The following is a 56,010-nucleotide window of genomic DNA, read 5'->3' on the forward strand; positions in this document are numbered from 1 at the left end:
GTTATGGACGCGTTTGTTGCAGCCTTCCGCCTGCCGAACATGTTCCGCCGCTTTTTTGCCGAAGGTGCCTTTAACGCGGCCTTTGTGCCCATGTTCTCGAAGCGGCTGGAAGCGGACGAGAATCCGCAGGGCTTTGCGCAGGATGCGTTCAATCTTTTGGCGCTTGCCGTTCTGGCACTGGTCGGACTTGCGCTGATTTTCATGCCCGGTCTGGTTTGGCTGACAGCCGAAGGTTTCTATGGCGACGAACGGTTCGATTTGGCGGTGGATTATGGGTATGTTGTCTTTCCTTACATCCTGTTCATGTCTCTGGCCGCGCTCTTTTCTGGCGTCCTGAACGCAACGGGGCGGTTCGCGGCCGCAGCTGCCGCACCAGTTTTGTTGAACATCTTTGCCTGCACGGCGCTGATCGCCGGAGCCCTATCAGGCGGCGAGGTAATTCGGTGGCTGATCTCAGTGATTCCGGTTGCGGGCGTCGCTCAATTGGCGCTGGTTTGGGTCGCAACCGAACGTGCCGGCATTCGTATCCGGCCCGGTCTGCCTAAACTGACGCCCGAGATGCGCCGTATGGTCCGCATCGCGGTCCCCGCAGCTCTGGCGATGGGGGTCACGCAGGTCAATCTGGTTGTAGGGCAATTGGTGGCGTCGAAAACAGAAAAGGCCGTGAGCTGGTTGTTTGCGGCAGATCGGCTTTATCAACTGCCACTCGGCGTGGTCGGTATCGCGATCGGTATTGTTCTGCTGCCCGACCTGTCGCGCCGTCTGCGCGCCGAAGACAAAGAAGGCGCGCGCAACGCGTTTTCCCGTGCCGGAGAGTTCATGCTGCTGCTGACCCTGCCTTCGACGGTGGCGTTTCTGGTCATCCCGAACCCGCTGGTCTCAGTCCTATTCGAGCGGGGGCAATTCACCACCGAGGATACCACAGCCACAGCGTTGGCCGTTGCCATCTATGGCATCGGACTACCTGCATTCATGCTGCAAAAACTGTTGCAGCCTCTGTATTTCGCGCGCGAGAATACGCGTTCTCCGTTTCACTATGCTGTTGTGGCAATGATCGTGAATGCGGCTTTGGCGTTTGGCCTCTTCCCGTTTGTGGGCTGGATCGCACCCGCCATTGCCGCCTCCACAGCGGGTTGGGCCATGGTCGTTTTGTTGGCCATCGGGGCGCGCAACATGGGAGACGAAGCCCGGTTCGATGACCGGTTCAAACAGCGCGCGGGCCGGATCGTGCTTGCCTCTATCGGAATGGGCGCGGTTTTGTACATGGCGCTTCAGGCGTTTGGGTGGACGCTGGGCGTTCCCGGTTGGCGCTATCTGGCGCTGCTTGTCCTGATTTGTGTCGCGGCGGCCTCTTATTTCAGTCTGGGCCACCTCTTGGGCGCATTCAAACTGTCCGAGTTCAAACGCGCCCTGCGTCGATCCTGATCAGTCGCGGCGTATGCGCCCAACGATACGATCCCAGGCGCCGGGTGCGACAAGGAAAGATACTCCGAAACCGGTGGCAAACCCGCCCAGATCGGCGACCCACTCCCAGTTGCCGCCGAAGATCAGACCAAACAGGAATTGAATGCCCATCAGGACGGCAATGAGTTGAAAAGCCCGCGCCTGATTTGCGCCAACCAAGGATAGTTTGCGCCACAACAACCAGGTAAATGCGCCGATCAGGCCGTAAACCGGAGGAAACCCTCCGATCAGGGGATAGCGGGGATCCAACAGAACGGCATAAGCCAACGCGCCCCCGATCCCTGAGACGACAAAGATCAACAGCATGGGGAAGCCGCCAAACACTTCACCGACCATCTTGCCCATGGCCAGAACGAAGACGCAAACAAACACCGCCTGCGTGAAATTGGCCGAGACAAACGGATAGGTCACGAACCGGATCACATGTTCAAACGGCCAGCGCCCGTTCAGCACCATCCAGTCGAAGATATCCGCCGAAAACGCATAGTGTTGTATCGCGTCCAGCCGCCAGCCGACCGCTGTTGGCCCTCCGACCAAACCGCGCGATCCCAGCGTAAAAGCGAGTTCAATGCCGATGATGAACAGAACCAGCGCCACAACAACGGGCGGCAAAGGGTTCACGGCGGGTGTGTAATGCTCACTGCTCATTGGGCGGGCCTTTCGCGGCTGTTGACGTCCCTGTGCCTCATGGGTAAGCGACGGGGGCTGATTTTTCCAGACGGGAGTTCCCTTCGATGACCGAGACCCAGTTCACGCCGCGCGTGTTTTCCGGCATCCAGCCTTCGGGCGGGCTGACCCTGGGCAACTATCTGGGCGCAATGAAGCGCTTTGTGGATATGCAGGGTGCAGATTTCGAAACCATCTATTGCATGGTCGATCTGCACGCGATCACCACATGGCAGGACCCCGCAGCGCTGTCCCACAACACCCGTGAACTGTGCGCAGGTTTTATCGCGGCGGGCATCGACCCTGAACAGTCGATCCTGTTCAACCAAAGCCAGGTGCCCGAACATGCGCAACTGGGCTGGATCTTTAACTGCGTTGCCCGGATGGGGTGGATGCAACGGATGACCCAGTGGAAGGACAAGGCAGGCAAGAACCAGCAGAACGCTTCGCTGGGGCTTTTTGCCTACCCGTCGCTGATGGCGGCTGACATTCTGATCTATCACGCGACCCATGTGCCGGTCGGTGAGGATCAGAAACAGCACCTTGAGTTGACCCGTGATATTGCGATTAAATTCAACAACGACTTTGGCGTCGATTTCTTTCCCGTTACCGAGCCGGTAATCGAAGGCGCGGCCACCCGCGTCATGAGCTTGCGGGACGGGTCCAAGAAAATGTCAAAATCCGATCCGTCGGACATGAGCCGGATCAACCTGACCGACGATGCTGACGCGATTGCCAAGAAAATCCGCAAGGCCAAGACCGACCCGGACGCGCTGCCGTCGGATGTTGACGGGCTGGGGGATCGCCCCGAAGCACGCAATCTGGTCAATATTTACGCGGCCCTGAACGACCAAAGCGTGGAACGGGTTCTGGCAGATGTAGGTGGCAAGCAGTTTGGTGACTTCAAACCGATGCTGGCCGATCTGGCGGTGGCGAAACTGGCGCCGATTTCGACCGAAATGTCTCGTTTGATGGCAGATCAGGCCGAGATTGACCGGATTCTGGCCCGTGGGGCCGAACGCGCGCGTGAGATCGCAGCTCCGATCCTGCAAAAGACCTACAAAATCGTGGGTATGGTTGGATCAGGAACGCGCTGATTGGGCTGGACCTTCGCCTGACGCGCTCCTAGGGTTTGCCTGAATAACAGGAGGGCGTCATGGCAACCGGCAAGAACATCCGGACCTATTTTGAAGGGCAATGGCACGAGGGCGATGCGCCCATCATGCGCGCAGCCGATCACGGTGCCTGGCTGGGTTCGTCCGTCTTTGACGGCGCACGGTATTTTGACGGCCTTGCGCCCGACTTGCATGCGCATTGCGCACGGGTGAACCGGTCCGCCGAGGCCTTGATGCTGACCCCGACCCTCACAGCCGAACAGATGGTCGAACTGGTACACGAAGGATTGCAGGCTTACGGCCCGGACACAGCTGTCTATATCCGCCCAATGTACTGGGGGATCGACGGGGACCAAACCGCGATCGTCCCTCAGGAAAACAGCACCGGTTTTGCCATTTGCCTGGAAGAGATACCAATGGCACCAGAGACCGCCTCGGTCACACTGACAACGACACGCTTCCGCCGTCCTGTGCTGGAAAGTGCGGTCGTAAATGCCAAGGCCGGTTGCCTGTACCCCAACAACGCACGCATGCTGCATGAGGCACGATCCAAAGGGTTCTCGAACGCTCTGGTTGCTGATGCGATGGGGAACGTGGCCGAAACCGCTACGGCCAACATATTCATGGTCAGAGATGGCGAAGTGTTTACGCCCGCCCCGAATGGCACATTTCTGGCGGGGATCACGCGGGCGCGGCACATCAAGAATCTGCGCGAGGATGGTGTGACGGTTCACGAGACTGTTCTGAGCTTTGAGGATTTTCACGAGGCGGACGAAGTGTTCATGTCCGGCAATATGAATAAGGTCACGCCGGTTACCGCTCTGGACGATACACAATTTCAGGTTGGCCCTATTGCCCGTCGCGCTCGTGGACTTTACTGGGATTGGGCTGCAAGCCAACGCTAGCTCAGCGTTGCGGACGTCTCCAAGTTGCCAGCGCGCAACCTCTGGGGCATGATCCCTGAAACTTGAAGAGGACACCCATGCGTAAGTTTCTAGTTGTTCTGGATGACAGCAGCGAATGCTTGAATGCGATGCGATTCGCCGCAATGCGGGCTGCACATACCGGCGGCGGAGTGACGATCCTGTCGGTGATCCCACCGGACGAATTCAATCACTGGATCGGTGTTGCCGAAACCATGCGTGAGGAAGCGCGCGAACGTATCCATGCACATTTCGAGGTCTTCGCAAAATGGATGCGTGACAAACAAAACATCGAACCTGAGTTGGCCATTCGCGAAGGCGATCCGGTGTCGGAAATCATTGAACATGTCCAATCAGACCCCGAAATCGGCGTGCTTGTGCTTGGCGCAGGCACCGACAAGAAGGGCCCCGGTCCGCTGGTGACACAGTTGACGAAGAATTCGGGCAGCATGCCGCTTCCGATCACTATTGTCCCAGGCGATCTGAGCAAAGAAAAACTGGAAGAGATCACCTGAGGTTCAGAGATGGCGAAAACGATACAGTTCTGGTTCGAATTCGCCTCAACCTATTCCTATCTCAGCGCAATGCGGATCGAAACCGCGGCGCAAGCCAAGGGCGTTTCGATTGAATGGCACCCTTTTCTGCTGGGCCCGATTTTTGCCGATCAGGGCTGGCGGACCTCTCCTTTCAACCTCTACCCGGCAAAGGGGCGTTATATGTGGCGCGACATGGAACGCCTCTGTGCTGCACGGCAATTGCCGTTAGTGCAACCCGATCCCTTTCCGCAGAATTCTCTCGCTGCAGCGCGCCTGACGCTTGCCATTGAGGATCACGCGAAGAGGGCTGAATTTGTCAAGGCGGTCTATACTGCCGAATTTGGGGCCGGCCGCAATATCTCGGACCCAAACATACTGAAGGATTGTCTGAAAACGGCCGACCTGCCATCTGCCATACTGAGTCGTGCGCAGGACCCCGACGTCAAGGCGGCCCTTTTTGCGCAATCCACCCGCGCCAAAGAGCTTGACCTGTTCGGAGCACCCAGTTTTTTAGTCGGAGACGAGTTGTACTGGGGCGACGATCGTCTGGACGCGGCTTTGGATCATGCGGCCTCAATTTAGAACCGTTCCAAATCTTGACTTCCCGCGCCCCTGCGCGCATATCAGAGGCACATCAGACGGAGCTGCCTCATGTTCATCCAGACCGAATCCACCCCAAACCCGGCCACGTTGAAATTTCTGCCCGGCCAAACGGTGCTTGAGGCTGGAACTGCGGACTTCCCAACAGCGGAAGCGGGCGAGAAATCCCCTTTGGCCAAACGCATCTTTGCCGTCAACGGCGTAACGGGTGTGTTCTTCGGTAACGATTTTGTTACTGTAACCAAGTCTGACGACATTCAATGGGATCACATCAAACCCGCCATTCTGGGTGCGGTGATGGAACATTACCAATCGGGCCAACCTGTGATGGGCGCGGATGCGACTGCTGCATCTGGTCATGCAGAACACACTGGCGAAGACGCTGAAATCGTCAATCAGATCAAAGACCTGCTGGACAGCCGCGTGCGTCCGGCAGTGGCTCAGGACGGTGGTGACATTACTTTCCACGGCTTTGATCGCGGTATCGTTTACCTGCACATGCAAGGTGCCTGCGCAGGCTGCCCGTCTTCGACGCTGACGTTGAAGATGGGTATCGAAAACCTGCTGCGTCACTACATCCCCGAAGTGACCGAGGTCCGTCCTGTTGCCGTCTGACCTGACGATTCTGGCATTTGATACATCGGCCGCGCATTGCGCGGCCGCTTTGCTGCGTGGCGGTGAAATCGTTGCCTCTCGGGCCGAAGCAATGTCACGCGGGCAAGCCGAACGCCTAATGCCTTTGCTTGAAGAGCTACTTGCCCAGGCTGGGTGCACATGGTCCGATCTTGACGCCATCGGTGTAGGGATCGGCCCCGGCAATTTCACCGGCATTCGAATCTCGGTCTCTGCCGCGCGTGGGCTTGCCCTGGGTCTTGATGCTCCGGTCGTCGGCGTTTCAGGGTTTGATGCTTTGACGAAACTGAGCGATGCAAACCAACTCCCCTGTATCGCTGCGCCGCGCGATCAGGTTTATGTTCAAGTCCCCGGCAGCAAACCAAGCCTGATGCCAAAGAGCGAGGCCGAGGCGCTTGGGCCTTTGTTTTCCTGCCAGGACCCAGAGAAACAGGTCCAGGCCATTGCCCGCCTGACCGCTGAACGGTGGCACGATGTCAGCGAACCACCTGCGCCACTATACGTCAGACCTGCGGACGCAGCGCCCTCGCGTGATGTGTCACCGGTCTTGTTGGACGAATGACGCCGGACGAGATGGCATCGACTCATGTTGCTGCGTTCACGCAGTCGCGCCCTTGGTCCGCCAGTGAATTTGAAAGCCTGCTGGAGAACGCCTTTACCCACTATGTTGGAGACGCTCGCTGTTTTGCCTTGTATCAAGTTATCGCGGGCGAGGCCGAACTGCTGACAATTGCGACTCACCCCACGGTGCAACGACAGGGCCTAGCACTGCAAACAATGCGCAACTGGCACAAACGGGCCGCCGCGTTGCATGCAAGCCGGGCCTTTCTGGATGTGGCTGCGGATAATGAGCCTGCAATCGCGCTATACAAACGTTGTGGTTACCATCGTTGCGGGATGCGACCGAACTATTATTCGCGCGAAACGGGCCTAAAAGCCGACGCTCTGGTGATGGAATGCCGCCTGCCCTGAGGGCAAGGGGACATTTTTTGGACCATTTGGTCAGGAATCAATTGACCACGACGGTTGCAAACCCTCTTAATACCCGCCATCACAACAGTTATGCTCGCTAAACGTGGGTAAACGGGACTAATCTAATCCTGTGCCAACATAAAAACTGGGAGACCGAAATGACCCTGATGAAATCCTTGATGGGTGCTGCCGCTGCGGTTGCACTGACTGCGGGTGCCGCTCTGGCCGAACCGGCGCTGATCTTTGATCTGGGCGGCAAGTTCGACAAATCGTTCAACGAAGCGGCACATAACGGCGCACAGCGTTGGGCAAACGAAACCGGCGGCAAGTACCGCGAAATCGAATTGCAATCGGAAGCTCAGCGCGAGCAGGCCCTCCGCCGCTTTGCCGAAGCAGGCGCGAACCCGATCATCACCATGGGATTTGCCATGGCAGACCCTCTCAGCACGGTCGCACCTGACTATCCTGACACCAAATTTGTTGTTGTTGATGTAACCTGGCTGGACGCACCGAACCTTCGTCAGGTCGGCTTTGCCGAACACGAGGGCTCGTACCTTGTTGGAATGATGGCGGCCATGGCGTCTGAGTCCGGCACGGTTGGCTTCATCGGTGGTATGGATGTTCCACTTATCCGACACTTTGGGTGTGGCTATGCACAGGGCGCCAAAGCCGTTAACCCCGAGATCAACGTCATTGCCAACATGACAGGAACAACCCCAGCTGCATGGAACGACCCGGTAAAAGGGTCCGAGCTGACCAAAGCACAAATCAGCCAAGGCGCTGACGTGATTTATGCCGCGGCGGGCGGAACCGGTGTTGGCGTTCTGCAGACCGCAGCCGACGAAGGCATTCTGTCGATTGGCGTGGACAGCAACCAGAACCACCTGCATCCCGGAAAAGTTCTGACCTCGATGCTGAAACGTGTGGACGTTGCTGTTTATGAAGCGATGAAAGCAGGCGACAAGGTCGAAACTGGTGTGTTCGTCATGGGTCTGGCCGAAGACGGTGTTGGCGTGGCTATGGACGAAAACAACAAAGAGCTTGTTTCGGTTCGTATGAGCGACGCTGTGGATGAAGCCCGTAAAGGCATCATCAACGGCGATATCAGCGTTGTCAGCTATTACGAGAACGACAGCTGCCCCGCGCTGCAGTTCTAAGACACATGCGGGGCGGGGGTCTCCTCCGCCTCGCTTCCCACTCTGCCGCGCCGTCTGTGCGGCCCCTTCGGCAATTGAGGACAAGACATGACCGTCCCCGCCATTGAGCTCAAAGGGATTTCCAAAGCCTTTGGGCCGGTTCAGGCCAATAAAGACATTTCCATCAGCGTCGCCCCCGGTACGATCCATGGAATCATCGGAGAAAACGGTGCGGGCAAATCCACGTTGATGAGCATCCTTTTCGGCTTCTACAAAGCCGACAAAGGTGAGATTTGGATCAACGGTACCAAGACTGATATCCCGGACAGCCAGGCAGCCATCGCCTCGGGCATCGGGATGGTGTTCCAGCATTTCAAGCTGGTGGAAAACTTCACCGTTCTGGAGAACATCGTTCTGGGTGCCGAAGATGGCGGGTTGCTGGCCCCGTCTTTGGCCAAAGCCCGTAAAGAGCTGAAAGAGCTGGAAGAAGAATACGAGCTGTTCGTTGATCCTGACAAGCGCATCGATGAAATTGGCGTGGGCATGCAACAGCGTGTCGAGATCCTGAAAGCACTGTATCGCAAGGCCGAGATACTGATTTTGGACGAACCAACCGGCGTGCTGACTCCGGCTGAAGCAGATCAGTTGTTCCGCATTCTCGACCGCCTGCGGGCCGAGGGGAAAACGATCATCGTGATCACGCATAAACTGCGCGAGATCATGGAAAACACTGACACCGTGTCGGTTATGCGACGCGGGCAGATGACTGCGACTGTCAAAACGTCCGAAACCAGCCCTGAAGAGCTGGCCGAGCTGATGGTAGGCCGCAAGGTTCTGTTGCAGGTCGACAAGGTCCCTGCGAAACCCGGCAAACCCATCCTGGAAATTGAAAAGCTGAGCGTTTTCGACTCGGCTGGTGTGGAAAGGGTCAAGGGGATCGACCTCACAGTGCGCGCTGGTGAAATCGTCGGCATCGCCGGGGTGGCTGGCAACGGTCAATCAGAGTTGCTTGAAGTTCTGGGCGGTATGCGCCCGGGTCAGGGCACGATCAGACTGAACGGTCAGCCTCTGGCGCTGAGTGGCGCAGGTTCGGACGGTCAGGCCCGCCGCGCCCAGCATATCGCGCACGTGCCGGAAGACCGGCAGCGTGAAGGTTTGATTATGGACTTCCACGCGTGGGAGAACGTCGCCTTCGGCTATCACCGCGACCCTGCTTATAAACGCGGTATCTTTATGGACAATGCCGCCCTGCGTGCCGATACCGAGGCCAAGATCGAGAAATTCGATGTCCGGCCGCCCGACGCATGGCTGGCTGCCAAAAGTTTTTCAGGCGGCAACCAACAAAAAATTGTCGTCGCGCGCGAGATTGAGCGGAACCCAGACCTTCTGCTGGTCGGACAACCAACGCGCGGCGTAGATATCGGCGCGATCGAGTTCATTCACAAGCAGATCGTTGCGCTGCGCGATCAGGGCAAGGCAATCCTGCTGGTTTCGGTCGAACTGGAAGAGATATTTTCGCTATCCGACCGGATTGCGGTGATGTTTGATGGTCACATCATGGGCGAACGCCTGCCTCACGAAACAGATGAAAAAGAACTGGGCCTGTTGATGGCCGGTGTTGCGGGGGAGGCCGCGTAACATGGAAAAAATGCCCAAATGGGCCGATGTGATCCTGATCCCACTGATCAGTTTGCTTCTGGCCGCGATCCTGTCGGCGCTTGTGATTCTGGCCATCGGCGAGAACCCGATTGACGCTGTGAAGCTAATGGTAACTGGTGCGCTGGGGTCGACCTATGGTTGGGGCTACACGCTCTATTACGCGACCAACTTCATGTTCACCGGCCTTGCGGTAGCCGTCGCCTTTCACGCCCGGCTGTTCAATATCGGCGGTGAGGGTCAGGCCATGCTGGGCGGGCTTGGTGTCGCAATCATTTGTCTTACGATTCCGTGGCCGCACTGGAGCATTGCTTTGCTCGCTGCCTGCGCCGCTTCGGCCCTATTTGGTGCTGCCTGGGCTGCAATACCGGCCTATCTGCAAGCCAAGCGTGGCAGCCATATCGTGATCACCACGATCATGTTCAACTTCATCGCTGCCGCCGTCCTGAACTATATGCTGGTGAATGTCATGAAACCGGCCGGGTCACAGGACCCTGCAACGGCGCGCTTCCCCGAAGCCACGCACTTGCCGAGCTTCCAGTCGATGTTCTCGACAGCAGACAATGTTGTGTTCCGGGGGGCGCCTGCCAACATCTCGTTCTTTGTGGCAGTTCTGGCCTGTTTTGTAGTCTGGGCACTGATCTGGCGGACACGGCTGGGCTATGAGATTCGAGCCTATGGTCATTCTGAAACGGGTGCTGTTTACGCCGGCATTTCGCCTGTGCGGATCACTATCATTGCGATGCTGATTTCGGGTGGATTGGCAGGCATGATGGCCATCAACAACGTCATGGGTGAGGCTGAACGTCTGGTGCTGAACCCAACCGAAGGCGCTGGTTTTATCGGTATCGCCGTCGCGCTGATGGGCCGGTCACACCCATTTGGGGTTTTCCTGGCGGCGCTGTTGTTCGGGTTTCTTTATCAGGGCGGCGCGGAGCTGGCGCTTTGGACACAAATCCCGCGTGAACTGATCGTGGTTATTCAAGCCTTGGTCATTTTGTTCACCGGTGCGCTGGACAACATGGTACGCATGCCGCTTGAGAAACTTTTCCTTGGCATGCGGAAGAGGGCTGAGTGATGGAATTCTTCGTTACCCTCATCCAGGTACTGGATTCGACGATCCGCCTGTCCACGCCCCTGCTTCTTGCGTGTCTGGCTGGTCTTTTTTCGGAACGTGCAGGTATTTTTGACATTGGCCTCGAAGGCAAAATGTTGATGGCGGCGTTCTTTTCCGCAGCTATAGCAGCCGTCACGGGATCTGTCTGGCTGGGTTTGCTTGCTGGTATCGCATCCTCGTTGTTACTGTCCGGGCTGCACGGGTTGGCGTCGATCACCTTCCGAGGCAATCAGCTCATCTCGGGTGTGGCCATCAACTTTCTCGCCTCTGGGCTGACCGTTTTAATCGCCCAAAGCTGGTTTCAGCAAGGTGGGCGTACACCGTCCCTTTTTGGCGGAGGACGGTTCGAGCCCATCAATTTCCCGTTTGCAGAATCGCTCAGCAGTGTACCGATTGTTGGTCCGGTTTATTCCGAATTGCTCTCGGGTCATTCGATTCTGGTCTATGTGGCATTTCTGATGGTTCCAGCGACGTGGTGGGTCCTTTATCGCACACGGTTCGGCCTACGCTTGCGGGCAGTGGGCGAAAACCCGGCAGCGGTGGATACAGCAGGCGTGTCCGTGGTTGGCCTGCGTTTCGCGGCGGTGGCCATCTGCGGCGTCTTGTGCGGTATCGCGGGTGCCTATCTGGCCACTGCCTTGCAAGCTGGGTTCGTCAAAGAAATGACCGCCGGTCGCGGGTTCATCGCGCTGGCGGCGCTCATCTTTGCGAAATGGCGCCCTTGGCACGCCATGTGGGCTTGCCTGTTGTTTGGCCTTTTGCAAGCCATCGCACTGCGGTTCCAGAACATCGATCTGGGCGGGATCGTGATCCCGGTGCAGGTCATGGATGCCCTGCCCTATATCCTGACAGTTGTGATTCTGGCTGGATTCGTTGGCAAAGCTGTGCCCCCGCGTGCAGGTGGCGAACCCTATGTAAAGGAACGCTGATAAGTCCAGTTCAGGAACAATTCTGGGTCCTGTTCGCTGCAGAGCGGCATGCAGAGTTGATTTTGCATGCCGCACCCGCTCTAAGGGGGTATGCAAGTCTACCTGTCCATAACCAAAGATTCTGTCAGCCCTTCATTTATGTTGGGCGGTGCCGGCAGGATCGGAATTGATCTAACCTTGCATCCAGAAGACTTCTTTTGGCTCATCGAGCCTGGAGGCATGTGACAATGATCTACATGCAACAGACTGCATCAATGGCTTATCATTTGGCCGCATGCGGCAGCGCGGAAACGCAAAATACAAAGTGACGGTAATATGTACATCTACCTGCCCATAGCCGAAGTATCGGTGAACGCATTCCTCCTGCTTGGTTTGGGCGGAATGGTTGGCGTCTTGTCCGGAATGTTCGGGGTCGGTGGGGGCTTTCTTATGACGCCGCTGCTGTTCTTCATTGGCATTCCGCCAGCTGTCGCTGTTGCGACCGAAGCCAATCAGATTGTGGCATCGTCCTTTTCCGGTGTACTGGCGCATTTCCGACGAAAAACCGTGGACCTCAGGATGGGAACTGTGTTGCTGATCGGAGGTCTTATAGGCGCTGCTTTGGGTGTGGTTGTTTTCAACTATCTCAAGAGTCTGGGTCAGGTCGATCTGCTGGTTAAGCTGTGTTACGTGGTTTTCCTTGGCGTCATCGGTAGCCTGATGTTCGTGGAAAGTCTAAGGGCCCTGCGCAAGGCCAAAATGGGTGGGGCCGCCCCCGCCAAACGCCGTCAGCGGGGCTGGATCCACGCCCTGCCCTTCAAGATGCGGTTTCGCACATCAGGCCTTTATATTTCGGTCATTCCACCCGTTCTAGTTGGGCTTTTCGTCGGCATTTTGTCTGCAATCATGGGTGTTGGCGGTGGCTTTATCATGGTGCCCGCCATGATTTATCTGCTGGGTATGCCAACAAAGGTTGTTGTTGGCACATCGCTGTTTCAAATCATCTTCGTGACAGCCTTTACCACGATGCTTCACGCCACAACCAACTACACTGTCGACGTCGTTCTGGCAGTACTGCTGCTTGTTGGAGGTGTGATCGGCGCGCAGATCGGTACTGTTATTGGCGCGCGCATGCCAGCGGAACAATTGCGCGTTTTGCTGGCAGCTTTGGTTCTGGCAGTTTGCGGCAAGCTGGCGCTTGATCTGCTTCTGGAGCCTGCCGAGCTTTATTCGCTCGGAACAGGTGGAGGACACTGAAGATGCTGCGTTCACTTATTGCCGCATTTTGTCTGTTCTGCCTGCCGGTGTCCGCAGCGGAAGAACAAGTTGTCCTGGGTCTTAGCCAGGATCGCGTTGCAATCACGGCGACCTTTGACGGCTCCGAGATTCTCATTTTCGGGGCCATCAAACGGGAAACCCCGATTCCGTCCGGCCCATCGGTCGAGGTCATCGTTGCTGTCGCCGGCCCATCCGAACCTGTCACCGTGCGCCGTAAGGATCGAAAGCTGGGGATTTGGGTGAACACCGACAGCGTCCTCGTCGATCTTGCGCCCAGTTTCTACGCTGTCGCAACCAGCGGACCATTAAACGAGATTCTGAGCGACACCGATGACCTGCGCTATCGTGTATCGATCGAGCGTGCGATCCGCTCTGTTGGTGCCGCAATGCATATCCGCGGAGCGCAGGATTTTGCAGATGCAGTGGTTCGCATCCGCGAGGAAGAAAAGCTGTATTCCATCCGCGAAGACACGGTGGCTGTAGACGAACAAACTCTGTTCCGCACGTCAATCGACATGCCTGCAGACCTGACAGAGGGGGACTATGTCGCCCGTATCTTCCTGACGCGCGGTGGAGAGGTAGTTTCGCACTACGAAACAACCATTAATGTCCGCAAAGTCGGCCTGGAACGGTTTCTGTACAACATGTCGCGCCAGCAACCTGTCTGGTATGGCTTGATGTCGCTGGTTATTGCGATTGCGGCAGGCTGGGGTGCATCGACGGCTTTCCGTTTGCTGCGCGAAAAGTAACCTTCATCCCCTGCCGATGTAAGGCATGGTCGTGGCCATGACGGTCATGAACTGAACGTTCGCCTCGGGCGGCAAGGTTGCCATATGCAGAACGGACCGTGCTGCGTCCTCAACAGCCATAGTCGGGTCAGGCGTGTCCCCTGCCGCCTGCGCGGCGTCGACAAGACCCTGAACCATCTGTGTGCGGGCGTTCCCAATGTCGATCTGGCCACAGGCAATTCCAAAGGACCGCCCGTCCAGAGACAGGCTGCGGGTCAGTCCGGTAATTGCGTGTTTTGTCGCTGAATAGTGCACAGAGTTCGGACGCGGAACATGGGCGGCAATGGAGCCGTTATTGATGATCCGTCCACCCTGAGGGTCCTGATGCCGCATGATGCCAAAGGCTTCGCGTGCGCACAGGAACATACCGTTCAGGTTGACGTTGACGCTTTGGTACCAATCTTCAAGCGCGATCTCGTCAATCGTGCCACCCGGAGCAAAGATTCCTGCGTTGTTGAACAAGACGTCCAGACGCCCAACCTTGTTCGCGAACTTGCGGAACACGGTCTTCACAGCTTCAGGATCGGTGACATCAGCAGGCAACGAAACTGCGTTGGCATGTTTCTGTGCCAGGGCATTCAACTTGTCCGCACTGCGTGCCAGCATGCCAACCGTCCACCCTTGGGCCAGAAACAATTCGGCGGTGGCCAGACCAATGCCAGAGCTTGCGCCTGTCACGATTATGGATGTCATGTCTCTTCCGCCTCCAATGTCAGCGACGCCGCAGGTACAGCCCGCAAGTCATCCACCCGCAGCGGGTATGTTGGCTTTGATAAACGGTTGCGAACCACCCAAATCAACCGCTCTTGCGCCCGAGTGATCGCCACATAGGCCAAACGTTTCCACAAGGGTTGTCCGGCCTCGGTCCGACCCATTCGGGCCGCAGCGTAGATGTCAGGCGCAAAAACTTGAACCGTATCCCATTGCGAGCCCTGCGCCTTGTGGATCGTAACCGCCGCACCGTGCAGGAACGTTGCGCCCATACGCGCGGCAAAAGGAATGAATGGCTCTTCCTCGTTCGGTTTTTCGATTTGTACAATCGACGCAGCGCTGACCTGAGGGTCTTCGGCCCCCATAACGTGCAATCGCGAAAACCCCGGTTTTCGCCCCGGCCCCAGATAAACAACCTGAGCCCCCTTGATCAGCCCGCGCGCCTCAAGATCCAACCGTTTCTTGCGATGTTTCAAAGGCAGTTCGATCCCGTCGCAAATTAGCGGTTCCCCCTCCAACAGCTCGGTCTCTGGTGCGCCATGGACGTTCCTGAACGCCTGAATAAGTCGAATGCGTGTTGCGTTGCGCCAAACCAAAACCGGGCTGCGCGCCATCAGGTCGACCTCGACCCGCTGGCCCCAGACCACCCTGTCGTCACGGCGGGCTGTCTCTTCGACCAAACGCTCGAAGTCCTCAAACCCCATTTCGGGGTCTGCCAGAGCATGGGCCAGATCGAGAATCGGGTTGTCCGCATCCTGCCTGTGAACCCGTTGAAGCGTCAGCTTCCGGGGCTCGGGCAAGGCTTCAAAAACCATGCTGCCCGACTGGTTCACCGGTGCCAGCTGCGCCGGATCACCGAATAACAGAAGGGTTGGAAAAATCTCTTTCAGATCCTCGAATTGACGATCATCCAGCATCGACGCTTCGTCGACAAATCCGATGTCCAAAGGTTCGTCGCGTCGCTTCCACCCAGTGATGAAATCTGATCCCCTCAAACCGGCTGCGGCCAATGCCCCGGGCATGGACTTGTTGTTTTCGTAAAACGCCGCAGCCCGATCCAGGGCTTCTTCTGTCAGTCCTTCAATCTCGGGGCGTTCATCGTTGCCCGCCAGCCATTCAGCGATGCGCTCGTATTCCGGGTCGTACACCGGCGTGTAGAGAATGCGGTGAATTGTCGTGGCAGGCACACCACGCAGGCGCAGAACGCTTGCGGCCTTGTTGGTGGGGGCCAGGATGGCCAAGCTGCGCTTGTCCCTTGACTTGCGACTTTCATAGTCGCCGGACACGATCTGCACTCCGGTCTCTGCCAGCGCTTTATAAAGTTCAGCCAACAGCAGGGTTTTACCCGAACCAGCCTTGCCGATCACGGCCATTACACCGGATTTTCCTGCCCCCGGCAGCTTAACAAGGGCATCATCTTCAAGATCGACACCTGCTGATCGCAGCATCTCGGCGATGCTGTCAAATGCGGCGGCCTGATCATCCGAGAAGGTTACATTTTGCAAAGACATGGCGCGACCCTACAGGGCCGCGCCGACCATCACCAGATGCGGAATGGCGATTTCAGCCGCTCAGGCGGACAGTGCAAATCGGTGCTGCTTTTTGGGCCCAAAAGCCGTGTTGAACCAAAGGCGTGACAGTTCGCGTGGGATGCCCGCGCGCTCCGCCACGCGGTTGCAGTCATCTGCAGAGTAAGGCCACAACCCGACCGAGATCTGATCCCGCCCGCTGCCCTGGGTGCCCAGAACCTCGGGCGATGAGCCGATCAGGCGATAGATACGGATCATACGCGCATCAAACACACCGGCGATGTGTGTCAGGCCAAAACCCTCCATCATTTCACCCCCGCTCAGCATAATGGCCCCAGCCGTATGCGGGCCTGCGTCGCGTGACAGGCAAAACCGTGTAACTTCCCAGATCAGCGGGCTGCAAATGGGTTTGCCACCGTTAAGATGCCCAAACACCTCGTTGATCATCACCCGACCCGTTGTCGGCAACACCCGCATCGACCCGCCATGACGGCCGTCCGGCTCTTCCCAGATGACATAGAGCGGGTTGAGCGCATCATACTCATCCCGCTCTTCACCTTGTTCGTTGACGTGGACATCCCACCCCAGCCGGGTTTTGAACTGATCCGCTCGATCCTTGAACATCCCCTCTGCCAGAGTTGGAAATCTGTGCAACTCATCGGCATATAAATAACGCAACATGACTTGTTCCCCTTGTCGTCCTGTGCAGGAACGAAAGGGGTACAGAGTTGTGGTTAATATTACGTGTGGGGTGCGCGCTGGCCTTAAACCACTATTAAGCCTCGGCTAAGTGCGGTTGCGATTGCATGAGTTGTGTTATGAGCGCCCAACTTGGATCGGGCGCTTTCGATATAAACCCGCAGCGTATGCTCTGATATCGACAGAGAATGCGCCACTTGAGCCCTGCTGTATCCCAAAGCCAAAAGGGTGATCGCGTCAATTTCCCGTGGAGACAGATTACGCTTGGAATCCGGCTGCCTGTCCTCTTCGAACTCAAGCGCTTTGCGATTGATAAAATGCGCAACAAGGATCAAGTCTCGCCCGAAGGTGGAAATAAAGCGCTGCCAGGTCCGATCATCGCAACTGTGGTTTGCTGTGAATAGGGCAAACTGCCCGTTCGGGCCCCGGATCGGAATGGAATAGCCCTGATTGCCAACACCGTGGTTTCTGGCATCTTCAAGAAAGGACTTTGCAATCCTGCTCGACCAGTCCAGAGATTTCCAGTCAACCGGATGAAATCTTTGGAAACACCCAAGAATAACCGGATCAATACGATGGTAATTCTTGTCCCGATAGCGTTCGTCCCAAGCATCTGAATATGTGGTGTAACCGTACTGATCGCCAGCACCATCGACCCAGTGATAGGTCAGATGTTCGACCTGAAGAATACCACGTAATTGCTCTGCAACATTGCTGAGCTCTTCAAGCGTGTTGGTGTTTTCCAAATCCTGAAGGATTTGACCCAATTCGACTTCTGTTCCCATCCGCGGGCGCTCGTGCCTCGTTCTTCAGGGACGCGATCTCGGCCGCCGCGATCAGCCTTGTGTCATCCAGCTGCTCGGCAAGCGCGCTCAACCCGTTCGCAACGGCGAAAGCATTGAGGTCCGACAATACGTCCAATATCCACTCATTCTGCGCCATTAGGGTCTCTCTGAAACAGTTAACGAAGCGTTAACACAACCATAACATGTATGATCTTTTTCGACCTATTCACCGGTTTCTACTCCCCAAAAATGGCGGGGGACGAAAATGTAAGTGTTTGAAAGTCCGAAAGGCTTTGTCAAAACGCAAAACACCCGCGAACCGGCAAGGCGATTCGCGGGCGTTTTTTGTCTACAACCCAAATGGGGGTCAGCCTGCGTCAAGAACCTCTTCAAGGGTGCGCAGGCCAGTGCGGGGCGCTTGAACAAGGACAGACATGTTCCCCGGCTTATGTTCGTTCCGGAGCATCTTCATGTGCGCCTCTGGCAGATCGTTCCAGGTGAACACCTCCGACATGCAGGGATCCAGGCGACGTTCAACCATCAGCTTGTTTGCAGCAGCCGCTTGTTTGAGGTGCGCAAAGTGCGATCCTTGCAGGCGCTTTTGATGCATCCACATGTAGCGCACATCAAAGGTACAGTTGAAACCTGTTGTACCGGCGCAGATCACGACCATACCACCTTTTTTGACAACAAAGGTCGAGACCGGGAACGTGCTTTCACCGGGGTGTTCAAACACCATATCCACGTTGTTGCCCTTGCCGGTGATGTCCCAAATCGCCTTGCCGAACTTGCGGGCTTCTTTGAACCATTCGGCATATTCCGGCGTGTTTACCGTGGGCAATTGGCCCCAGCAGTTGAAGTCTTTACGGTTCAGCACGCCTTTGGCACCTAATCCCATAACGAAATCGCGCTTGCTTTCGTCCGAGATTACACCAATCGCATTCGCACCGGCCGTGTTGATCAACTGGATCGCATAGGAACCCAGACCGCCGGACGCGCCCCATACCAGAACGTTCTGGCCCGGCTTCAGATCATGCGGCTCGTGGCCAAACAGCATCCTATAAGCGGTCGCCAACGTCAGTGTGTAGCACGCAGCTTCTTCCCAGGTCAGGTGCTTGGGGCGCGGCATAAGTTGTTGTGCCTGAACGCGGGTGAACTGGCTGAAAGAGCCGTCTGGTGTCTCATAACCCCAAATCCGTTGGCTGGTCGAGTACATCGGATCGCCGCCGTTGCACTCTTCATCATCGCCATCGTCCTGGTTGCAGTGGATGACAACTTCGTCGCCGACTTTCCAGCGCTTCACCTTATCGCCAACGGCCCAGACAATGCCTGACGCATCCGAACCGGCAATGTGATAGGGGGCTTTGTGGCCATCAAACGGGCTGATTGGCTGACCCAGGGCGGCCCAGACACCGTTATAGTTTACGCCAGCTGCCATCACCAGAACCAGCACCTCGTTGCTGTCCAGTTCGGGTACGTCGACCACTTCTTGTTGCATTGCAGTGTTCGGCTCGCCGTGGCGTTCCTTGCGGATGGCCCAAGCATACATTTGCTTGGGGACAAATCCCATCGGAGGGATCTCACCCATTTCATAGAGGTCCTTTTCGGGTGCCTCGTACGACGCGATACCGCTTTCGGTGTCCAAAGCCATGCTGGCCTCCTATTCTCAATATCATTGCCGCAACGCAGAATCGCGTGCTTCACAGACTGTGAATATTGACCACTGAGTAATAATGCAACCGTTTTTGGTTCATATTTGTAATTTTATGACCCAGCAGATGCAGAAAGTTATTTCGCAAGCGCAGTATTCTCAGAATCCCTGTGGTTTGGGGCTGAGGCTGCATAGTACTCCAGCAAATCCTCTCTTTGACCTGAAAGGGCCAGATTGTCCCCCTGGCGGCTTAAGATCCTGCGCTCGACCAACTGATTCAGGGCATTTTCAACCGCCGCTTCGTCTTGGTCTGACGCATGGCCGTCTTCGGCCAGCATAGAAAGTATTTGGGAACGAACGACCTTTTCAGATGAAGAACCTTTCTGTTGCAACAACAGGCACGCCGCAGGGGCCGGAACCAGCGGGATCGCTTGCCCGATGCGTTGCATCAATTCCCGGGCCAGATCCGTCATGACATCGTCATCATTCACGACGCGAAATTCCTTTAGCGAAATGGGCACCCCATATCGCACAGAGGCAACGCCAAACCGCTTGTACCGCCCGATCAAGCGCCGCCAGATCTGCTTGAGGATCCAGCGCGAGATTACGCCAATCCGAGCGCGAAACCGACGCTCAGACCCCAAAGCCGCGCGAGTCAGGATGGTATCTTCAAGCACTCGATCATAATTCAACGCCACAGGAACGAATACGACGTCGCGGCCTTCAGGCGAAGTTCCGTCCATAATGTATTTCAGCAAACCCAGTTTTGGGCGACCCAGTGCGCCAGTCAGGCTTAAACCGCCTTCCGGGAACATGGCTTGCGTCACACCCGCTTCGGTCGCGTGGCGCACATAGCAGGACAACACCTGCCTATAGAGCTCACTGCCTGATTTGCGTCGAATGAAGTACGCCCCCATTGCGCGGATCAAACGGCTTAGCGGCCAAACGCGCGCCCATTCTCCGACAGCATAAGACAAGGCCGACTGCTGTGCCGCCAGATAGGTCACCAGCACATAGTCCATATTGCTGCGATGGTTCATCACAAAAACCACGGTCGCATCCGGGTCGATGTTCTTGATCGCAGCCTCGTCCTTGTACCCGAGTCGGACCTCGTAAAACGTATTGCTCAGCAGACGGGCGAGCCGAATGGCAAAGCTGAAATAGGCAAAGGCAGAAAACGACGGGACAATCTCGCGCGCGTAGCGGCGCGCTTTTTCAAAGGCGACTGCCTCGGGAATGCCTTCGTCCTGCGCGTGTTGTTGAACCGCCTGCCCGACCTGAGGGTCGTAAATCAGCCGCTGGATCATGTCATGACGCCGCGCCAGCTTGAACGGTTGAATGGGACGTTGAAGCCTTTGATTCAGGCGCGAAACGGCGCGTTCCAATCTACGGCGAAAAAACCATCGCACTGAAGGAAACAGAAAATGCGAAGCAAAAGTGACCATGGCAAAGACCACGATCAGCAGGAAAAGCCAAAGCGGAAGTTCCACGGTTTGCGTCATGGCGGCACATTGCCACCAATCGCAACTGCCCACAATCTGAACAATTGAAGGATGCCGCAACGCAGCGAATTGACATATCCCGAAAATTGCGCTTTAGAACCTCAAGACGTAATTTTATTGCCCACTGAAACACGAGGCCCCCTATGACGCAGACGCAGAAAGATCGCCCTTGGCTCATCCGAACCTATGCCGGTCATTCCACGGCCAAAGCCTCGAACGCACTTTATCGGGGGAACCTGGCGAAAGGGCAAACCGGCCTGTCCGTGGCTTTCGATCTGCCCACGCAAACGGGCTATGACAGCGACCACACATTGGCACGCGGTGAAGTCGGCAAAGTGGGCGTTCCCGTTTGTCATCTGGGCGACATGCGGGTTCTGTTCGACCAGATCCCGCTTGAGCAGATGAACACCTCGATGACGATCAACGCCACTGCCCCATGGTTATTGGCGCTGTATATCGCTGTCGCGGAAGAGCAAGGCGCAGATGTGTCGAAATTGCAGGGCACGGTGCAAAATGACCTGATCAAGGAATATCTGAGCCGCGGCACCTATGTTTGCCCGCCCAAACCGTCGCTTAAGATGATCGCGGACGTGGCCGAGTATTGCTATACCAACGTTCCCAAGTGGAACCCGATGAATGTGTGTTCGTACCACCTGCAGGAAGCGGGCGCGACACCAGAACAGGAACTGGCCTATGCGTTGGCCACCGCCATCGCGGTGTTGGATGAATTGCGCCCGCGCGTTCCGGCAGAGGATTTCCCAGCCCTGTGTGGCCGTATTTCGTTTTTCGTGAACGCGGGCATCCGCTTTGTCACCGAAATGTGCAAGATGCGCGCATTTGTCGATCTTTGGGATGAGATTCTGCAACAACGCTATGGTGTCGAGAATCCGAAATTCCGCCGATTCCGCTATGGGGTGCAGGTTAACTCGTTGGGTCTGACCGAACAACAGCCTGAAAACAACGTCTATCGCATCCTGATCGAAATGCTGGCCGTGACGCTGTCGAAAAACGCGCGTGCGCGTGCGGTGCAATTGCCTGCCTGGAACGAGGCGCTTGGGCTGCCGCGCCCCTGGGATCAGCAATGGTCGATGCGGATGCAGCAAATCCTGGCCTATGAGACCGACCTGCTGGAATTCGACGACCTGTTCGATGGCAACCCCGCCGTCGATGCCAAGGTCGAAGAGTTGAAGACAGGCGCGCGGGCCGAGTTGGCGAACCTTGATTCGATGGGTGGCGCGGTGGCCTCGATTGAGTACATGAAATCCCGCCTGGTGGACTCAAACGCAGATCGGCTGAACCGTATTGAACGAAACGAAACCGTCGTTGTTGGTGTGAACAAATGGATCGAAGGTGAAGCTTCACCTTTGCAGACCGAAGATGGCGGCATCATGGTTGTCGATCCGGCGGTGGAACAGGAACAGATCGACCGCCTGAACTCCTGGCGCGCTGAACGGGACGACTCGGCTGTTGCAAATGCCCTGGCCGCGTTGCGGGAGGCCGCGAAAACCGGAGCAAACGTGATGGAGCCGTCCATTGCCGCCGCCAAGGCGGGCGTCACCACAGGCGAATGGGCGGAAGAGATGCGCAAAGTCTACGGTACTTATCGTGGCCCAACCGGTGTTTCAGGCTCGGTTTCGAACAAAACCGAAGGGTTGGACGATCTGCGCGCTGCGGTCGACGCGGTCAGTGACAAACTGGGCCGTCGTCTCAAGTTCCTGGTTGGCAAACCGGGATTGGATGGCCATTCCAACGGCGCTGAACAGATCGCCTTCCGCGCCCGTGATTGCGGCATGGACATCAGCTATGAAGGCATCCGCCTAACCCCAGAGGAAATCGTGGAAGCTGCGCGCGCAGACGACGCGCATGTGATCGGCCTGTCCATCCTATCCGGCAGCCACCTGCCACTGGTCGAAGATGTATTGGCGCGTCTGCAAAAAGAAGGGCTGTCCCATATTCCAGTTGTGGTCGGCGGGATTATTCCCGATGAAGATGCCGAAAAATTGAAAGCCATGGGGGTGGCCAAGGTTTACACCCCTAAAAACTTTGAATTGAACGCAATTATGGGCGATATCGTTGTTTTGGCAGACCCCAAAACACTTGCTGCAGAATAACTGAGCCTTTTCTTTCTTTTTTCCCCGTTTCTGTCCTTTAAATCTTTGGGATGGAATAATCCTGTTTTTGGAAATACGGTGCGCGCCAATACGCACCGTATTCTAATTCAATCGGAGAAGACTGATGGGGATCAATCTCGAACAAATGTCGCGAAAAGAGCTGTTGGCTTTACGTGACGATATAGACAAAGCGCTTGTAAGCGCCGAAAAACGCGAGCGGAGTGCGGCTTTGAAGGCTGCTGAAAAAGCAGCGGCAGAGTTTGGTTTTTCGCTGTCTGAATTGTCCAGCGACGCGCCTCGTGGCGGAAAAGCGCCTAAAACGAAAGCGAAATATCGCAATCCGTCGAACCCGGACCAGACGTGGTCAGGTCGTGGGCGCAAACCCCAATGGGTGCATGACGCCTTAAATGCGGGATCCGATATTTCTGAATTGGAAATTTGATCAGGGTAAGTTGAACAAATGACCATTCACATTGGTGCCGAAAAAGGCGAAATCGCAGAAACCGTTCTTTTGCCCGGAGACCCTTATCGGGCAAAATGGGCTGCAGAGACTTTTTTGACCGATGTAAAACAGGTCAATGACGTTCGGGGAATGCTTGGTTTTACCGGCAATTGGAAAGGACATCCTGTAACGATTCAGGGCAGCGGCATGGGGATGCCCTCTCTTTCCATTTACGTCAATGAATTGATCCGTGATTACGGTGCAAAAACTCTAATCCGTATCGGTTCATGTGGCGGCATGCAGGACAGTGTGAAACTGCGCGACGTTATTCTGGCGATGACATCTACCACGCTCAGCACTCCGTCGCGCGGCATCATGAAAGAGTTGAACTTTGCCCCCTGTGCTGATTGGGGGTTGTTGCATTCTGCGGCAGCGGCAGCAGCGGCAAAGGGGACGCCAACGCATGTTGGTGGAATCTACTCGTCCGATGTCTTTTATGACGAGCGCCCGGACCTGAACGAACAGATGGTGCGTCACGGCATTCTGGGCGTCGAGATGGAAGCCGCAGAACTGTACATCTTGGCGGCACGCCACAAGTGCAGGGCTTTGGCTGTACTCACTGTTTCCGATCACCTTTTGACCGGAGAAGCTCTGCCGTCGTCTGAGCGCGAGCGGAGCTTTGGTGACATGGTGGAAATCGCCCTTCAGGCGGCTTTCCCGAACACCTGACAAATGGCAGGCACCACCAGGTGCCTGTCGGATTTATCGCCCATGCGTGCGATCATAACCATTGCGCGCCGGGCTTTCCCAACCTTTCAAATCACCTTCAGCGGGTGCGAATGTTTCGACCAGCAGCGGGAAACAGGCCGCCGTGTCCGAGGAATGCTCGGACGAACAATCCCCGCCTGGGCAGGCGCTCAGATTGCCAAGCAGATCAATTTCGGCAAAGAATTCAAGATAATCACCGGGGCGCACAGGTGAGGCCTTCATAAAATATTGACCCGTATCGCGGGTAAACCCGGTGCACATAAAGACATTCAGCACGTCATGCACTGCAAGTTCAGCTTCGGTCAGCGGAAGATCCAAATGATCCGCAAGCGCGCGGGTCAGGTTTGAATGGCAGCAGTGGTGGTATTGCGTACCCGACAACAGGTTGCCCGTATACGGATCACACCGCGTACCAATAACGTCATGGACCGACCCGCCAAAGACGTCGATTCCGTACCATTCCAGTGTGTCTTCAATGATCGTGGCCATAGGGCGCAGATGGGGAAAACTGGACCACATCTGTTCTCCGGTGGTCAGATGCGTTCCATGCAAGGCGCGGGTTTTACCTGAATAGAACCGTTCGGACAGGTCATTGCGGTTCCATATGTTCAAATCACCGACCTGTGGGCCTTCGACGGACGTAATTCGAAAGAAATGCCCTGCCGGCACCTCAAAACAGCGCGCATCGCGCGGGGGAACCAGAACCTCGCCGGTTTTGATTGCGCCTTGGCGCAGGGTTCGCATCCACGACACATCAGGTCGCGGTAATGCGTCGTTCGGGTAGCAGATTACGGGGGCCAGCGCGCGACGCGCCTCAGCATCTTCGGGAACGGGGACAGGGCGTTCAGAACGTGTCATGCGATGCAGACTGGCGCATAACTCTGCCTGCGAAAAGCAGATAATTAGTTGTCGCGCGCCCTCGAACACCGCAAAGGCTGTTCCTGAGAAGTGATTTCAGCGCCGCAGAAGCTACACCGCCAGACACCATGGCTTTTGTCTTGGCGCCACCGACAATTACGCGTCAGCGTAGAATGACGGGCGCGCCAGACAAAATAGCCTAATACACCGGCCGCCAACAGAAGCAGAAGAACAGGCATTGCCTTGCTTTGCCGATTAGCAGTCGTAGTTCAAGTCTTACGGCCCGTATCAGGCTGCGTTTGCGTATTCGAACAACTCAGGTTCATTGTCAGCTTTCACGGGTTCTGGCACGTAATACGCCCATGCCTGCTCAAGCAGTTCCAACGCTTCTTGGGCGTCGGTTTTTTGTTTGGAAGTGTCTTTGCTCATTGGAGTGATCCTGGCATAATCTCATCACTCCTCCCTGCCCAAAAAATAAGGCAACGCAGCCAAGGCCGCATCGCCTAATTTTGCAAGTTGGGCATGCGTTTATCGCAAAACGCAGTGGCGCTTAAACAGCGCGTTCGACCATCATCTTTTTGATTTCAGCAATCGCCTTGGCCGGGTTCAGACCTTTGGGGCAGGTCTTGGCGCAATTCATGATGGTGTGACAGCGATACAGCTTGAACGGATCTTCCAGCTCATCCAGACGTTCGCCTGTGGCCTCATCGCGGCTGTCGATAATCCAGCGATACGCATGCAGCAACGCGGCGGGGCCAAGATACCGGTCACCGTTCCACCAATAGCTGGGGCACGAGGTTGAGCAGCTGGCGCACATCACGCATTCATAGAGACCATCCAGTTTCTTGCGGTCCTCAATCGACTGCTTCCATTCCTTCGCGGGACGGTTGGTCTTGGTTTCCAGCCAAGGCATGATCGAAGCATGCTGCGCATAGAAATGGGTCAGATCAGGGATCAGGTCCTTGACCACCGGCATATGCGGCAGCGGATAAATTTTCACGTCGCCCTTGATCTCGTCCATGCCGTAAATGCAGGCCAACGTGTTGATCCCGTCGATATTCATCGCACAAGAGCCACAGATGCCTTCGCGGCAAGACCGGCGGAAGGTCAACGTTGGGTCGATCTCGTTCTTGATCTTGATCAGCGCGTCCAGAACCATCGGGCCGCATGTATCCATGTCGACGAAATAGGTATCAACACGCGGGTTCTGACCGTCATCGGGGTTCCAGCGATAGATCTGGAACTTGCGCACATTGGTGGCACCGTCCGGCTTGGGCCAGGTCTTGCCGGTGGTAATCCGGGAATTCTTGGGCAGGGTCAGTTGAACCATGTCAATTCTCCATTCAGCACAAGGCCGCCTTTCAGCCTGTCCGGGCGCGATCAGACGCCCCTCGATTATAATGCCCCCAGTGGGCAATGTTCACGTCGAAATCCGGCGAGAGCCAGTCCGCAACTCGTTGTGGGTCATCTTTGTCGATATCATAGCGCAGGAAGCGAGGATTTCCGTCGAAATAGGTTTCGACCTCGGTGTGGTGCACATCGTACATATGCGCCCAACCCTGTTTCACCTCATTAGCTGTCTGTCCGTTGGCCTTGCAGCATCGCTCCAGATAGCCACCACCGGAATGGCTGGCCCTTGAGTTGATCCAATCCTCGCGATTGCGCGTGTTCAGCAAAAAGTATGCGCTTGGATAAGCCGCGTGCAGCTCGCGAAAGAAACGCGAACCGTCCAGCATGAAGCGCGAATTGACAAAGGCAATGTCGGTGAAGGCCCTTACCGCGCCGAACCCATCCAAGGGCCTGCGCCCCATGGCAATATTGGTCATCATGCGATGCGCAAGGTTTTGGCCTTGCTCATCTTCCCAATGCACGGATGGGATTCCGCTGTTATGGAACAGCTTGTGAAACGAGGTCGTCGCACAGCGATTCAACCCGATCAGGATTATCTTTGGATCGCTTGACCCCGACTTCAAAACTTCGACCGTCATGACAAGCACCACGCACGCGCCATCCGCAGGCTGATTGCCTGCATCAGGATCACGGGTATTTGGCGCTTGTGCGTCATTGCCTGCTTTCCCTGCCCTTAGAACGTCCGCGCTTTGGGCGCGATTTTCTGAAGGCTGATACCGCCCTGTTCCTCGGTCGTCAGCGGATCAACGATGACCGGGCGATAGCTCAGCTCAACTGCGTTGCCCTCAACGCGGCTGACCGTATGCACGCGCCAGTTTTCATCGTCACGCTCGCTGAAATCCTCATGCGCGTGGGCGCCACGGGATTCCTTACGCGCCTCAGCACCGACGATGGTCGCCAGCGCGTTGGGCATAAGGTTTGTCAGTTCCAAAGTTTCCATCAGATCACTGTTCCAGACCAACGAACGGTCTGTGACTTTCAGATCGTCCATTTTGGCAGCAATCGCGGTCATCTTTTCGACGCCTTCAGCCATTGTTTTGGCCGTACGGAACACGGCTGCATCCGCCTGCATGGTTTTCTGCATCTCAAGCCGCAAGTCCGCGGTCGCGACCGAACCGTTGGCGTTGCGGACCGCATCGAACCGATCAAAGGCTTTGTCGACCGACGCCTGATTTAGAACCGGGTTCGGCGCTTCGGCATCAACGACTTTACCAGCGCGGATCGCGGCCGCGCGGCCAAACACCACGAGGTCGATCAGCGAGTTAGATCCCAGTCGGTTCGCACCATGGACCGAGGCACAACCCGCTTCACCCACAGCCATCAAGCCAGGAACGACGGCCGTCGGGTCGTCGGCGGTGGGGTTCAGAACCTCACCCCAATAGTTGGTCGGAATACCACCCATGTTGTAGTGAACAGTCGGCAGAACCGGGATTGGTTCCTTGGTTACGTCGACACCCGCAAAGATCTTTGCGCTTTCCGAGATACCCGGCAAACGCTCGGCCAAAGCTTCGGCAGGCAGGTGCGACAGGTTCAGGTGGATGTGATCCCCTTCCGCACCGACACCCCGACCTTCACGGATCTCCATTGTCATCGAGCGCGAGACATAGTCACGCGGCGCGAGGTCTTTGTACTGGGGCGCATAACGCTCCATAAACCGCTCGCCTTCCGAGTTTGTCAGATAGCCACCCTCGCCGCGCGCACCTTCGGTGATCAGACAGCCCGAGCCGTAGATGCCGGTCGGGTGGAACTGCACGAACTCCATATCCTGCAGGGCCAGACCTGCGCGGGCCACCATACCGCCACCGTCACCGGTACAGGTATGGGCCGAAGTCGCGCTGAAATATGCCCGGCCATAGCCGCCTGTCGCCAGAACAACCATCTTGGCGTTGAAGACATGCATCGTGCCGTCGTCCAGCTTCCAGCAGACGACACCCTGACATTGCCCATCCTCGGACATGATCAGGTCGATGGCGAAATATTCGATGTAGAACTCGGCGTTGTTTTTCAGCGATTGACCATACAGCGTGTGCAGGATCGCATGACCGGTCCGGTCGGCGGCAGCACAGGTGCGCTGTACAGCGGGGCCTTCGCCAAACTCAGTCGTATGACCACCGAATGGGCGCTGATAGATCTTGCCTTCTTCGGTGCGGCTGAAGGGCACGCCGTAATGCTCCAATTCGTACACGGCTTTGGGCGCTTCGCGCGCGAGGTACTCCATCGCGTCGGTGTCACCCAACCAGTCCGACCCTTTGACCGTGTCATACATGTGCCACTGCCAGTGATCCGGGCCCATATTCGACAAGGACGCCGCGATACCACCCTGAGCCGCCACTGTGTGCGAACGGGTTGGGAAAACCTTTGTTACACACGCGGTGCGCAATCCCTGTTCCGCCATGCCCAAGGTCGCCCGCAGACCGGCCCCACCGGCACCGACAACGACCACGTCATAGTCATGCGTTTCGTATTCGTATGCAGCCATTTCTTTCAGCTCCGGGAGTTAAAGGGCAATGCGCGCGATGGCGAAAATGCCAGCCGCTGCCGCGCCATAAGACAGGCAAGTCACCAGAATAATCAGGACCTTTTCGAGCGTGCCGTGAACGTAGTCCTCAAGCATCACCTGCGCACCGTCTGCGAAGTGCTTGAAGCCAACTGCCAGCGTCAACGCTGCAACAATCGCGGGGAAGGGACGTGAATAGTAGTCCAGAACCACATCAAACGGCTGACCCAGAACCGGGCCAAATGTAAAAACAAACAAAGGCACAAGGATCAGCAACGCCACCGAGCTGACTTTCATCGCCCAGAAATGGGCTGTGCCGGATTTTGCCGAGCCAAGGCCAGCGGCGCGTTTGCGGTCGGTCAGATAACGCATGTCAGGCCTCCAATCACGCGACGATGACAAGGGTCAGAAGGGTCAACACAACCGATCCGATGACGACGGCCCAACCCAGCTTGGTCGCTGTGGGAAGGTCCAAGCCAACCGCGTTGTCCCAGATCAGATGCCGCACGCCCGCCAGCGTGTGATACCACAGGCCCCAAACGGACAAAGCCATAACCAGATCCCCAAGCACCGAGGTAATCACGCCATTCGCCACGGCGAACGCCTCGGGCGAGGTTGCTGCGGCCAGAAACCACCAAACAATCAACAACGCCGCCAGTAGGAGTGCGTTACCAGTGATGCGTGTCAGGATGGAAGTGACCGACGTCAGCTGAGGACGATAGATCGACAGATGCGGCGAAAGTGGGCGGTTGCCCCGATTTACATCGGCCATGGCGGCTCCTTTTCGGTTGGCTACCGAACGTTTTACTGTTTTTTGCGACACTGTCACGTGCTGCGGTTGCAAAAAACAGCAAATTCACGTCAAATCAGTTGATATTCCCCATATGTGATCACACAAAATAATGTCGTGATCACATATTATATTCCTCATTATCAATGTTAGCGTTTTCAAAGGCAAACGGATGTGATCACGAATCTTTTGTCATGTCACTTCAGCTCTGCGGTTTGCTGCGTCACTTCGCGCAGCAGTTTTCTGCGAATTCGTTCCGGATAGTCCGCGAACCCTGCTGCCGAAACGACAAAAGCACCCTCACCCACGATGACATTCTCAAAGAAATAGGCCGTCAGATCCGGTTCGCTTTCCTCTATGGCCAAGGCATTGACCACAACGCCTCGATCTCGCAAGGCCGCGTGAACTTGCGTCGGCTCGACCCCTTCATTGGATACCCCGTCACCTGACAAATCGATCAGATGCCGGGCGCAGTGGGAAACCGGCTCGAATGAATCGAGCGTTGTTTGAAGCGCTTCCCCAATCGCGGTTGAAAAATTCCGCCAGATACGCGGATCAGCAGAAACTTGATCCGCAAACCGATCCAAAGCTGCGAAACTGTCGATACGGGTCCAAGGGATCGTTATCTGCTGACGCGACGACCCCGTCCATTGTACCAGCATCAACTGTGCCTGCCCCTGCACCAAAGCTTCGGATACAATCGGGTCGCGCAGTCCGGTAGCTAGCCCGTCCATCTGGATCCGATATTCGCTGCTATCGACCGAGCCGGACACATCCACAGCCAAGGCCAAAGCCAGATCACAGGCCTGAGCCGCCGGGGCCAGGCAGACGCCGGCCGATATCGCGCGCAGAAAGTGCATGGTGCAAACCTAGCACGGCTAACACGCAAGTGGTTCACATAACCGTCAGAACTCTTATTGCGGCATAAGCGCCCAATAATCGAGATCCAGAAGAACATCGGGCAAATACCGTCCCTCGTCGTTCTTCAATGCAAACGGAGCGCCCCCTTTGGTTGCCACCAATCGCAGCCGAATCGCACCCACGCCTGGTACGCCGGTTTCCGCTTTGTCCAGAACTTCGGACCACGCCTTGATGGTATCTCCTGCAAAACAAGGGTTTGCATGTGCGCCGCCGTTCAGGCCAACGATCATCTGCGCATTTGCCAAGCCATTGAACGACAGGGTCCGCGCCATCGAAATAACATGACCTCCATAGATCAGCCTGCCTTCGGGCCGGAACGTCAGGTCGAAATGCACTTTGGCCGTGTTTTGCCACAGGCGTGTGGCCAGCATGTGCTCTGCCTCTTCCACGGTGACACCGTCCACATGGTCGATGGTCTCACCGATGTCGTAGTCGCCCCAGCGGTGCGGCTCACCCGCCAAAGCAAAATTGTAATTCGAGAAATCAAGACCCTCGGGCACGATTAGATCCTGCGGATCAAGAACCTTTTTCAACTCGGGAACAACTGTTTCGGGCGCCGGCACGTCGACATTTGCTTTGCGCACCATAACCCAACGAACATATTCCAGCACAACCTCGTCCAACTGGTTCAGCCCGCGTGTGCGCACCCATACGACGCCAGTTTTTCCGTTGGAGTTCTGCTTGACCCCGATCACCTCGGACACAGAGCGCAGGGTATCTCCAGCGTACACAGGTTTCAGCCAGCGGCCCTCGGCGTAGCCAAGATTGGCAACCGCGTTCAACGAAACATCCGGCACGGTTTTGCCGAAAACCAGATGGAAGGCGACCAGATCATCAATCGGGCTCTCCGGCAAACCACAATCCCGGGCAAATTCGTCCGACGAATACAGGGCATGACGCGCAGGATAGAGCGCGTGATACAAGCCGCGCTCTCCCTCGGTCACTGTACGCGGTACCGCATGTTGCAGCACCTGCCCGACGGAATAATCCTCGAAAAAACGTCCCGGATTTGTTTTTGCCATTACTGCTGTCCCAGTTTCATTTCAGGGGAATAGTCCGCCTCGACCTCTTTGGTCACGGCCTGCGCACAACGCATAACGTTGTTTGCTATGTCGAAGGCATAGGACGGGTCGCCATACAGCTCCCACCCTTTGGCCAGCGCGTCAGACACTTTGTGGCAGAAGGCCGATGTGTCTTCCTCGGTCAACAAACGATAGAGTTTTGCCATCTATCAGGTCCCTATGAGCCGAAAGGAGACGGACCGACCAGCCCATGGATATAACCGATAATCCCCAGCAGCACGATTGAAGCCACAAAGAACATCGCGTCTTTGCCGTAAGTGCCAGGCTCAGCCGGTGTCCATTCGGGCTCGGACTTGTTGATCACGATCACTTCGACCACGGCCCAGGCCAGAAGTCCACCAAACAGGATGATCGACACCAAATCGCCGTTCACCAGCAAATGCGCAAAGGCCCACAGCTTGAAACCGCCCAGCATCGGATGACGCAGCTTGTTCAACAACCGTCCCTTTGTACCGGCAGGACTCATCATGTAGATCGCGATCAGCACCAACAGGTTGTTGACGTGGATCAGGAATGTCGGCGGCGCCCAGACAAAGATGAAATCGGTCATACGATAGCCGAAGACCATCAGCAGGATCGACGCGACCAGGGCCAAAGCGACGGCGCCTTTACCCCCGTCGCCCATCGCGGCTCGACGTTCAGGTGCGACGCGTTTGAACAGATGTGCCGCCCACCACAGCGCCACTCCAAGGATCAGAAGAACAAAGCCCATGCTGGCTTACCCCGCTTGCAAAGCTGAAATTGCCTCTGCTTTTGCCAGAATTTCGCGGGCTGTTGCAACGTGCAGGTTCTCAACAATTTTGCCATCGACGACAGCAACACCCTGCCCTTGCGCTTCAACTTCTTCAAACGCCGTGATCTGGCGTCGGGCCAGATCGATCTCGGCGTCAGACGGCGCATAGGCGGCATTTGTGATCTCGACCTGTGCGGGGTGGATCAGTGTTTTGCCATCAAAACCCATGTCACGACCCTGCGCGCATTCTGCGGCCAGACCTTCGCCATCCTTGAACGCGTTATAAACGCCATCAACGATGATCAGACCTTCGGCCTTGGCAGCCAGCAGGCACAGGCCCAGCGAGGTCATAAGTGGCAGACGGTCAGGGCGAAAACGAGTTTGCAGTTCCTTCGCCAGATCATTGGTGCCCATCACGAACCCGGCCATCAGGGGATGGGCTGCGATTTCAGGCGCGTTGAGCATCCCGCGCGGCGTTTCCATCATGGCCCAGATCGGCATATCTCCGGTAATTGCAGCCAGAGCATCGACGTCGGCTGCCGAGTTTACTTTGGGCAGAAGGACAACGTCGGCATCCATGCCGCGCACCGCCTCTGCATCAGCACGACCCCATTCGGTGTCCAACCCGTTGATCCGCACGATCTTGACCCGCGCGCCATAACCACCAGCCGCCAAAGCCGCCTTGAGCGTTTCGCGTGCATTTTCCTTCTCGTCCGCCGCGACCGCATCTTCCAGATCAAAGATAATCGCATCCACAGGCAGAGTGCGGGCCTTGTCCAGTGCCCGGTCTCTCGAACCCGGGATGTAAAGAACCGAACGATAGGGGCGCTGACGAGGATCCATGGACCACTCCCATTGAAATAAAGTTGCGCGGAATGGGGCATTTTTTGCCGGAAAGTTCAAGAAGAAATTTGCCGCAGCGCAGCAAAAGCGACGCAACGTGCTTTGCCTTAACCGAATTTCGTCGCCTCCGCCCCAGCCTGAGCAACAGATGGAATCGAAAGGGCTACGGGATGGAAAAGACACTGCTTAAGATGACAATGGGTCTGGGGATCATGGTTCTGGCGGCACAGCAGGTGCAGGCTCAGGGCCAGAATTGTGCGCCGCGAGAGGATGTACTGAAGCGATTGCATGAAATCTATGGCGAAGAACGCAGGGGCTTTGGGCTGGCCCGGCAAGGCGCGGTTATGGAGCTCTTCGCTTCGGGCGAAAGCGGCAGTTGGACGATCACGGTGACCTTGCCAAACGGAATCACGTGCTTGGTGGCCTCCGGTCAGGCCTATGAGGAAGTCGCGGACGCCCTGCCGCCGAACGCCTGATTACGTAAGCGCGTCCCAGATCAGTTTGCTGCCCGTCAAGGTCAGCAACACGTAGGCAATTCCAAAGAAAAGGCGCTCAGACATCATGAAATGCGCTCGAACGCCAAGCCACGCGCCTAGAATGGCAAAGGGTGTCAACAACATGTCGGCCAGCGCCGTGTGCCATGTGAACAAACCCAAAAACGCGTAAGGCACAAACTTTGTGATGTTGATAACCCAAAAAACCAGCACAGTGCTGGCCTGAAACTCGGTCTTCGACAGTTTTTGGGACAACAGGTATACCGCGGCGGGCGGACCTCCTGCATGACTGACAAAACTGGTGAAACCGGCGACCAATCCGGCAAAAAGCCCGGCCGACGGTGGCAGGCGATTGGCAAATCCACGCACCCAGCCTCTGGTCTGTGCAATGTGCCAAATAACGAAACCGACCGAAATGCCACCGATCAGTAGTCGCAACAGATCATTATCCGTTGCCTTATACAGCCAAGCACCCAGCGCGACGCCCGGTACTGCGCCCAAAATCAGCAGGCGGGAATCCGGCCAACTCCACCGCTTCCAATAGGGGCCCAGCGTGGCCACGTCGATCACCATCAGGATCGGCAGCATCAGAGCCAGGGCCTGCCCGGGTTCCAGGATCAGCGCCAGAATCGACGAAGACGCAAAGGCCACACCCGAGCCGAAACCTCCCTTTGATATGCCCGCAAAAACCACCGCAGGGATCGCCACTGCAAAAAACATCAGGTTTAATTCGAACATGCGCCGGTTCCGGTTTTGGCTTGTCTCAAAGGCCCTTTAGCGCAACCACACCGGGCTCTGCAAACGGTATGCGGTTGTATGCCACGTCGCAGAACCCTTGCCTATTGCCGTTTTAGCGACTAGCACGACCGCGATTTCAAAACCGACCGGAGATATTCCAAATGGCCAGACCCAAGATTGCGCTGATCGGCGCGGGGAACATCGGCGGCACGCTTGCGCATCTTGCAGCTGTCAAAGAACTGGGTGACGTAGTCCTGTTTGACATCGCTGACGGGCTGCCGCAGGGCAAGGCGCTCGACATCGCAGAATCCGGCCCATCCGAAGGCTTTGACGCCTCGATGAAGGGCACAAGCGACTATGCCGATATTGCTGGCGCGGATGTGTGCATCGTGACCGCTGGTGTGGCCCGCAAGCCAGGCATGAGCCGCGATGACCTGCTGGGCATCAACCTGAAAGTCATGAAGTCGGTCGGTGAAGGCATCGCCGCTCACGCACCCGATGCCTTCGTGATCTGCATCACCAACCCGCTGGACGCAATGGTTTGGGCGCTGCGCGAATTCTCGGGCCTGCCGCACAACAAGGTTTGCGGCATGGCAGGCGTATTGGACTCGGCGCGCTTTGCGCATTTCTTATCGGAAGAATTCAATGTTTCGATGCGCGACGTCACCGCTTTCGTTCTGGGTGGTCACGGCGACACCATGGTGCCTTCGGTGCGCTATTCGACCGTAGCCGGTATACCACTGCCCGATCTGGTTGAGATGGGTTGGACCACGCAAGAGAAGCTGGACGCCATCGTTCAGCGCACCCGTGACGGTGGTGCCGAAATCGTTGGCCTGCTGAAAACAGGTTCCGCTTATTACGCGCCTGCCACTTCGGCAATCGAAATGGCCGAAGCTTATCTGAAAGACCAAAAACGCGTTCTGCCTTGCGCTGCCTACTGCAGTGGTGAGTTGGGTGTTGACGGTCTGTACGTTGGCGTCCCGACCGTAATCGGTGCAGGTGGCGTAGAACGTATCGTCGACATCAAACTGAACGAAGACGAACAAGCCGGTTTCGACAACTCGGTCAACGCCGTTAAGGGCCTGATCGACGCTTGCAAAGGCATCGACAGCTCGCTGGCTTAAACCAGCACAAATTCTCAGGCTAAAAGCCGGCCCATTTCTGGGCCGGTTTTCTTTTGCCCAGATCAATCAGGGTCGCGAATGTTGGCGCAAACGTCGCAAATCCTTTTTTTTGAATGTGATTTCCGGTGCCTGCACTGTATTTTCGAATCAATCGATCACGCGGCAAATTTTGTGATCACACCCTAAAAAGCCGTGATCACAAATGGCGAAAATCTTCACTAAAATCCTCTTTGCCGTCAAAAAACCCTTTAAACTTGCCCGCTAGACACCCCTATAACGGTTAAACGCAGTCAGACGGGACAATTTCGATGAACATTCACGAATATCAGGCCAAGGCTCTTCTTCGCAGCTATGGCGCTCCGGTTTCCGATGGTCGCGCCGTGCTGCGCGCCGAAGAAGCCAAAACCGCAGCCGGTGAACTGGACGGCCCCCTGTGGGTGGTCAAGGCGCAGATCCACGCAGGCGGGCGCGGCAAAGGCTCTTTCAAAGAGGCCGACGCCGGTGAAAAAGGCGGTGTCCGTCTGACCAAATCGGTTGAGGAAGCGGCTGAGGAAGCCAAGAAGATGCTGGGCCGTACTCTGGTCACACATCAGACCGGCCCCGCAGGCAAGCAAGTCAACCGCATCTACATCGAAGCTGGTTCGGGCATCGAACGTGAACTGTACCTAGCCCTTCTGGTAGACCGCCAGACCAGCCGCATTTCGTTTGTCTGCTCGACCGAAGGCGGCATGGACATCGAAGAAGTCGCCGCTGCGACGCCCGAGAAAATCCTGTCATTCTCGGTCGACCCGGCCACCGGATACCAACCTTATCACGGCCGCCGCATCGCCTTCTCGTTGGGTCTGGAAGGCGCACAGGTCAAGCAATGCGTCAAACTGATGAACCAGCTCTACAACGCCTTCGTCGAGAAGGACATGGAAATGCTGGAGATCAACCCGCTGATCGTTTCGGACAGCGGCGACCTGAAAGTGCTGGATGCCAAGGTCGGTTTCGACGGCAACGCGGTCTACCGCCACCCCGACATCGCCGAGTTGCGCGACACGACCGAGGAAGACCCCAAGGAGCTGGAAGCCAGCAAATATGACCTGAACTACATCGCGCTGGACGGTGAGATCGGCTGTATGGTGAACGGCGCGGGTCTGGCGATGGCCACCATGGACATCATCAAGCTCTATGGTGCAGAGCCTGCAAACTTCCTCGACGTGGGCGGCGGTGCAACCAAAGAGAAAGTCACCGAGGCGTTCAAGATCATCACCTCGGACGAGAACGTCAAAGGCATTCTGGTCAACATCTTCGGCGGCATCATGCGCTGTGATGTGATTGCTGAGGGCGTTGTCGCCGCGGTGAAAGAGGTCGGCCTGCAGGTTCCGCTGGTCGTGCGTCTGGAAGGCACGAATGTCGAAAAAGGCAAAGAGATCATCAACACCTCTGGCCTCGACGTGATCGCGGCAGACAACCTGAAAGACGGCGCCGAGAAGATCGTGAAAGCGGTTAAGGGATAGTAAGTCTCGAATGGTTGCTTTTCTCGACAAATACAACATTGCTTATTTTGGTGTCCACAAAGCTGCTGGAACATCCATTAAGCATGTCCTTTATAAAATCGAGACTGGTAATGAGTGGGATGGAAAGATCACGGAACTCCATCCCCGCTATCCGACCAGGCCAGTCCGACAGAGCGATTTTGAGAAAGCCCGCGATTATTGGAGTTTTGCAGTTGTTCGCGATCCAATAAAACGGTTTCTGTCTGGTTACCAAAATCGTGTGCACGATTTTGAGGACCTAAAAAAAGTACCTGTCGGTTCGGAGCATCAGAACAAGCTGATTGGCAAATTGTTCGGAATGCGAAATCAGCAACCGTTCAAAGGTTTCAAGACCAACCCGACGATAGAAGAGTTCATACGAGACTATGACAAATATTGTGACGTAAGCCGTGTAATGTATCTCCATACTTGTCCCATTGATGTTTTTCTGGGGCAAGATATTGGCTTCTTCGACGCTGTTTATACGACGTCCGAATTAGACAGGCTGGCTGCTGATTTGTCTGAAAGGCTGAACACTACCGTTCACATTGGTCGCAGAAATTCCAGCAGCACTACGCCGCCACGTTTCGAGGATTTATCCAAGGAATCCAAAGATTTTTTGGTGCGACATACACAAGCAGACTACGAACTGCTTGGGGCGTTTTTCCCCACCGGGCAAAACCTTATCAACACTTATGAATAGCGCCACGCAGGCGAGTTAACCCAAACAGGAGCACGAAGGAATGGCAGTCCTAATCGACCAAAACATCAAAACGATCCGTCGGAGCGCTATCAGCCTGACGACCAGATCGCCTTTGGTGTGGGCTGTCTGATCTGCCTGAAAAACTTAAACGCATGACCATCCCCATCTTCCTCATAGGTCTTGAACGCGCCACAGGGCGGGCGCGTTTGATGGAGCAGGAGCTGCAAAAGGCAGGCCTGTCAGCGACGCGCGTTAATGCTGTTGATTGCGACGCCGCCACCCGCGAGGATTTCCTGCGCGAGTGCAAGGCCGAGGGGCCGTGGGGCTATTTCCACACCAAGGACATGGCCTGCACCCTCAGCCATGCCAAAGCGTGGGAGGCATTGATCGCCTCGGGCGCTGAACAAGCGTTGATCCTTGAGGATGACGTGTTCCTGAGCCCGGAATTGGCCGATTGGCTGAATGACCCATCTTGGTGGCCCGCGGATGCTGATATCGTCCGGTTTGAACGCTGGCGCAGCACCAAGCTTTATGTCGCGCTTGGGCGCAAGCGCTTGATCCATCTGGGGCGCGAACTGCGCCTGATGCGATCGCGTCATCCCGGGGGCGCGGCGTACGCGCTGACGCGACAAGCGGCGCAGCATTTTCTGGCGCAGAAACCCTATGACATCACGTTGGACGGGCTTTTGTTCAATCCATCAGCTTCGGCTGCGGCGCGTCAGACCAACATCTATCAGGTGATCCCGGCCATGGTCGAACAGGGCAACGAAGCCCCCGGCGAATACAATATGGGGGCACCCCGCAGTCGGCCCACAGGCTGGCCATTGGTCCGGCAAAAGATCCGGCGTGGCATTGCTGAAATCAGCAGCGGGCTGCGTACCACGGCCAATCTGGCCCTGGGCCGTGCCACGCTCGAGAAAATATCCTATGCGCCGCATGTTCTGCCGGCGACTGAACCTAATCAATCCAACACCGCCTAGAGAAAGGGACAAAATGGCAGTCCTCATCGACGAAAACACCAAAGTGATCTGTCAGGGCTTTACCGGCTCGCAAGGTACATTCCACAGCGAACAGGCCATTGCCTATGGCACCAAGATGGTCGGCGGCGTGACCCCCGGCAAAGGCGGGATGGAGCATCTGGGCCTGCCCGTGTTCAACTCGGTCCACGAGGCCAAGCATGTGACCGAAGCCAACGCCTCGGTAATCTACGTGCCTCCGCCCTTCGCGGCTGACTCGATCCTCGAAGCGATTGATGCCGAGATGGAGGTGATCGTCTGCATCACCGAAGGCATACCGGTTCTGGACATGATGAAGGTGAAGCGTGCGCTGGAAGGCAGCAAGTCGCGCCTGATCGGCCCGAACTGCCCCGGTGTCATCACGCCCGATGCCTGCAAGATCGGCATCATGCCCGGCCACATCCATAAGCGCGGCTCGGTCGGCGTTGTGTCGCGTTCGGGCACCCTGACCTATGAGGCCGTCAAACAGACCACCGATGTAGGTCTGGGTCAGTCCACCTGTGTAGGCATCGGCGGCGACCCGATCAAAGGGACCGAGCATATCGACGTGCTGGAATGGTTCCTGGCCGACGACGAGACCACATCGATCATCATGATCGGTGAGATCGGTGGCTCAGCCGAGGAAGAAGCTGCGCAGTTCCTGGCGGATGAGGCCAAGAAGGGCCGCAAAAAGCCAACCGCTGGTTTCATCGCAGGCCGCACGGCCCCTCCGGGCCGCCGCATGGGCCACGCGGGCGCGATTGTCGCCGGTGGCAAGGGCGGTGCCGAGGACAAGATCGAAGCCATGCGCTCGGCCGGCATCGTCGTGGCCGAAAGCCCCGCGCAGCTGGGCGAGGCTGTGCTGGAAGCGATTGGCTGATATGGCAGCTTCGGCTGTCTAATCCGGGAGGAACGAAACACATGACCTTTAGTGAGGCTGTAAGAACGTGTTTCTCCAAATTCTTCACTTTTTCGGGCCGTGCATCGCGGCCCGAATATTGGTTCTTTTTTCTGTTCGTCGTGATCTGGAACTTGATCGCCGGGATCATCGACTGGCAGTTCTTCACGCAGGTCTCGGTCACTGAAAGCGATGAGGTGAAATCCGTCACCGCCACGTCCAGCCAACCGGTCCAAAGCATTGTCGGCCTGATCGTCTTTTTCCCCCATCTGGCCGTTGCATGGCGGCGGATGCATGACACCGGGCGCAGCGGGCTTTACGCCTTACTGCCGATCCTTTTGATCCTTGGGGCCTTTGCAGTTCTGATCTTTGGCATTGGCCTTGCCAGCCAGTTCCACGGCGGAACGCTCGACATTTTGTTTACCCGCGCAACATTGCTGATCGTCATTCCGACACTTATCGTTCTGGTGGTGTCGCCCCTTCTGGTGCTGTGGTGGCTGACCCGCCCCAGCCAGCCAGGCACCAACCAATACGGTCCCAACCCACATGAGGTAGCCCAATGACCGAACACTCGCCCAACTCTGCCTTTCATGCTTCAAGCTTCATGCAGGGGCATAATGCCGAATATCTGGAACAACTTTACGCCCAGTACACCAAAAACCCCGGTGCCGTAGACGCGGCCTGGGTTGAGTTCTTCAAGGCTATGGGTGACGCCGCGCCGGACGTTCAGAAAGAGGCCGAAGGGCCGTCTTGGGCGCGGACCGACTGGCCGCCCATGCCTGCCGATGATCTGACCGGTGCACTGACCGGGGAATGGGCCGAGATTGACGCCAAAGCGGCGGGTAAGAAGATCAAGGACAAGGCGGCTGACAAGGGCGTTGAGGTCAGCGACGACCAGATCAAACGCGCCGTTCTGGACAGCCTGCGCGCCCTGATGCTGATCCGAGCCTATCGGATCCGGGGCCATCTGGCCGCTGATCTGGATCCGTTGGGGATGCGCGCTGCAACCAATCACCCTGAGCTGGATCCGAAAACCTACGGCTTCACCGACGCCGACATGGACCGGCCGATCTTTATCGACAACGTTCTGGGGCTTCAGGTTGCCTCGATGCGGCAGATCGTCGAAATCGTAAAGCGGACCTATTGCGGCACCTTTGCGCTGCAATACATGCATATCTCGAACCCCGAAGAAGCCGCTTGGCTGAAAGAGCGGATCGAAGGGTACGGCAAGGAAATCGCGTTCACCAAGGAAGGCCGCAAGGCGATCCTGAACAAGATGGTCGAAGCCGAGGGCTTTGAGAAATTCCTGCACGTCAAATACATGGGCACCAAGCGCTTTGGTCTGGACGGCGGTGAAGCGCTGATCCCAGCGATGGAGCAGATCATCAAGCGCGGTGGCGCACTTGGCCTCAGCGACATCGTCATCGGGATGCCGCACCGGGGTCGCCTGAACATTCTGGCCAACGTGATGGGCAAACCGTACCGCGCCATCTTCAACGAATTCCAGGGCGGCAGCTTCAAGCCCGAGGACGTGGATGGTTCGGGTGATGTGAAGTACCACCTCGGGGCCTCCAGCGACCGTGAGTTTGACGGCAATTCTGTGCACCTGTCACTGACCGCCAACCCCTCACACCTTGAGGCGGTGAACCCGGTGGTTCTGGGCAAGGTTCGCGCCAAACAGGATCAGCTTGGCGACACGGATCGCACCAAGGTCATGGCCATCCTGCTGCATGGCGACGCAGCCTTTGCCGGCCAGGGTGTCGTGGCCGAAGGGTTTGGTCTGTCTGGTCTGCGCGGTCACAAGACCGGCGGCACCATGCATATCGTAGTAAACAACCAGATCGGCTTTACCACTGCGCCGCACTTCTCGCGCTCGAGTCCCTATCCGACGGATATCGCGTTGATGGTTGAAGCGCCGATTTTCCACGTGAACGGGGATGACCCCGAGGCCGTGGTGCACGCGGCCAAAGTGGCGACCGAGTTCCGCCAGAAGTTCCACAAGGATGTGGTTCTGGACATCTTCTGCTACCGCCGGTTTGGTCACAACGAGGGCGATGAGCCCATGTTCACCAACCCGATCATGTACAAGAGGATCAAAACGCACAAAACCACGCTGTCTCTGTACACCGAGCGTTTAGTCAAAGACGGCCTGATCCCCGAGGGTGAGATCGAGGACATGAAGGCCGCCTTCCAGGCACATCTGAACGACGAGTTCGAGGCCGGAAAAGATTATAAGCCGAACAAAGCCGACTGGCTGGACGGGCGCTGGTCGCATCTGGACAAGAACAAAGACGAATACATGCGAGGCGAGACCGCGATCACGCCCGAGACTCTGGCCGAGGTTGGTGGCGCTCTGACCCGCGCCCCGGCCGGATTTGCCTTGCACAAAACCGTTGGGCGTCTTCTGGACCACAAAAAGCAGATGTTTGAATCCGGCACTGGTTTTGATTGGGCCACCGGTGAGGCGCTGGCCTTCGGATCACTATTGACCGAAGGGTACCCGGTGCGTCTGGCCGGGCAAGACGCCACCCGTGGCACGTTCAGCCAGCGCCACTCGGGGTTCATCCATCAGGAAACAGAAGAGCGTTACTACCCGCTGAACAACATCCGCCCAGGCCAGTCGCACTACGAAGTGATTGACTCGATGCTGTCCGAATATGCTGTGCTTGGGTTTGAATACGGCTATTCGCTGGCCGAACCCAATGCGCTGGTCCTTTGGGAAGCTCAGTTTGGTGACTTCGCCAATGGTGCGCAGATCATGTTTGACCAGTTCATCAGTTCTGGTGAATCCAAATGGCTGCGGATGTCCGGTTTGGTCACACTGCTGCCGCATGGGTTCGAAGGGCAAGGCCCCGAACACTCATCCGCGCGTCTGGAGCGGTTCCTGCAAATGTGTGGTCAGGACAACTGGATCGTGGCGAACTGCACGACACCCGCGAACTATTTCCACATCCTGCGCCGACAGCTGCACCGCACCTTCCGCAAACCGCTGATCCTGGTGACACCCAAATCGCTGCTGCGCCACAAACTCGCGGTCAGCAGAGCCGAAGAATTTACCACCGGCTCCAGCTTCCACCGGGTGTTGTGGGACGACGCCCAACAGGGGAACTCGGACACCGAACTGGTGGCGGATGACAAGATCAAACGTGTCGTGCTGTGTTCGGGCAAAGTGTATTATGACCTGCTGGAAGAACGTGACGCGCGCGGGATCGACGACATTTATCTGCTGCGGATCGAGCAGTATTACCCCTTCCCGGCCCATTCGCTAATCAACGAGCTTGAGCGGTTCAAAGAGGCCGAGATGGTCTGGTGTCAGGAAGAGCCCAAAAACCAGGGTGCCTGGTCCTTTATCGAGCCCAATATCGAATGGGTTCTGACCCGGATCGGAGCGAAACACAAACGTCCGGTTTATGCCGGTCGCGCAACCTCGGCCTCACCCGCGACGGGTCTGGCCAGCCAACACAAAGCCCAACAAGAAGCGCTGGTTAACGAAGCGCTGAGCACCAAAGGAAAGTAAGCGATGACGATTGAAGTTCGTGTTCCCACGCTTGGCGAGTCGGTCACCGAAGCCACTGTTGCCACATGGTTCAAGAAGCCCGGCGATGCAGTCGCCGTGGATGAGATGCTGTGTGAGCTTGAAACCGACAAGGTTACAGTTGAAGTGCCTTCTCCCTCTGCGGGTGTGATGGCCGAGATTGTAGCCGCCGAAGGTGATACCGTTGGCGTAGATGCTCTGCTGGCGACCATTACAGCAGGCGAAGGCGCGGCCCCTGCCCCTGCGGCAACTGCAGCACCGGCGGCCGCGCCCGCCCAAGCAGGCGGGTCGGTTGATGTCATGGTTCCCACTCTTGGTGAATCTGTTACGGAGGCTACCGTTTCGACCTGGTTCAAACAGGTTGGCGACAGCGTCGCGCAGGACGAAATGTTGTGTGAACTGGAAACCGACAAAGTCTCGGTCGAAGTTCCGTCCCCGGCTGCGGGAGTTCTGGCAGAAATCGTTGCTCCGGAAGGTGCAACTGTGGATGCAGCGGCCAAGCTGGCAGTGATCTCTGGCTCTGCAGCAGGTACCGCGCCCGCGTCGGCCCCTGCAGCAGCAGCGGCCCCCGCTGCGGCAAGCACCGGTAAGGATGTGGCAAACGCACCCTCTGCCGAAAAAGCGATGGCCGAGGCCGGATTGTCAGCTGATCAGGTCACCGGCACCGGTCGCGATGGCCGCATCATGAAAGAAGACGTGGCAAAGGCTGTCTCTTCGGCTCCGGCACCAGCACCGGCGGCACCAGCCCCAGCTGCACAGGCTCCGCGCGCACCGGTTGCGGCCGAAGACGAAGCCCGCGAGGAACGCGTGCGCATGACCCGTCTGCGTCAAACCATCGCCAAGCGCCTGAAGGATGCACAGAATACTGCTGCGATCCTGACCACCTATAACGAGGTGGACATGACCGAGGTGATGGCCCTGCGCAACCAGTACAAGGACCAGTTCGAGAAGAAGCACGGCGTCCGCCTTGGTTTCATGTCCTTCTTCACCAAGGCATGCTGCCATGCGCTGAAAGAAGTGCCTGAGGTGAATGCCGAGATTGACGGCAACGACATTGTCTACAAGAACTTCGTACACATGGGCGTCGCCGCTGGTACTCCGCAAGGTCTGGTGGTTCCGGTGATCCGCGATGCGGACAGCATGTCCTTTGCCGCGATTGAAAAAGCCATCGCCGAGAAAGGCAAGCGCGCCCGCGACGGTAAGCTGTCCATGGCCGAAATGCAGGGCGGCACGTTCACCATTTCGAACGGTGGCGTCTATGGCTCGCTGATGTCATCGCCGATCCTGAACCCCCCGCAGTCGGGCATTCTGGGGATGCACAAGATTCAGGATCGTCCAATGGTCATCAATGGTGAGATCAAGATCCGCCCGATGATGTATCTGGCGCTGTCCTATGACCACCGGATCGTTGATGGCAAAGGTGCTGTGACTTTCCTTGTTCGCGTGAAAGAGGCGCTGGAAGATCCGCGCCGCCTGCTGATGGACCTGTAATCATGGCAACACATGTACTCTGGCAGGCCGATGTGGCCGATTTCGACGCCTGGCTGAAAGTGTTCAAGGAAGATCGCAAGATGCGTGAGGCCGCGGGTATCCGCGACCTCCACATCTGGCGAGACCCGGACCAGAAGGACCATGCGGTGGCGTTGTTCGAAATCACCGATCTGGAGCGCGCGCAGAACTTTATCGAATCTGAGGAACTCGCCATGCATCACGAACGTGGTGGCGTGGCGCATATTCACACTAAAATTCTGACACCAGTCTAAATCCGATGGCAGAGCGCAAGCGGCAACACATCTGCTTCTGCGCTCTGCCGTCATACACATCAAACTCCAATGCGGCGTCTTGCAATGAACGCAGAACTGACAGCACTGACTTTGGCAGCCCTTTTACAGGTTGTGCAGTTTGTACTTATGGCAGTTCCTGCAAATCTGGAGTTGGGTCCGGGCAAAACCATGTCACCCCGTGACAGGGCCAGATTGGGCGGGACGCTAGAAGATCAGCTCTCAGATGGAACAGCCCGGCTCTACCGTGCCCTCAACAACCATTTCGAGGGGTTGATCCTGTTTGCCATTGCCTGTGTTGTTGTCACCGTTTCAGGCAAGGAAAACGCACTAACGGCCACCTGCGCCTGGACCTATCTGGCCGCGCGCGTGCTGTATGTTCCCGCATACTATTTCGGTTGGAAACCATGGCGCAGCGTCATTTGGTTCTTCGGGTTTCTGGCCACGACCCTCATGCTTTTGGTGGTTTTGCTATGAGACCGCCAACCCATATCTTGTTCAGAGGTTCCTGCCCTGCAACAACCCGAATTCTCAAGGAGATCTTCCATGGCAAATTATGACGTTATCGTAATCGGCGCCGGCCCCGGCGGCTATGTTTGCGCCATCCGCTGCGCCCAGCTGGGTTTGAAAACCGCCGTGGTCGAAGGGCGCGACACGCTGGGTGGAACCTGCTTGAACGTAGGTTGCATTCCGTCCAAGGCGCTGCTGCATGCCAGCCATCAACTGCACGAGGCCGAGCATAACTTTGCCAAGATGGGCCTGAAGGGCAAAAGCCCTTCGGTCGACTGGAAACAGATGCAGGCCTATAAGGACGAGGTGATTGAGGGCAACACCAAGGGCATCGAATTCCTGTTCAAAAAGAACAAGATCGACTGGCTGAAAGGCTGGGGATCGATCCCTGCCGCCGGTCAGGTCAAGGTCGGGGATGAAGTGCATGAAACAAAGAACATCATCATTGCGTCTGGGTCCGAGCCTTCCTCTCTGCCGGGTGTAGAAGTGGACGAGAAGGTTGTCGTGACCTCAACCGGCGCGCTGTCGCTGGGCAAGATTCCGAAGAAAATGGTCGTCATCGGCGCAGGCGTGATCGGCCTGGAACTGGGCTCGGTCTACAGCCGACTGGGGGCGGAAGTAACGGTGATCGAGTTCCTCAAGGAAATCACACCAGGCATGGACCCAGAGGTACAAAAGACGTTCCAGCGTATCCTCAAGAAGCAGGGCCTGAACTTTGTCATGGGTGCTGCGGTGCAAAAGACCGAAGCGACCAAGACCAAGGCAAAGGTCACCTACAAACTGCTCAAGGACGACAGCGAACACGTGATCGATGCCGATACCGTGCTGGTCGCCACCGGGCGCAAGCCGTACTCCGATGGTCTTGGGCTTGACGCCTTGGGTGTCGAGATGACCCAACGCGGCCAAATCAAGGTGGGTTCCGACTGGCAAACCAATGTGCCGGGCATCTATGCCATTGGCGACGTCACCGAAGGTCCGATGCTGGCGCATAAGGCCGAAGACGAGGGCATGGCCGCCGCCGAACAGGTTGCGGGTAAGCATGGCCATGTGAACTACGGCGTTATTCCGGGGGTGATCTATACTTGGCCTGAGGTTGCCAATGTGGGTGAAACCGAAGCAACGCTTAAAGAACAAGGCCGCGCCTATAAGGTTGGCAAGTTCATGTTCATGGGCAATGGGCGCGCCAAGGCGAACTTTGCCTCGGACGGGTTCGTCAAAATCCTCGCCGACAAGGAAACTGACCGCATTCTGGGCGCTCATATCATCGGGCCTGCCGCGGGTGATCTGATTCACGAGGTCTGTGTCGCGATGGAGTTTGGTGCTTCGGCAGAAGATCTGGCCCTGACCTGTCATGCGCACCCGACCTATTCGGAAGCCGTGCGTGAGGCCGCCTTGGCTTGCGGCGACGGCCCGATCCACAGCTAAGAGTTTTGACCCCGGCAGAAATCAGCTTGTCGGGGTCAACCAAGCATCCAGATAGGTCTCGAGCCTGTCTGTGAATGTCGTTGCGGAATGCAGAGCACAAAACCGCAACGACATGGCCTGAATGGCAAAGGCCTGAACACCTTCGGCCAAAAGCTCGGGTGGCACGTCCTTACGCATATCTGCAGCTTCAAGCCACAACATCACGACCCGAAAGTACCTTTCAAAACAATAGGCTATCGGGCCTATATCTTCGATGGCCGTTGCACCGGAATATCTGATCAACAGATCGAAAACGTATCGCTCGGACGTCATGAAACTGTGCACCGGTTCGAGCGCCACGATGATCTCATCAACTGTCTTGGGTGGTGTTCCGGCTTCGGCCTGGTCCAGACACGCATTCAATCTTTCGCCGATCAGGATTTCCATTAGCGCATCCTTGTCGTTGAAATGCGCAAAGAAAGTGCCCTTGGCGACGCCTGCCGCTTTTACCACGTCTTCCACCCGCAAAGCTTGGTAGCCATCACTTCGGACAACCGCCTCAGCAGCCGAGAGAAGCTTGGCGCGGGTTTTGATCGTACGTTTCTGAATCGCCTTTTGCATACCGCTCAATCGCACAGTTTTTGACCGTGGTCAAATTTAATATTGACCGTGGTCATTTTTGATTCTACAAATTGACCGTGGTCATTTTTAGGAGAATCACGATGCAACCCAAGAAAATCCTCATCCTCGACGGACACCCGGCAGAAAGCAGTCTGTCCCGGACCTTTGCCGAAACATATCGGGACGCTGCCCTCAAAAACGGCCATGACGTCCGAATGGTTCATCTGAGCGATCTGCAGTTCGATTTTGATTTCGGTCAGGGCAATTACCACGACTTCAAACCGCTTGAACCGGTTCTGGAACACGTGCTGCAAGACTTTGAGTGGAGTGATCATCTGGTTCTGACCACCCCGATGTGGTGGGGCGGTCTACCCGCGAAACTCAAGGGACTGATCGACCGGACATTCATCCCCGGGCGAACGTTCGACACTCGGAACACGACAAAGATCGGCTTTCCGGCCCCCATGCTGACGGGACGCACCGCACGCGTCATACTGACCTCAGATACACCGGGCTGGTTTATGCGGCTGATCTATCGGCAAGCGCTTATCCGTCAGGTTCGTGATCAGATCCTTGGCTTTGTAGGCTTCAAACCAACCCGCTTCACCTATTTCGCAGGTGCAAGTTACCCAAAACCCGGACACGTAGATCGCTGGATCGAAAAAGTCTCGAGGATCGGAGCAGCTGCGGTTTGAACCCGCAGCCACATGTTTCGCCTACCACATTGTTTTCGCGGCGCGTGCAGCCCATTCACTATCATATTGCGCGCCGCCTTCTTCGCCTTCCGACGCCTCGGACAAAAGCTGCCCAATCGTTGGAAGGACAGCACTCTCGTCCTCGCTGGTCCAGATAGCTGAACGCATCAAAGCACGCGCGCATTGGCTGTAAATCTCGGCGATCTCAACAACGACGACAGTCGCCGGGCGCTTGCCGCCCTTTGCGAAATGCTGTCGCAAACCTTCATCCGCAGTAACACGAGCCATCCCATTCACGCGAACAACGTTGTTGGACCCCGGAACAAAAAACATAAGCGCAACACGCGGGTCGCGCACGATATTCCGCAGCGAATCCAGCCGGTTGTTGCCACGCCAATCCGGCAAAACCAGCCGTCGCTCATCCAATTCCAGTACAACAGGGCCGTCGTCGCCTCGGGGGCTGCCATCCACACCTTCCGGGCCAACAGTGCTGAGGACGCATAGGCGCGAGGCCATAATCCACTTGCGATACAGGGGCGTCAGTCGGTGAACGACCTTTCGCAAGGATGGCGCGCCGGGTTTGCCATACAATGCTTCCAGCGCTGCAACGTCGTCAATGTACTCCATCCGGATCAAACCCCACTTCGCGCATCAGCTCATTCGAGCGTGTTTCAATCACGTCTTCCAATCGACCAAGAAAATCGTCCCGCTCAACGCCGGGTTCGATTGGCTCAAGAAAATCCACAATCGCAAGACCCGGTTTGCGCATGACACCGGTTCGGGGCCAGAACACCCCGGCATTTGTAGCCACCGGAACGCAGGGAAATCCCAGACCTTCGTAAAGAACCGCCGTCCCAACCTTGTAGGGTTTCTTGGCGCCCGGCGCGACACGCGTGCCTTGAGGGTAGATCACCAGTTGCCCGGGCTCTGAAAACTCTTTCGCCACATCCTTGACCATCTTAGCCACCGCGGCGCCGCGTTTCCCTCGATTGACCGGAATACAACCAAGGCGACGGGCATACATTCCGATAACAGGTGTAAACAGCAATTCACGCTTCATTATGAACTTCCCATGCGGGATGGCATTGAAGATCATGATGATATCAAGGAACGACTGGTGCTTGGCACCCACGACCACTTCATTCGAAGGCGCGGTTCCCCGAACCTCACAACGAATACCCACCATCCAACGGGCCAGCCACATGGTACTGCGCGCATAGGTTTTACACGCCATCAGGGCCCCCCGCTTCGAGAACAGGGCATAGGGCAGAAACACAATACCAAGGATCAGCATCCAGGCATAGATAACGATCATAAAGACCAAAGAGCGCACCCACTGTAAGGCTGAGAACATCAGGAAAGCTCCTTCAATTTGCGACGGGCCGCAGCCCAGGTGGCGAAAAAGGCAACAGCCGCGCCGAGTATTGGGATGACGATCGGCAGCAACCAGTCCGTGCCCTGAAAGCCAACCCCCGTCAGAAATCCGCCCGCATCCGAGGCCTCGGGCAAAAGCAAAACGCCTGTCATACCCAGCAAAGTCCCGACCAAGGCCCCGAAAAAAGCGCGATAGGTAAAGCGCCGGACAAAAGCCCCGGCGATAAACCCGTCGCGCGCGCCGACCAGACGCAAAACTTCGATGATCTGCGCATTGGCCGCCAGAGATGCGTTTGCCGCAAGCGTGATCATTGCCGCCGTCGCCCCTCCGATCAGCAGGATCGAAATCCACCCCAATCGCCTGAGTGACATTGCGGCTTCGACAAGAGGTTCGCGCCATCGCGTATGATCATCCAGTACCGCGCCCGGCACTTCGGCACCCAGGCGAAGACGCAGGCCCATCACATCCATTCCCGGTTCGCCTTCGGTGATTTCGATAAGCTGTGGGATGGGTAAAGCATCGAGGGGCAGGTCCGGTCCGAACCACGGTGACAGCAATGCGACCTGTTCCTCGGCACTTAGTGCGCGCGCCGATGCAACGCCGGGCGTTTGGCCCAGAACTGTCAGCGCGGCTTCGGTCTGCGCGGCAAGTTGTTCTGTCGGGGCATTGATCCTCAGGGTTGCGGCCCCCGCCAGTTCCGAAGCCCAACGGTCGGCAATCCGGCCGGACGCGAGCGCCAACGCAAGTGCAAACACCACCAGAAATGCCATCGCTCCAGCAACAAACAATGTTAGATGAGCGGTGTATCCGGTTGGGGGAACAACGCGGTTCGCCCGCGTATCGCCGCGCAGCAGAGTACTTACTTCGGCTCTGGTCATAGGTCGGCCCCCGCCAGATGCAGCTTGCGCTGAGAAATGCGCAATACGCGTGCCTGAACCTGACTTTTGGCGGCGCGGATCAGGCTCATGTCATGGGTCGCGATCAATACTGTCTTGCCCATTCTGTTCAACTCGATCAACAGACGCAGCAGACGTTGGGACATTTCCCAATCCACATTGCCAGTGGGCTCGTCCGCCAACACGACATCCGGCGACAGGATGACAGCGCGGGCCAAGGCAGCACGTTGACGTTCGCCACCGGACAACTCAGGCGGATGCGCTTCAAGCCGCGCGCCTAAACCCACCCAGCTTAGCAGTTCGGTCAGATTGTCCTGTTCCGAAGACTCCGAGCGCCCGGAGACCATCAATGGCAAGGCGACGTTTTCGGCCAGCGTCATGTGGTCCAGAAACTGGCAATCCTGATGTACCACACCAACACGTCGGCGCAGCACGGCCAACTGATCCCGATCAAGGGACGAGATGTCCTGATCGAAAACACTCAGCCGCCCCGAGGTTGGCAGCAGGGCCCCATAGCACAGCTTGAGCAGCGTTGTTTTGCCCGCCCCCGAGGGGCCGGTCAGAAAGTGAAACGACCCCGGTTGCAATTGCACCGAGACATCGCTCAGCAACTCGCCGCCACCGTAGGTGTAGCTGACATTTTCCAGCTCGATCACACGTGCCCCCATTATTTGCTGCTCTTCTTGCCCGAGCAGGGTGGCGGATTCAATGGCTCTACCGAGTCCAATTGGTGACACTTGGCCCATGAAACCGAAAACGCCCTTTGCTGATGGGTCTTAACGGAATATCATCCCTGAAAAAACTATTATCGGCCCATCGCCCGGCCGGGGAGGCAGCATGCGTCTTACATGTCCGAATTGCGGTGCGCAGTACGAGGTTCCTGACGAGGTTATTCCCGAGGAAGGTCGTGACGTGCAGTGTTCCAACTGTGATAAGACCTGGTTTCAGCCCAAGCACCAGGAAGAACCTGCAGCCGCACCGGCTGAAGACGCACATCCCCCTGCTGAGGAGGAGGCCACAACCCAGGCAGAGCCCGCAAAAGAGGCTGTAACTGCGGAAGACGCGACCCCTGCGGCGGAAGACACTGCTGCGCCTGCGGGCAATGTCGATCCGTCCGTCGCCGACATTCTAAAAGCAGAAGCGGCCCGCGAAGCCGAATTGCGCGCAAAAGAAGGCAGCAACCTGGAAAGCCAGCCTGATCTGGGTTTGGACCAACCGCCGGAACCCAAGGTCAAGCCCAAGCGGCCTGCCGCTTCGGAAACCGCTGTTGACGCTGGCCAAAAAGATGCACTGCCCGATGTCGAAGCAATCAATTCCAGTATGCGCGCGACCGAAGCGGAAGAGACCCCTCCGCCGCCCCGCAAATCAGGCGGGTTCCTGCGCGGTTTTGCGCTGATGCTGATCATCGGCGTGGTTCTGTATCTGATCTATGGCAACGCACAGCAGATCGGAGAGGCCGTGCCACAGGCCGACCCACTGCTCAGCTCTTACGTGTCTCTGGTGGATCAGGCGCGGATCTGGCTTGAAGCTCAGGCCGGAGCTCCGAACTGAGGTTCAGAACCGCTCCAACAGACGTTTGAGGTATTCCAACTCGATCTCGGGGCGGTCCGTTTCTCCGGTCCGGCGACGGATTTCATCCAACAACTCGCGCGCCCGGCGATAGACATCTTCGCCCTGCAGCAGGTTTTCGTCGGTTGAGATTGAACCACCGGCCCCAGGGTTTCGACCCAAGGGATCGCGGCTATTGGCTTGCGCTTCGCCTTCCTGCGTGCCCTGACCCGGCTGGTTCTGCTGGTTCTGGGCCATAGCCTCGCCTAATGAACGCATCCCTTCACGCAGGGCTTCCATGGCCTCAGACTGGCGGTCGATGGCTTCGGCCAGATCGTTTCCTCGTAAGGCCTGTTCCGCCTCGTCCATGGCGCGCCCGGCGCGGCCAAGCGCATCACGCGCGGCGTCTCCTTCAGGCGTCCCCGCGCCTGGCAAATTCTGTTGCTGGCGATTCAGTTCATTGCGCAGGGCCTGCTGACGGTCCGCCAGTGATCCCTGCCCCTGCTCGCCCTCTCCGGCCTGATCCGAGCCTTGACCCTGACCACCCTGGCCTTCGTGGCTTTGCCCCCGGCCAAGCCCGCCATTGCGGCCTTCGTTGCCTTGGCTTTCACCGGATTGCGCACCGGGGTTGAACTGTTCTTGCAAGTCGCGGAACGCCTGATCGCTGAGACCTTGCTGTTCGCGCAGAGTTTCAGCCAGACCTTCCATAGCCTGCTGCCCTTCGGATTGTTGGCCTTGCCCCTGGCCTTGGGTCACGCGCATGTTTTCCATCATCTGCTGGAACTCTTCCAGCGCCTGCTGGGCTTCGGCCATACGGCCCTGTTCCATCAGTTCCTGAATGCGGTCCATCATGCGCTGCAGGTCATCCTGCGACATTTGAAGGGTCTCGCCACTCTGACCAGGCTGGATTTCACCTTCCTGACCATTCTGCTGAGCAAGACGTTGTAGCTGCTGCAGATAATCCTGCGTCGCTTCGCGAAGCTCTTGCATAAGCTCGGCGATTTCTTCGTCGCTGGCCCCGTTTTGCATCGCTTCGGTCAAACGCTCCTGCGCGCGACGCATCCGCTCCAGAGCGTCCGCCAAGGTGCCATCCTCGATCAACACAGCCAGGTCCCACAGGGCTTGCGCGATCTCTTCCTGCTGCTCTGGGTTCAGCGCTCCGTATGTCTGGAAGGCTTCCAGCCGCCGCAAAACCACACGCAAGCGCAAGTAAGCGGTGTCTGACCGAAACAGATCCTCTGGCAGATGAGAGACAGCCCGCAACAGCTGCGCCACGCGCGGCGCGTTGGACCGCGACCAGAGCAGATCACGCCGCTGTTCGATCACCGCTGCCGCTAAAGGGTCAAAGAATCGACGGGCTGGCAAGGCAGTCAAAAATGGCTCGGACGCCGACTGCTGATCAGCCGCATCCACGGCCATCAACGTGATCTTCACCGGCAGGTGAGCCCAGGGATGCTGTGAAAAGTCTTCGATCAGATCTTCGCTGAAATCGGCACGGTCACCGGTGATCGGCATTGGCAGTTCGATCTCAATCACCTCTCGCGGCTCGGGCTTGGTCGCCAACCCATGGCGGCGATCCACCGATGCCAGATCCAGTTCGATCCGGGCCGAGCCCGACACCACGCCATAATCGTCACTGGCAACAAAGGGCAGTTTCATTTGCCCGCCTGCCTCTGCTTCGGCAGATCCGGCAACCGCGATCTTCGGGGTCGCATCGTCAATGACCTGTACGGCCCATTCGCGACCTGCAGGGCCATCGATACGCATCTGGCCAGAACGTTCAGCCACAAATTCCTGTTCGGGATTGGTTGCGGCCTGAGTGCCCACGACCGAGCTGTTTTCGGACAGGCTATGTGCGCCGACCTCACCATACATCCTCAAAGTTATGCGGCTGCCTTTTGGAACTGACAACTGGCCGTCTGCTTGATCGGCCAAGTAAAGCGTCGGTAAACCCGTATATCTTGGGGGTTCAACCCATCCTTCCCATGTCGGGCCTTGCCCCGCATTTGCGCTTCCGGGCGCCATATCGGCCACCGACCCCACGCGCCACAAAGAGCCGAAGAGAACCGCCACCACAAAAGCCAACAGCGCTGCATAGCGCAGCGCGTAAGGATCACGCGACGCCAGCCGCAGGTCAGGTTTGGCTGGAGCAGCAGCAGCGGCGCGCTGAGCCATCCGGTCTTTGTGGGCCTGCCACAGTGCGACCGAATCCTGATCTGTGGACCCAATCGCCTGATCGTCCAAAAGGGCCTGGATCGGACGACCGGGCAGCGTCTCATCCAACCGCATGAGCGCATCCGCACGAGACGGTAGGCTAACTCTTTTCAGCCCCCAAACACCCGCCACAACAATCGAAATCAACGAAAGCGCGCCCGCGCCCCAAACGACCTCAACGGCGAATTGGTCTTGCAGACCCAGCATCAGCGCTGCAAGCAGGACCATCAGGATCGAGAACAGCGGCCAGAACGCACGCAATACCTGTTCAGCCACCATACCCATGTGGGTCAACCACAAGGACAGGCGCGGGATGGGCAGGTTCGATCTGTTGGTCAAGACGGGCCTCCGGGTTGGGCCCGCACGGTTATCGCATCAGAGCCACGAAGGTATGGTATCGCGGTTTATGATTTCGTCAAAGCTTGGCCGTTCACGAATGACTGCAAATTGATCACCATTGACCAAAACTTCGGGGATCAGGGGGCGGGTGTTGTATTCGCTGGCCATAACCGCTCCGTACGCGCCTGCGCTGCGGAAGGCGATCAGATCCCCTGATTTCAAAGGCGGCATATTGCGCTGCTTGGCAAAGGTATCCCCCGATTCGCACACGGGGCCCACTATGTCATAGGGTTGCTGTTCAACCCCGGCCGCTGGTTCCTGCACCGCAACGATGTCGTGATGCGCCTCGTACATTGCCGGGCGGATCAGGTCGTTCATGGCCCCATCGAGGATAAGAAAATCGCGACCTTCGCCTGACTTCACGTAAATCACCTTGCTAACCATCAACCCGGCATTGCCCGCGATAAGGCGGCCCGGTTCAATCTCGATCTCACAATCTAGATGTCCGAGTGTCTTCTTGATCAGTGCGCCGTATTCCAACGGAAGCGGCGGCGCGTCATTCGAACGGGTGTAGGGGATGCCCAACCCGCCCCCAAGATCGAGGCGGCGAATATTGTGACCTTCAGCCCGCAACTGTTCGGTCAGTTCAGCAACCTTGGTATAAGCAAGCTCGAACGGCTCAAGCTCGGTCAATTGCGAACCGATATGGACGTCGATCCCGATCACCTCCAGCCCCGGCAGGTTGGCAGCATGGGCATAAACCTCGGACGCGCGTGCAATCGGAATGCCGAACTTGTTTTCGGACTTGCCGGTTGCAATCTTGGCGTGGGTCTTGGCATCCACGTCCGGGTTCACCCGAACAGTGATCGGCGCCACAACGCCCAGCTCCAGTGCGACCGCGTTGATCACGTCCATCTCTGGCTCGGACTCAACGTTGAACTGGCGGATTCCACCTGTCAGCGCGGTACGAATCTCGTCCGCCGTTTTGCCAACCCCCGAAAAGACGATCTTGTCGCCTGGAACGCCTGCGGCTTTGGCCCGCAAATACTCCCCGCCCGAGACCACATCCATTCCTGCCCCCGCCTGCGCCAGAGTCTTCAATATGGCCTGGTTGCTGGCCGCTTTCATCGCGTAGCAAACCAGATGATCAGTGCCGTCCAGCGCATCATCAAACAGCTTGAAATGTCGCAGCAGTGTCGCCGTCGAATAGACGTAAAAAGGGGTTCCGACCGCTGCAGCGATTTCGGAAACAGGGACATCCTCGGCGAAAAGCGCGCCGTCGCGGTAGAGAAAATGATCCATACCCGCGCGCTTAGACCAGAAGGCGACTGCGGATCAATGGATTCCGCACTCAGAAGTCCCGTTAATTTGTGGTGGAAACTCCAACCCGACCATAGCCGGAGATTGAAATACCGCTGCCAGATTGCTTCGGCTCTGCCGCAGGCTCGGGGCGTCGCGCGGACGAGGGTTCACATGCCGCCAGCGCCGCAAATGCC

Annotated in this window: 58 protein-coding genes (1 of these 58 running past the window's edge); 31 read left to right on the forward strand and 27 right to left on the reverse strand. The window is 57.0% G+C overall.

Features of this window, described 5'->3' with window-relative positions; genetic code table 11:
• Window positions 1–1,425, forward strand: partial view of a murein biosynthesis integral membrane protein MurJ gene (gene murJ, locus GOV89_RS14335; RefSeq protein ID WP_171238486.1) — the 3' portion only. The gene continues 117 nt to the left of window position 1, outside the view; 1,425 of the gene's 1,542 nt are visible here — the last part of the coding sequence; the start codon falls outside the window, past its left edge; it ends in the stop codon at window positions 1,423–1,425.
• Here the strand turns inward: murJ and GOV89_RS14340 are convergent, their stop codons facing one another.
• A complete protein-coding gene (locus tag GOV89_RS14340; RefSeq protein ID WP_171093608.1) occupies window positions 1,426–2,112 on the reverse strand; it encodes a rhomboid family intramembrane serine protease in 687 nt (228 codons plus the stop codon).
• Window positions 2,113–2,198: 86 nt separating this feature from the next.
• On the opposite strand from GOV89_RS14340, the gene trpS reads away from it, so the two are divergent.
• The 13 genes from trpS (at window position 2,199) to GOV89_RS14405 (ending at window position 13,753) form a co-directional block, all read left to right on the forward strand.
• The gene (gene trpS, locus GOV89_RS14345; RefSeq protein WP_171179210.1) at window positions 2,199–3,227 is read left to right on the forward strand and encodes a tryptophan--tRNA ligase; all 1,029 of its coding nucleotides are present in this window, start codon (window positions 2,199–2,201) and stop codon (window positions 3,225–3,227) included.
• A gap of 59 nt (window positions 3,228–3,286) precedes the next feature.
• Complete coding sequence (locus tag GOV89_RS14350) at window positions 3,287–4,150, forward strand: branched-chain amino acid aminotransferase (protein WP_171179208.1); 864 nt, start codon at window positions 3,287–3,289, stop codon at window positions 4,148–4,150.
• Between the two features lie 77 nt (window positions 4,151–4,227).
• On the forward strand, window positions 4,228–4,683 hold the full coding sequence (locus GOV89_RS14355; protein ID WP_171179206.1) for a universal stress protein: 456 nt from the start codon (window positions 4,228–4,230) through the stop codon (window positions 4,681–4,683).
• Window positions 4,684–4,692: 9 nt separating this feature from the next.
• Window positions 4,693–5,286: a 2-hydroxychromene-2-carboxylate isomerase gene (locus GOV89_RS14360; RefSeq protein WP_171179204.1), complete on the forward strand. Its 594-nt coding sequence runs from the start codon at window positions 4,693–4,695 to the stop codon at window positions 5,284–5,286.
• 69 nt (window positions 5,287–5,355) lie between these two features.
• Window positions 5,356–5,919: a NifU family protein gene (locus GOV89_RS14365; RefSeq protein ID WP_171179202.1), complete on the forward strand. Its 564-nt coding sequence runs from the start codon at window positions 5,356–5,358 to the stop codon at window positions 5,917–5,919.
• Window positions 5,909–6,499: a tRNA (adenosine(37)-N6)-threonylcarbamoyltransferase complex dimerization subunit type 1 TsaB gene (gene tsaB / locus GOV89_RS14370; RefSeq protein ID WP_171238487.1), complete on the forward strand. Its 591-nt coding sequence runs from the start codon at window positions 5,909–5,911 to the stop codon at window positions 6,497–6,499. The genes GOV89_RS14365 and tsaB overlap by 11 nt, the downstream gene beginning before the upstream one ends.
• Window positions 6,496–6,909: a GNAT family N-acetyltransferase gene (locus GOV89_RS14375; RefSeq protein WP_171179198.1), complete on the forward strand. Its 414-nt coding sequence runs from the start codon at window positions 6,496–6,498 to the stop codon at window positions 6,907–6,909. The genes tsaB and GOV89_RS14375 overlap by 4 nt, the downstream gene beginning before the upstream one ends.
• Before the next feature lie 158 nt (window positions 6,910–7,067).
• A complete protein-coding gene (locus GOV89_RS14380) occupies window positions 7,068–8,066 on the forward strand; it encodes a BMP family protein (RefSeq protein WP_171234928.1) in 999 nt (332 codons plus the stop codon).
• Between the two features lie 87 nt (window positions 8,067–8,153).
• Entirely contained in the window at window positions 8,154–9,683 is a 1,530-nt protein-coding gene (locus GOV89_RS14385) for an ABC transporter ATP-binding protein (protein WP_171179194.1), read from the forward strand.
• A 1-nt stretch (window position 9,684) separates the two neighbouring features.
• Window positions 9,685–10,779, forward strand: a complete 1,095-nt coding sequence (locus GOV89_RS14390) for an ABC transporter permease (protein ID WP_171179192.1) — start codon at window positions 9,685–9,687, stop codon at window positions 10,777–10,779.
• A complete protein-coding gene (locus tag GOV89_RS14395; protein WP_171179190.1) occupies window positions 10,779–11,747 on the forward strand; it encodes an ABC transporter permease in 969 nt (322 codons plus the stop codon). The genes GOV89_RS14390 and GOV89_RS14395 overlap by 1 nt, the downstream gene beginning before the upstream one ends.
• Before the next feature lie 315 nt (window positions 11,748–12,062).
• Complete coding sequence (locus GOV89_RS14400; protein ID WP_171179188.1) at window positions 12,063–12,983, forward strand: sulfite exporter TauE/SafE family protein; 921 nt, start codon at window positions 12,063–12,065, stop codon at window positions 12,981–12,983.
• Window positions 12,984–12,985: 2 nt separating this feature from the next.
• Window positions 12,986–13,753, forward strand: a complete 768-nt coding sequence (locus tag GOV89_RS14405; protein WP_171179185.1) for a TIGR02186 family protein — start codon at window positions 12,986–12,988, stop codon at window positions 13,751–13,753.
• A 3-nt stretch (window positions 13,754–13,756) separates the two neighbouring features.
• Here the strand turns inward: GOV89_RS14405 and GOV89_RS14410 are convergent, their stop codons facing one another.
• From GOV89_RS14410 to GOV89_RS14435, 6 genes are all read right to left on the reverse strand, one after another.
• Window positions 13,757–14,485, reverse strand: coding sequence for an SDR family oxidoreductase (locus tag GOV89_RS14410; protein WP_171238488.1), 729 nt, complete (start codon window positions 14,483–14,485; stop codon window positions 13,757–13,759).
• On the reverse strand, window positions 14,482–16,014 hold the full coding sequence (locus tag GOV89_RS14415; RefSeq protein ID WP_171179181.1) for an ATP-dependent RecD-like DNA helicase: 1,533 nt from the start codon (window positions 16,012–16,014) through the stop codon (window positions 14,482–14,484). The genes GOV89_RS14410 and GOV89_RS14415 overlap by 4 nt, the downstream gene beginning before the upstream one ends.
• 60 nt (window positions 16,015–16,074) lie before the next feature.
• Window positions 16,075–16,713: an acyl-homoserine-lactone synthase gene (locus GOV89_RS14420; protein ID WP_171179179.1), complete on the reverse strand. Its 639-nt coding sequence runs from the start codon at window positions 16,711–16,713 to the stop codon at window positions 16,075–16,077.
• A gap of 83 nt (window positions 16,714–16,796) precedes the next feature.
• Window positions 16,797–17,516, reverse strand: a complete 720-nt coding sequence (locus GOV89_RS14425) for a LuxR family transcriptional regulator (protein WP_171238489.1) — start codon at window positions 17,514–17,516, stop codon at window positions 16,797–16,799.
• 367 nt (window positions 17,517–17,883) lie between these two features.
• Entirely contained in the window at window positions 17,884–19,167 is a 1,284-nt protein-coding gene (gene ccrA / locus GOV89_RS14430; protein ID WP_171179175.1) for a crotonyl-CoA carboxylase/reductase, read from the reverse strand.
• A 137-nt stretch (window positions 19,168–19,304) separates the two neighbouring features.
• Window positions 19,305–20,669: a 1-acyl-sn-glycerol-3-phosphate acyltransferase gene (locus GOV89_RS14435; protein ID WP_171179167.1), complete on the reverse strand. Its 1,365-nt coding sequence runs from the start codon at window positions 20,667–20,669 to the stop codon at window positions 19,305–19,307.
• A 143-nt stretch (window positions 20,670–20,812) separates the two neighbouring features.
• On the opposite strand from GOV89_RS14435, the gene GOV89_RS14440 reads away from it, so the two are divergent.
• From GOV89_RS14440 to deoD, 3 genes are all read left to right on the forward strand, one after another.
• Window positions 20,813–22,780, forward strand: a complete 1,968-nt coding sequence (locus GOV89_RS14440; RefSeq protein WP_171238490.1) for a protein meaA — start codon at window positions 20,813–20,815, stop codon at window positions 22,778–22,780.
• Window positions 22,781–22,904: 124 nt separating this feature from the next.
• Window positions 22,905–23,222 (forward strand): H-NS family nucleoid-associated regulatory protein, encoded by a 318-nt coding sequence (locus GOV89_RS14445; RefSeq protein WP_171179162.1) that lies wholly within the window; start codon window positions 22,905–22,907, stop codon window positions 23,220–23,222.
• 18 nt (window positions 23,223–23,240) lie between these two features.
• On the forward strand, window positions 23,241–23,951 hold the full coding sequence (deoD, locus tag GOV89_RS14450; RefSeq protein ID WP_171179160.1) for a purine-nucleoside phosphorylase: 711 nt from the start codon (window positions 23,241–23,243) through the stop codon (window positions 23,949–23,951).
• 33 nt (window positions 23,952–23,984) lie between these two features.
• Here the strand turns inward: deoD and GOV89_RS14455 are convergent, their stop codons facing one another.
• The 12 genes from GOV89_RS14455 to GOV89_RS14510 all read right to left on the reverse strand — a co-directional run bounded on the left by GOV89_RS14455 (window position 23,985) and on the right by GOV89_RS14510 (window position 33,124).
• Entirely contained in the window at window positions 23,985–24,848 is an 864-nt protein-coding gene (locus GOV89_RS14455; protein ID WP_171234938.1) for a DUF1989 domain-containing protein, read from the reverse strand.
• A gap of 288 nt (window positions 24,849–25,136) precedes the next feature.
• On the reverse strand, window positions 25,137–25,277 hold the full coding sequence (locus GOV89_RS14460; protein ID WP_171238491.1) for a hypothetical protein: 141 nt from the start codon (window positions 25,275–25,277) through the stop codon (window positions 25,137–25,139).
• Between the two features lie 121 nt (window positions 25,278–25,398).
• On the reverse strand, window positions 25,399–26,178 hold the full coding sequence (locus tag GOV89_RS14465) for a succinate dehydrogenase iron-sulfur subunit (RefSeq protein ID WP_152456842.1): 780 nt from the start codon (window positions 26,176–26,178) through the stop codon (window positions 25,399–25,401).
• Window positions 26,179–26,209: 31 nt separating this feature from the next.
• Window positions 26,210–26,836 (reverse strand): sulfotransferase, encoded by a 627-nt coding sequence (locus GOV89_RS14470; RefSeq protein WP_171179154.1) that lies wholly within the window; start codon window positions 26,834–26,836, stop codon window positions 26,210–26,212.
• Between the two features lie 95 nt (window positions 26,837–26,931).
• Window positions 26,932–28,737, reverse strand: a complete 1,806-nt coding sequence (gene sdhA / locus GOV89_RS14475) for a succinate dehydrogenase flavoprotein subunit (protein WP_171238492.1) — start codon at window positions 28,735–28,737, stop codon at window positions 26,932–26,934.
• A gap of 18 nt (window positions 28,738–28,755) precedes the next feature.
• Window positions 28,756–29,127, reverse strand: a complete 372-nt coding sequence (gene sdhD / locus GOV89_RS14480) for a succinate dehydrogenase, hydrophobic membrane anchor protein (protein ID WP_050604070.1) — start codon at window positions 29,125–29,127, stop codon at window positions 28,756–28,758.
• A gap of 13 nt (window positions 29,128–29,140) precedes the next feature.
• Window positions 29,141–29,527: a succinate dehydrogenase, cytochrome b556 subunit gene (gene sdhC, locus GOV89_RS14485; RefSeq protein ID WP_170346368.1), complete on the reverse strand. Its 387-nt coding sequence runs from the start codon at window positions 29,525–29,527 to the stop codon at window positions 29,141–29,143.
• A gap of 215 nt (window positions 29,528–29,742) precedes the next feature.
• Window positions 29,743–30,405 (reverse strand): DUF1194 domain-containing protein, encoded by a 663-nt coding sequence (locus GOV89_RS14490; RefSeq protein WP_171179150.1) that lies wholly within the window; start codon window positions 30,403–30,405, stop codon window positions 29,743–29,745.
• A 54-nt stretch (window positions 30,406–30,459) separates the two neighbouring features.
• Window positions 30,460–31,488 carry a MaoC family dehydratase gene (locus GOV89_RS14495; RefSeq protein WP_171179148.1) on the reverse strand — a complete coding sequence of 343 codons (1,029 nt, stop codon included), beginning with the start codon at window positions 31,486–31,488 and terminating at the stop codon, window positions 30,460–30,462.
• Complete coding sequence (locus GOV89_RS14500) at window positions 31,488–31,694, reverse strand: DUF1737 domain-containing protein (RefSeq protein ID WP_171179146.1); 207 nt, start codon at window positions 31,692–31,694, stop codon at window positions 31,488–31,490. Before GOV89_RS14500 ends, GOV89_RS14495 begins: the two co-directional genes overlap by 1 nt.
• Before the next feature lie 11 nt (window positions 31,695–31,705).
• The gene (locus tag GOV89_RS14505) at window positions 31,706–32,260 is read right to left on the reverse strand and encodes an NnrU family protein (RefSeq protein WP_171179144.1); all 555 of its coding nucleotides are present in this window, start codon (window positions 32,258–32,260) and stop codon (window positions 31,706–31,708) included.
• A gap of 6 nt (window positions 32,261–32,266) precedes the next feature.
• On the reverse strand, window positions 32,267–33,124 hold the full coding sequence (locus GOV89_RS14510) for a CoA ester lyase (protein WP_171179142.1): 858 nt from the start codon (window positions 33,122–33,124) through the stop codon (window positions 32,267–32,269).
• 170 nt (window positions 33,125–33,294) lie between these two features.
• On the opposite strand from GOV89_RS14510, the gene GOV89_RS14515 reads away from it, so the two are divergent.
• The gene (locus GOV89_RS14515; protein ID WP_171179140.1) at window positions 33,295–33,600 is read left to right on the forward strand and encodes a hypothetical protein; all 306 of its coding nucleotides are present in this window, start codon (window positions 33,295–33,297) and stop codon (window positions 33,598–33,600) included.
• On the opposite strand, the gene GOV89_RS14520 is transcribed toward GOV89_RS14515, so the two are convergent.
• Complete coding sequence (locus GOV89_RS14520) at window positions 33,601–34,356, reverse strand: sulfite exporter TauE/SafE family protein (protein WP_171179137.1); 756 nt, start codon at window positions 34,354–34,356, stop codon at window positions 33,601–33,603.
• 161 nt (window positions 34,357–34,517) lie between these two features.
• Here GOV89_RS14520 and mdh point away from each other — a divergent pair, with 161 nt between their 5' ends.
• The 11 genes from mdh to lpdA all read left to right on the forward strand — a co-directional run bounded on the left by mdh (window position 34,518) and on the right by lpdA (window position 46,847).
• A complete protein-coding gene (gene mdh / locus GOV89_RS14525) occupies window positions 34,518–35,480 on the forward strand; it encodes a malate dehydrogenase (RefSeq protein ID WP_171093679.1) in 963 nt (320 codons plus the stop codon).
• Between the two features lie 308 nt (window positions 35,481–35,788).
• Window positions 35,789–36,982, forward strand: a complete 1,194-nt coding sequence (gene sucC, locus GOV89_RS14530) for an ADP-forming succinate--CoA ligase subunit beta (protein WP_171179135.1) — start codon at window positions 35,789–35,791, stop codon at window positions 36,980–36,982.
• A 10-nt stretch (window positions 36,983–36,992) separates the two neighbouring features.
• Window positions 36,993–37,703, forward strand: coding sequence for a sulfotransferase family 2 domain-containing protein (locus GOV89_RS14535; RefSeq protein ID WP_171179133.1), 711 nt, complete (start codon window positions 36,993–36,995; stop codon window positions 37,701–37,703).
• Window positions 37,704–37,855: 152 nt separating this feature from the next.
• Window positions 37,856–38,683: a glycosyltransferase family 25 protein gene (locus GOV89_RS14540; protein WP_171179130.1), complete on the forward strand. Its 828-nt coding sequence runs from the start codon at window positions 37,856–37,858 to the stop codon at window positions 38,681–38,683.
• A gap of 13 nt (window positions 38,684–38,696) precedes the next feature.
• Complete coding sequence (gene sucD / locus GOV89_RS14545; RefSeq protein WP_171093685.1) at window positions 38,697–39,578, forward strand: succinate--CoA ligase subunit alpha; 882 nt, start codon at window positions 38,697–38,699, stop codon at window positions 39,576–39,578.
• Window positions 39,579–39,619: 41 nt separating this feature from the next.
• The gene (locus GOV89_RS14550; protein WP_171179128.1) at window positions 39,620–40,159 is read left to right on the forward strand and encodes a DUF805 domain-containing protein; all 540 of its coding nucleotides are present in this window, start codon (window positions 39,620–39,622) and stop codon (window positions 40,157–40,159) included.
• Complete coding sequence (locus tag GOV89_RS14555; protein ID WP_171179126.1) at window positions 40,156–43,113, forward strand: 2-oxoglutarate dehydrogenase E1 component; 2,958 nt, start codon at window positions 40,156–40,158, stop codon at window positions 43,111–43,113. The genes GOV89_RS14550 and GOV89_RS14555 overlap by 4 nt, the downstream gene beginning before the upstream one ends.
• A gap of 3 nt (window positions 43,114–43,116) precedes the next feature.
• On the forward strand, window positions 43,117–44,622 hold the full coding sequence (odhB, locus tag GOV89_RS14560) for a 2-oxoglutarate dehydrogenase complex dihydrolipoyllysine-residue succinyltransferase (protein WP_171179124.1): 1,506 nt from the start codon (window positions 43,117–43,119) through the stop codon (window positions 44,620–44,622).
• Between the two features lie 2 nt (window positions 44,623–44,624).
• Window positions 44,625–44,894 (forward strand): hypothetical protein, encoded by a 270-nt coding sequence (locus GOV89_RS14565; protein WP_171179122.1) that lies wholly within the window; start codon window positions 44,625–44,627, stop codon window positions 44,892–44,894.
• A gap of 84 nt (window positions 44,895–44,978) precedes the next feature.
• Complete coding sequence (locus GOV89_RS14570; RefSeq protein WP_171179444.1) at window positions 44,979–45,389, forward strand: MAPEG family protein; 411 nt, start codon at window positions 44,979–44,981, stop codon at window positions 45,387–45,389.
• A gap of 69 nt (window positions 45,390–45,458) precedes the next feature.
• Window positions 45,459–46,847, forward strand: a complete 1,389-nt coding sequence (gene lpdA, locus GOV89_RS14575; RefSeq protein WP_171179119.1) for a dihydrolipoyl dehydrogenase — start codon at window positions 45,459–45,461, stop codon at window positions 46,845–46,847.
• A gap of 21 nt (window positions 46,848–46,868) precedes the next feature.
• Here lpdA and GOV89_RS14580 read toward each other — a convergent pair whose 3' ends face one another.
• On the reverse strand, window positions 46,869–47,447 hold the full coding sequence (locus GOV89_RS14580; protein WP_171179117.1) for a TetR/AcrR family transcriptional regulator: 579 nt from the start codon (window positions 47,445–47,447) through the stop codon (window positions 46,869–46,871).
• Between the two features lie 101 nt (window positions 47,448–47,548).
• Between GOV89_RS14580 and GOV89_RS14585 the strand changes: the two genes are divergently transcribed.
• Window positions 47,549–48,142 carry an NAD(P)H-dependent oxidoreductase gene (locus GOV89_RS14585; protein ID WP_171179115.1) on the forward strand — a complete coding sequence of 198 codons (594 nt, stop codon included), beginning with the start codon at window positions 47,549–47,551 and terminating at the stop codon, window positions 48,140–48,142.
• A gap of 21 nt (window positions 48,143–48,163) precedes the next feature.
• Here the strand turns inward: GOV89_RS14585 and GOV89_RS14590 are convergent, their stop codons facing one another.
• The 4 genes from GOV89_RS14590 to GOV89_RS14605 are packed head-to-tail and all read right to left on the reverse strand — an operon-like array spanning window position 48,164 to window position 51,069.
• Window positions 48,164–48,769, reverse strand: a complete 606-nt coding sequence (locus tag GOV89_RS14590) for a pyridoxamine 5'-phosphate oxidase family protein (protein WP_171238493.1) — start codon at window positions 48,767–48,769, stop codon at window positions 48,164–48,166.
• Window positions 48,756–49,496, reverse strand: coding sequence for a 1-acyl-sn-glycerol-3-phosphate acyltransferase (locus GOV89_RS14595; protein WP_171179110.1), 741 nt, complete (start codon window positions 49,494–49,496; stop codon window positions 48,756–48,758). Before GOV89_RS14595 ends, GOV89_RS14590 begins: the two co-directional genes overlap by 14 nt.
• Entirely contained in the window at window positions 49,496–50,395 is a 900-nt protein-coding gene (locus GOV89_RS14600) for an ABC transporter permease (RefSeq protein ID WP_171238494.1), read from the reverse strand. Before GOV89_RS14600 ends, GOV89_RS14595 begins: the two co-directional genes overlap by 1 nt.
• The gene (locus tag GOV89_RS14605) at window positions 50,392–51,069 is read right to left on the reverse strand and encodes an ATP-binding cassette domain-containing protein (RefSeq protein ID WP_171179442.1); all 678 of its coding nucleotides are present in this window, start codon (window positions 51,067–51,069) and stop codon (window positions 50,392–50,394) included. Before GOV89_RS14605 ends, GOV89_RS14600 begins: the two co-directional genes overlap by 4 nt.
• A 181-nt stretch (window positions 51,070–51,250) precedes the next feature.
• Between GOV89_RS14605 and GOV89_RS14610 the strand changes: the two genes are divergently transcribed.
• Entirely contained in the window at window positions 51,251–51,964 is a 714-nt protein-coding gene (locus GOV89_RS14610; protein WP_171179106.1) for a zinc-ribbon domain-containing protein, read from the forward strand.
• 3 nt (window positions 51,965–51,967) lie between these two features.
• Here GOV89_RS14610 and GOV89_RS14615 read toward each other — a convergent pair whose 3' ends face one another.
• Together GOV89_RS14615 and lysA are read right to left on the reverse strand one after the other, a co-directional pair.
• Complete coding sequence (locus tag GOV89_RS14615) at window positions 51,968–54,460, reverse strand: TIGR02302 family protein (protein ID WP_171238523.1); 2,493 nt, start codon at window positions 54,458–54,460, stop codon at window positions 51,968–51,970.
• A 90-nt stretch (window positions 54,461–54,550) separates the two neighbouring features.
• A complete protein-coding gene (lysA, locus tag GOV89_RS14620; protein ID WP_171238495.1) occupies window positions 54,551–55,816 on the reverse strand; it encodes a diaminopimelate decarboxylase in 1,266 nt (421 codons plus the stop codon).
• Window positions 55,817–56,010 lie beyond the last annotated feature (194 nt).

Source organism: Ruegeria sp. HKCCA5763, assembly GCF_013034545.1.
Lineage (GTDB): Bacteria > Pseudomonadota > Alphaproteobacteria > Rhodobacterales > Rhodobacteraceae > Ruegeria.

Bases quoted from the DNA above. Each gene is read 5' to 3' on its own strand.
- lysA (WP_171238495.1), bottom strand. From the start codon at position 55,816: ATGGATCATTTTCTCTACCGCGACGGCGCGCTTTTCGCCGAGGATGTC.
- trpS (WP_171179210.1), top strand. From the start codon at position 2,199: ATGACCGAGACCCAGTTCACGCCGCGCGTGTTTTCCGGCATCCAGCCT.
- GOV89_RS14395 (WP_171179190.1), top strand. From the start codon at position 10,779: ATGGAATTCTTCGTTACCCTCATCCAGGTACTGGATTCGACGATCCGC.
- GOV89_RS14515 (WP_171179140.1), top strand. From the start codon at position 33,295: ATGGAAAAGACACTGCTTAAGATGACAATGGGTCTGGGGATCATGGTT.
- GOV89_RS14490 (WP_171179150.1), bottom strand. From the start codon at position 30,405: ATGCACTTTCTGCGCGCGATATCGGCCGGCGTCTGCCTGGCCCCGGCG.
- sucD (WP_171093685.1), top strand. From the start codon at position 38,697: ATGGCAGTCCTCATCGACGAAAACACCAAAGTGATCTGTCAGGGCTTT.
- GOV89_RS14500 (WP_171179146.1), bottom strand. From the start codon at position 31,694: ATGGCAAAACTCTATCGTTTGTTGACCGAGGAAGACACATCGGCCTTC.
- ccrA (WP_171179175.1), bottom strand. From the start codon at position 19,167: ATGGCTTTGGACACCGAAAGCGGTATCGCGTCGTACGAGGCACCCGAA.
- GOV89_RS14460 (WP_171238491.1), bottom strand. From the start codon at position 25,277: ATGAGCAAAGACACTTCCAAACAAAAAACCGACGCCCAAGAAGCGTTG.
- GOV89_RS14585 (WP_171179115.1), top strand. From the start codon at position 47,549: ATGCAACCCAAGAAAATCCTCATCCTCGACGGACACCCGGCAGAAAGC.
- GOV89_RS14340 (WP_171093608.1), bottom strand. From the start codon at position 2,112: ATGAGCAGTGAGCATTACACACCCGCCGTGAACCCTTTGCCGCCCGTT.
- GOV89_RS14550 (WP_171179128.1), top strand. From the start codon at position 39,620: ATGACCTTTAGTGAGGCTGTAAGAACGTGTTTCTCCAAATTCTTCACT.
- GOV89_RS14380 (WP_171234928.1), top strand. From the start codon at position 7,068: ATGACCCTGATGAAATCCTTGATGGGTGCTGCCGCTGCGGTTGCACTG.
- GOV89_RS14445 (WP_171179162.1), top strand. From the start codon at position 22,905: ATGGGGATCAATCTCGAACAAATGTCGCGAAAAGAGCTGTTGGCTTTA.
- sdhD (WP_050604070.1), bottom strand. From the start codon at position 29,127: ATGCGTTATCTGACCGACCGCAAACGCGCCGCTGGCCTTGGCTCGGCA.
- deoD (WP_171179160.1), top strand. From the start codon at position 23,241: ATGACCATTCACATTGGTGCCGAAAAAGGCGAAATCGCAGAAACCGTT.
- GOV89_RS14615 (WP_171238523.1), bottom strand. From the start codon at position 54,460: ATGGGTATGGTGGCTGAACAGGTATTGCGTGCGTTCTGGCCGCTGTTC.
- GOV89_RS14470 (WP_171179154.1), bottom strand. From the start codon at position 26,836: ATGACGGTCGAAGTTTTGAAGTCGGGGTCAAGCGATCCAAAGATAATC.
- GOV89_RS14350 (WP_171179208.1), top strand. From the start codon at position 3,287: ATGGCAACCGGCAAGAACATCCGGACCTATTTTGAAGGGCAATGGCAC.
- GOV89_RS14440 (WP_171238490.1), top strand. From the start codon at position 20,813: ATGACGCAGACGCAGAAAGATCGCCCTTGGCTCATCCGAACCTATGCC.
- mdh (WP_171093679.1), top strand. From the start codon at position 34,518: ATGGCCAGACCCAAGATTGCGCTGATCGGCGCGGGGAACATCGGCGGC.
- sdhC (WP_170346368.1), bottom strand. From the start codon at position 29,527: ATGGCCGATGTAAATCGGGGCAACCGCCCACTTTCGCCGCATCTGTCG.
- GOV89_RS14360 (WP_171179204.1), top strand. From the start codon at position 4,693: ATGGCGAAAACGATACAGTTCTGGTTCGAATTCGCCTCAACCTATTCC.
- GOV89_RS14425 (WP_171238489.1), bottom strand. From the start codon at position 17,516: ATGGGAACAGAAGTCGAATTGGGTCAAATCCTTCAGGATTTGGAAAAC.
- GOV89_RS14590 (WP_171238493.1), bottom strand. From the start codon at position 48,769: ATGGAGTACATTGACGACGTTGCAGCGCTGGAAGCATTGTATGGCAAA.
- GOV89_RS14405 (WP_171179185.1), top strand. From the start codon at position 12,986: ATGCTGCGTTCACTTATTGCCGCATTTTGTCTGTTCTGCCTGCCGGTG.
- GOV89_RS14505 (WP_171179144.1), bottom strand. From the start codon at position 32,260: ATGGGCTTTGTTCTTCTGATCCTTGGAGTGGCGCTGTGGTGGGCGGCA.
- GOV89_RS14580 (WP_171179117.1), bottom strand. From the start codon at position 47,447: ATGCAAAAGGCGATTCAGAAACGTACGATCAAAACCCGCGCCAAGCTT.
- GOV89_RS14415 (WP_171179181.1), bottom strand. From the start codon at position 16,014: ATGTCTTTGCAAAATGTAACCTTCTCGGATGATCAGGCCGCCGCATTT.
- GOV89_RS14565 (WP_171179122.1), top strand. From the start codon at position 44,625: ATGGCAACACATGTACTCTGGCAGGCCGATGTGGCCGATTTCGACGCC.
- GOV89_RS14420 (WP_171179179.1), bottom strand. From the start codon at position 16,713: ATGTTGCGTTATTTATATGCCGATGAGTTGCACAGATTTCCAACTCTG.
- GOV89_RS14410 (WP_171238488.1), bottom strand. From the start codon at position 14,485: ATGACATCCATAATCGTGACAGGCGCAAGCTCTGGCATTGGTCTGGCC.
- lpdA (WP_171179119.1), top strand. From the start codon at position 45,459: ATGGCAAATTATGACGTTATCGTAATCGGCGCCGGCCCCGGCGGCTAT.
- GOV89_RS14610 (WP_171179106.1), top strand. From the start codon at position 51,251: ATGCGTCTTACATGTCCGAATTGCGGTGCGCAGTACGAGGTTCCTGAC.
- sucC (WP_171179135.1), top strand. From the start codon at position 35,789: ATGAACATTCACGAATATCAGGCCAAGGCTCTTCTTCGCAGCTATGGC.
- GOV89_RS14400 (WP_171179188.1), top strand. From the start codon at position 12,063: ATGTACATCTACCTGCCCATAGCCGAAGTATCGGTGAACGCATTCCTC.
- GOV89_RS14570 (WP_171179444.1), top strand. From the start codon at position 44,979: ATGAACGCAGAACTGACAGCACTGACTTTGGCAGCCCTTTTACAGGTT.
- sdhA (WP_171238492.1), bottom strand. From the start codon at position 28,737: ATGGCTGCATACGAATACGAAACGCATGACTATGACGTGGTCGTTGTC.
- odhB (WP_171179124.1), top strand. From the start codon at position 43,117: ATGACGATTGAAGTTCGTGTTCCCACGCTTGGCGAGTCGGTCACCGAA.
- GOV89_RS14435 (WP_171179167.1), bottom strand. From the start codon at position 20,669: ATGACGCAAACCGTGGAACTTCCGCTTTGGCTTTTCCTGCTGATCGTG.
- GOV89_RS14365 (WP_171179202.1), top strand. From the start codon at position 5,356: ATGTTCATCCAGACCGAATCCACCCCAAACCCGGCCACGTTGAAATTT.
- GOV89_RS14390 (WP_171179192.1), top strand. From the start codon at position 9,685: ATGGAAAAAATGCCCAAATGGGCCGATGTGATCCTGATCCCACTGATC.
- GOV89_RS14595 (WP_171179110.1), bottom strand. From the start codon at position 49,496: ATGTTCTCAGCCTTACAGTGGGTGCGCTCTTTGGTCTTTATGATCGTT.
- GOV89_RS14540 (WP_171179130.1), top strand. From the start codon at position 37,856: ATGACCATCCCCATCTTCCTCATAGGTCTTGAACGCGCCACAGGGCGG.
- GOV89_RS14455 (WP_171234938.1), bottom strand. From the start codon at position 24,848: ATGACACGTTCTGAACGCCCTGTCCCCGTTCCCGAAGATGCTGAGGCG.
- GOV89_RS14555 (WP_171179126.1), top strand. From the start codon at position 40,156: ATGACCGAACACTCGCCCAACTCTGCCTTTCATGCTTCAAGCTTCATG.
- GOV89_RS14385 (WP_171179194.1), top strand. From the start codon at position 8,154: ATGACCGTCCCCGCCATTGAGCTCAAAGGGATTTCCAAAGCCTTTGGG.
- GOV89_RS14375 (WP_171179198.1), top strand. From the start codon at position 6,496: ATGACGCCGGACGAGATGGCATCGACTCATGTTGCTGCGTTCACGCAG.
- GOV89_RS14465 (WP_152456842.1), bottom strand. From the start codon at position 26,178: ATGGTTCAACTGACCCTGCCCAAGAATTCCCGGATTACCACCGGCAAG.
- GOV89_RS14600 (WP_171238494.1), bottom strand. From the start codon at position 50,395: ATGACCAGAGCCGAAGTAAGTACTCTGCTGCGCGGCGATACGCGGGCG.
- GOV89_RS14535 (WP_171179133.1), top strand. From the start codon at position 36,993: ATGGTTGCTTTTCTCGACAAATACAACATTGCTTATTTTGGTGTCCAC.
- GOV89_RS14520 (WP_171179137.1), bottom strand. From the start codon at position 34,356: ATGTTCGAATTAAACCTGATGTTTTTTGCAGTGGCGATCCCTGCGGTG.
- GOV89_RS14355 (WP_171179206.1), top strand. From the start codon at position 4,228: ATGCGTAAGTTTCTAGTTGTTCTGGATGACAGCAGCGAATGCTTGAAT.
- GOV89_RS14510 (WP_171179142.1), bottom strand. From the start codon at position 33,124: ATGGATCCTCGTCAGCGCCCCTATCGTTCGGTTCTTTACATCCCGGGT.
- GOV89_RS14495 (WP_171179148.1), bottom strand. From the start codon at position 31,488: ATGGCAAAAACAAATCCGGGACGTTTTTTCGAGGATTATTCCGTCGGG.